52 protein-coding genes and 2 tRNA genes (1 of these 54 running past the window's edge) are annotated in these 57,671 nt (G+C 41.4%); 20 read left to right on the forward strand and 34 right to left on the reverse strand.

The genetic code is table 11. The annotated features are described in order from the left end of the window. Nucleotides 1–76 precede the first annotated feature (76 nt). The 7 genes from EIH25_RS01570 (at nucleotide 77) to EIH25_RS01600 (ending at nucleotide 5,690) form a co-directional block, all read left to right on the forward strand. Complete coding sequence (locus EIH25_RS01570; protein WP_124098172.1) at nucleotides 77–871, forward strand: amidohydrolase family protein; 795 nt, start codon at nucleotides 77–79, stop codon at nucleotides 869–871. A 44-nt stretch (nucleotides 872–915) separates the two neighbouring features. Beyond that, nucleotides 916–1,593: an SH3 domain-containing protein gene (locus EIH25_RS01575; RefSeq protein WP_124098173.1), complete on the forward strand. Its 678-nt coding sequence runs from the start codon at nucleotides 916–918 to the stop codon at nucleotides 1,591–1,593. 54 nt (nucleotides 1,594–1,647) lie between these two features. Further along, nucleotides 1,648–2,508: an aldose 1-epimerase family protein gene (locus EIH25_RS01580; protein ID WP_124098174.1), complete on the forward strand. Its 861-nt coding sequence runs from the start codon at nucleotides 1,648–1,650 to the stop codon at nucleotides 2,506–2,508. A 41-nt stretch (nucleotides 2,509–2,549) separates the two neighbouring features. Further along, nucleotides 2,550–3,011 carry a D-aminoacyl-tRNA deacylase gene (gene dtd / locus EIH25_RS01585; protein ID WP_124098175.1) on the forward strand — a complete coding sequence of 154 codons (462 nt, stop codon included), beginning with the start codon at nucleotides 2,550–2,552 and terminating at the stop codon, nucleotides 3,009–3,011. 69 nt (nucleotides 3,012–3,080) lie between these two features. Continuing rightward, nucleotides 3,081–3,422: an ArsC/Spx/MgsR family protein gene (locus EIH25_RS01590; protein ID WP_124098176.1), complete on the forward strand. Its 342-nt coding sequence runs from the start codon at nucleotides 3,081–3,083 to the stop codon at nucleotides 3,420–3,422. Nucleotides 3,423–3,599: 177 nt separating this feature from the next. Further along, on the forward strand, nucleotides 3,600–4,955 hold the full coding sequence (locus EIH25_RS01595; protein WP_124098177.1) for a WG repeat-containing protein: 1,356 nt from the start codon (nucleotides 3,600–3,602) through the stop codon (nucleotides 4,953–4,955). A gap of 444 nt (nucleotides 4,956–5,399) precedes the next feature. Continuing rightward, nucleotides 5,400–5,690, forward strand: coding sequence for a hypothetical protein (locus EIH25_RS01600; RefSeq protein ID WP_124098178.1), 291 nt, complete (start codon nucleotides 5,400–5,402; stop codon nucleotides 5,688–5,690). A gap of 108 nt (nucleotides 5,691–5,798) precedes the next feature. Here EIH25_RS01600 and EIH25_RS01605 read toward each other — a convergent pair whose 3' ends face one another. The 4 genes from EIH25_RS01605 to EIH25_RS01620 all read right to left on the reverse strand — a co-directional run bounded on the left by EIH25_RS01605 (nucleotide 5,799) and on the right by EIH25_RS01620 (nucleotide 7,992). Continuing rightward, complete coding sequence (locus EIH25_RS01605; protein WP_347561928.1) at nucleotides 5,799–5,981, reverse strand: aldo/keto reductase; 183 nt, start codon at nucleotides 5,979–5,981, stop codon at nucleotides 5,799–5,801. 77 nt (nucleotides 5,982–6,058) lie between these two features. After that, nucleotides 6,059–7,003 (reverse strand): alpha/beta hydrolase, encoded by a 945-nt coding sequence (locus tag EIH25_RS01610; protein WP_124098179.1) that lies wholly within the window; start codon nucleotides 7,001–7,003, stop codon nucleotides 6,059–6,061. Nucleotides 7,004–7,020: 17 nt separating this feature from the next. Then, complete coding sequence (locus EIH25_RS01615; protein ID WP_124098180.1) at nucleotides 7,021–7,587, reverse strand: DapH/DapD/GlmU-related protein; 567 nt, start codon at nucleotides 7,585–7,587, stop codon at nucleotides 7,021–7,023. A 171-nt stretch (nucleotides 7,588–7,758) separates the two neighbouring features. Beyond that, entirely contained in the window at nucleotides 7,759–7,992 is a 234-nt protein-coding gene (locus EIH25_RS01620) for a hypothetical protein (RefSeq protein ID WP_124098181.1), read from the reverse strand. A gap of 139 nt (nucleotides 7,993–8,131) precedes the next feature. Between EIH25_RS01620 and EIH25_RS01625 the strand changes: the two genes are divergently transcribed. Continuing rightward, nucleotides 8,132–9,007 carry a LysR family transcriptional regulator gene (locus EIH25_RS01625; protein ID WP_124098182.1) on the forward strand — a complete coding sequence of 292 codons (876 nt, stop codon included), beginning with the start codon at nucleotides 8,132–8,134 and terminating at the stop codon, nucleotides 9,005–9,007. Nucleotides 9,008–9,065: 58 nt separating this feature from the next. Here the strand turns inward: EIH25_RS01625 and EIH25_RS01630 are convergent, their stop codons facing one another. Next, a complete protein-coding gene (locus EIH25_RS01630; protein WP_124098183.1) occupies nucleotides 9,066–9,710 on the reverse strand; it encodes a TrkA family potassium uptake protein in 645 nt (214 codons plus the stop codon). A 38-nt stretch (nucleotides 9,711–9,748) separates the two neighbouring features. Further along, nucleotides 9,749–11,104 (reverse strand): potassium transporter TrkG, encoded by a 1,356-nt coding sequence (locus EIH25_RS01635; RefSeq protein ID WP_124098184.1) that lies wholly within the window; start codon nucleotides 11,102–11,104, stop codon nucleotides 9,749–9,751. Between the two features lie 394 nt (nucleotides 11,105–11,498). Between EIH25_RS01635 and EIH25_RS01640 the strand changes: the two genes are divergently transcribed. From EIH25_RS01640 to EIH25_RS01680, 9 genes are all read left to right on the forward strand, one after another. Next, nucleotides 11,499–12,803: a MurT ligase domain-containing protein gene (locus tag EIH25_RS01640; RefSeq protein WP_243113065.1), complete on the forward strand. Its 1,305-nt coding sequence runs from the start codon at nucleotides 11,499–11,501 to the stop codon at nucleotides 12,801–12,803. Further along, nucleotides 12,793–13,536 carry a glutamine amidotransferase gene (locus tag EIH25_RS01645; RefSeq protein WP_124098186.1) on the forward strand — a complete coding sequence of 248 codons (744 nt, stop codon included), beginning with the start codon at nucleotides 12,793–12,795 and terminating at the stop codon, nucleotides 13,534–13,536. The genes EIH25_RS01640 and EIH25_RS01645 overlap by 11 nt, the downstream gene beginning before the upstream one ends. A 210-nt stretch (nucleotides 13,537–13,746) precedes the next feature. Then, the gene (locus tag EIH25_RS01650) at nucleotides 13,747–14,586 is read left to right on the forward strand and encodes a glycosyltransferase (protein ID WP_124098187.1); all 840 of its coding nucleotides are present in this window, start codon (nucleotides 13,747–13,749) and stop codon (nucleotides 14,584–14,586) included. 3 nt (nucleotides 14,587–14,589) lie between these two features. Next, nucleotides 14,590–15,714 carry a CDP-glycerol glycerophosphotransferase family protein gene (locus EIH25_RS01655; RefSeq protein ID WP_124098188.1) on the forward strand — a complete coding sequence of 375 codons (1,125 nt, stop codon included), beginning with the start codon at nucleotides 14,590–14,592 and terminating at the stop codon, nucleotides 15,712–15,714. 79 nt (nucleotides 15,715–15,793) lie between these two features. Continuing rightward, nucleotides 15,794–16,549 (forward strand): ABC transporter permease, encoded by a 756-nt coding sequence (locus EIH25_RS01660; RefSeq protein ID WP_124098189.1) that lies wholly within the window; start codon nucleotides 15,794–15,796, stop codon nucleotides 16,547–16,549. A 13-nt stretch (nucleotides 16,550–16,562) separates the two neighbouring features. Next, nucleotides 16,563–17,804, forward strand: coding sequence for an ATP-binding cassette domain-containing protein (locus tag EIH25_RS12350; RefSeq protein WP_164489123.1), 1,242 nt, complete (start codon nucleotides 16,563–16,565; stop codon nucleotides 17,802–17,804). A gap of 280 nt (nucleotides 17,805–18,084) precedes the next feature. Then, nucleotides 18,085–21,027 (forward strand): glycoside hydrolase family 2 TIM barrel-domain containing protein, encoded by a 2,943-nt coding sequence (locus EIH25_RS01670; protein WP_124098190.1) that lies wholly within the window; start codon nucleotides 18,085–18,087, stop codon nucleotides 21,025–21,027. A 157-nt stretch (nucleotides 21,028–21,184) separates the two neighbouring features. Further along, nucleotides 21,185–21,261, forward strand: a tRNA-Pro gene (locus EIH25_RS01675). A gap of 87 nt (nucleotides 21,262–21,348) precedes the next feature. Continuing rightward, nucleotides 21,349–21,423, forward strand: a tRNA-Arg gene (locus EIH25_RS01680). An 847-nt stretch (nucleotides 21,424–22,270) separates the two neighbouring features. Here EIH25_RS01680 and EIH25_RS01685 read toward each other — a convergent pair. Both EIH25_RS01685 and EIH25_RS01690 read right to left on the reverse strand, forming a co-directional pair. After that, a complete protein-coding gene (locus tag EIH25_RS01685) occupies nucleotides 22,271–23,530 on the reverse strand; it encodes a hypothetical protein (protein ID WP_124098191.1) in 1,260 nt (419 codons plus the stop codon). Nucleotides 23,531–24,266: 736 nt separating this feature from the next. Continuing rightward, on the reverse strand, nucleotides 24,267–25,340 hold the full coding sequence (locus EIH25_RS01690; protein ID WP_124098192.1) for a site-specific integrase: 1,074 nt from the start codon (nucleotides 25,338–25,340) through the stop codon (nucleotides 24,267–24,269). Nucleotides 25,341–25,609: 269 nt separating this feature from the next. Between EIH25_RS01690 and EIH25_RS01695 the strand changes: the two genes are divergently transcribed. Beyond that, nucleotides 25,610–28,822, forward strand: a complete 3,213-nt coding sequence (locus EIH25_RS01695) for a hypothetical protein (RefSeq protein WP_124098193.1) — start codon at nucleotides 25,610–25,612, stop codon at nucleotides 28,820–28,822. Nucleotides 28,823–28,857: 35 nt separating this feature from the next. Here the strand turns inward: EIH25_RS01695 and EIH25_RS01700 are convergent, their stop codons facing one another. From EIH25_RS01700 to EIH25_RS01810, 24 genes are all read right to left on the reverse strand, one after another. Next, nucleotides 28,858–29,913 carry a hypothetical protein gene (locus EIH25_RS01700; protein WP_124098194.1) on the reverse strand — a complete coding sequence of 352 codons (1,056 nt, stop codon included), beginning with the start codon at nucleotides 29,911–29,913 and terminating at the stop codon, nucleotides 28,858–28,860. Nucleotides 29,914–29,958: 45 nt separating this feature from the next. Further along, nucleotides 29,959–31,827 (reverse strand): DNA methyltransferase, encoded by a 1,869-nt coding sequence (locus EIH25_RS01705; RefSeq protein WP_124098195.1) that lies wholly within the window; start codon nucleotides 31,825–31,827, stop codon nucleotides 29,959–29,961. A gap of 81 nt (nucleotides 31,828–31,908) precedes the next feature. Next, entirely contained in the window at nucleotides 31,909–32,700 is a 792-nt protein-coding gene (locus tag EIH25_RS01710) for a helix-turn-helix domain-containing protein (protein WP_124098196.1), read from the reverse strand. Nucleotides 32,701–32,743: 43 nt separating this feature from the next. Next, entirely contained in the window at nucleotides 32,744–34,885 is a 2,142-nt protein-coding gene (locus tag EIH25_RS01715) for a VirD4-like conjugal transfer protein, CD1115 family (protein WP_124098197.1), read from the reverse strand. After that, nucleotides 34,885–35,454 carry a 5'-nucleotidase gene (locus EIH25_RS01720; protein WP_124098198.1) on the reverse strand — a complete coding sequence of 190 codons (570 nt, stop codon included), beginning with the start codon at nucleotides 35,452–35,454 and terminating at the stop codon, nucleotides 34,885–34,887. The genes EIH25_RS01715 and EIH25_RS01720 overlap by 1 nt, the downstream gene beginning before the upstream one ends. A 44-nt stretch (nucleotides 35,455–35,498) precedes the next feature. Further along, a complete protein-coding gene (gene mobL / locus EIH25_RS01725; RefSeq protein ID WP_124098199.1) occupies nucleotides 35,499–39,059 on the reverse strand; it encodes a relaxase MobL in 3,561 nt (1,186 codons plus the stop codon). 34 nt (nucleotides 39,060–39,093) lie between these two features. Next, nucleotides 39,094–39,468: a hypothetical protein gene (locus EIH25_RS01730; protein ID WP_124098200.1), complete on the reverse strand. Its 375-nt coding sequence runs from the start codon at nucleotides 39,466–39,468 to the stop codon at nucleotides 39,094–39,096. A gap of 330 nt (nucleotides 39,469–39,798) precedes the next feature. Beyond that, the gene (locus EIH25_RS01735) at nucleotides 39,799–40,107 is read right to left on the reverse strand and encodes a ribbon-helix-helix protein, CopG family (protein ID WP_124098201.1); all 309 of its coding nucleotides are present in this window, start codon (nucleotides 40,105–40,107) and stop codon (nucleotides 39,799–39,801) included. Between the two features lie 9 nt (nucleotides 40,108–40,116). Continuing rightward, nucleotides 40,117–40,416, reverse strand: a complete 300-nt coding sequence (locus EIH25_RS01740) for a single-stranded DNA-binding protein (RefSeq protein WP_124098202.1) — start codon at nucleotides 40,414–40,416, stop codon at nucleotides 40,117–40,119. A 98-nt stretch (nucleotides 40,417–40,514) separates the two neighbouring features. Then, complete coding sequence (locus EIH25_RS01745) at nucleotides 40,515–41,306, reverse strand: Fic family protein (RefSeq protein ID WP_347561929.1); 792 nt, start codon at nucleotides 41,304–41,306, stop codon at nucleotides 40,515–40,517. Nucleotides 41,307–41,371: 65 nt separating this feature from the next. Then, nucleotides 41,372–41,974, reverse strand: a complete 603-nt coding sequence (locus tag EIH25_RS01750) for a hypothetical protein (RefSeq protein WP_124098203.1) — start codon at nucleotides 41,972–41,974, stop codon at nucleotides 41,372–41,374. 13 nt (nucleotides 41,975–41,987) lie between these two features. Further along, the gene (locus EIH25_RS01755; RefSeq protein ID WP_124098204.1) at nucleotides 41,988–43,175 is read right to left on the reverse strand and encodes an Ig-like domain-containing protein; all 1,188 of its coding nucleotides are present in this window, start codon (nucleotides 43,173–43,175) and stop codon (nucleotides 41,988–41,990) included. 15 nt (nucleotides 43,176–43,190) lie between these two features. After that, nucleotides 43,191–45,797: a type IV secretion system DNA-binding domain-containing protein gene (locus EIH25_RS01760; RefSeq protein WP_164489124.1), complete on the reverse strand. Its 2,607-nt coding sequence runs from the start codon at nucleotides 45,795–45,797 to the stop codon at nucleotides 43,191–43,193. Between the two features lie 318 nt (nucleotides 45,798–46,115). Next, nucleotides 46,116–48,590, reverse strand: a complete 2,475-nt coding sequence (locus EIH25_RS01765) for a hypothetical protein (RefSeq protein WP_124098206.1) — start codon at nucleotides 48,588–48,590, stop codon at nucleotides 46,116–46,118. Between the two features lie 89 nt (nucleotides 48,591–48,679). Beyond that, a complete protein-coding gene (locus tag EIH25_RS01770; RefSeq protein WP_124098207.1) occupies nucleotides 48,680–48,991 on the reverse strand; it encodes a TrbC/VirB2 family protein in 312 nt (103 codons plus the stop codon). Further along, nucleotides 48,975–49,934, reverse strand: a complete 960-nt coding sequence (locus tag EIH25_RS01775) for a DUF3991 and toprim domain-containing protein (protein ID WP_164489126.1) — start codon at nucleotides 49,932–49,934, stop codon at nucleotides 48,975–48,977. Before EIH25_RS01775 ends, EIH25_RS01770 begins: the two co-directional genes overlap by 17 nt. Nucleotides 49,935–49,993: 59 nt before the next feature. Then, entirely contained in the window at nucleotides 49,994–50,227 is a 234-nt protein-coding gene (locus EIH25_RS01780) for a hypothetical protein (protein ID WP_124098209.1), read from the reverse strand. Between the two features lie 334 nt (nucleotides 50,228–50,561). Then, nucleotides 50,562–51,695 carry a gamma-glutamylcyclotransferase family protein gene (locus EIH25_RS01785; RefSeq protein ID WP_164489127.1) on the reverse strand — a complete coding sequence of 378 codons (1,134 nt, stop codon included), beginning with the start codon at nucleotides 51,693–51,695 and terminating at the stop codon, nucleotides 50,562–50,564. 41 nt (nucleotides 51,696–51,736) lie between these two features. After that, nucleotides 51,737–52,954 (reverse strand): amidoligase family protein, encoded by a 1,218-nt coding sequence (locus EIH25_RS01790; RefSeq protein ID WP_124098211.1) that lies wholly within the window; start codon nucleotides 52,952–52,954, stop codon nucleotides 51,737–51,739. 14 nt (nucleotides 52,955–52,968) lie between these two features. Continuing rightward, nucleotides 52,969–53,412, reverse strand: a complete 444-nt coding sequence (locus tag EIH25_RS01795) for a single-stranded DNA-binding protein (protein WP_164489128.1) — start codon at nucleotides 53,410–53,412, stop codon at nucleotides 52,969–52,971. Further along, complete coding sequence (locus EIH25_RS12355; RefSeq protein WP_164489129.1) at nucleotides 53,405–53,608, reverse strand: DUF6103 family protein; 204 nt, start codon at nucleotides 53,606–53,608, stop codon at nucleotides 53,405–53,407. Before EIH25_RS12355 ends, EIH25_RS01795 begins: the two co-directional genes overlap by 8 nt. Before the next feature lie 74 nt (nucleotides 53,609–53,682). Next, nucleotides 53,683–53,931 carry an AbrB/MazE/SpoVT family DNA-binding domain-containing protein gene (locus EIH25_RS01800; RefSeq protein ID WP_124098213.1) on the reverse strand — a complete coding sequence of 83 codons (249 nt, stop codon included), beginning with the start codon at nucleotides 53,929–53,931 and terminating at the stop codon, nucleotides 53,683–53,685. Between the two features lie 271 nt (nucleotides 53,932–54,202). Then, a complete protein-coding gene (locus EIH25_RS01805; protein ID WP_124098214.1) occupies nucleotides 54,203–54,880 on the reverse strand; it encodes a hypothetical protein in 678 nt (225 codons plus the stop codon). Between the two features lie 75 nt (nucleotides 54,881–54,955). Then, a complete protein-coding gene (locus EIH25_RS01810; RefSeq protein ID WP_124098215.1) occupies nucleotides 54,956–55,444 on the reverse strand; it encodes a hypothetical protein in 489 nt (162 codons plus the stop codon). 472 nt (nucleotides 55,445–55,916) lie between these two features. Here EIH25_RS01810 and EIH25_RS01815 point away from each other — a divergent pair, with 472 nt between their 5' ends. Then, on the forward strand, nucleotides 55,917–56,153 hold the full coding sequence (locus EIH25_RS01815) for a hypothetical protein (protein ID WP_124098216.1): 237 nt from the start codon (nucleotides 55,917–55,919) through the stop codon (nucleotides 56,151–56,153). Here EIH25_RS01815 and EIH25_RS01820 read toward each other — a convergent pair. Further along, the gene (locus EIH25_RS01820; RefSeq protein WP_124098217.1) at nucleotides 56,141–56,416 is read right to left on the reverse strand and encodes a hypothetical protein; all 276 of its coding nucleotides are present in this window, start codon (nucleotides 56,414–56,416) and stop codon (nucleotides 56,141–56,143) included. The two genes, EIH25_RS01815 and EIH25_RS01820, sit on opposite strands and share 13 nt — an antisense overlap. A gap of 121 nt (nucleotides 56,417–56,537) precedes the next feature. Then, complete coding sequence (locus EIH25_RS01825; RefSeq protein ID WP_124098218.1) at nucleotides 56,538–56,801, reverse strand: hypothetical protein; 264 nt, start codon at nucleotides 56,799–56,801, stop codon at nucleotides 56,538–56,540. Between the two features lie 149 nt (nucleotides 56,802–56,950). Here EIH25_RS01825 and EIH25_RS01830 point away from each other — a divergent pair, with 149 nt between their 5' ends. Beyond that, nucleotides 56,951–57,671, forward strand: partial view of a hypothetical protein gene (locus EIH25_RS01830; RefSeq protein ID WP_124098219.1) — the 5' portion only. The gene runs 86 nt beyond the window's last position; 721 of the gene's 807 nt are visible here — the first part of the coding sequence; it begins with the start codon at nucleotides 56,951–56,953; the stop codon falls past the right edge of the window.

The following is a 57,671-nucleotide window of genomic DNA, read 5'->3' on the forward strand; positions in this document are numbered from 1 at the left end:
ACATACGGGCAGGGGTTTTGTTTTTGACCGTCCTGCCTTTCAAAGGCGGCGTTTTTTATCGAAAGGAAATGTTTTAATGCTGATTGATTTTCATGTTCATGCGTTTAATCCGAAGGTCGCGGACAGAGCGGTACAGAAGCTTCAGGATATCTGCGGTATCGAGCCGTATACCCGAGGTCTTGCGGAACAGACTGTAGAACGTTTTGACGAATGGGGAGTAGACAGGGGAGTGCTGCTGCCTATCGCGACAAAGCCTTCACAGCAGAAGGTGATAAACGACTGGGCGGCTCAGCAGGACGGCGGAAGGTTTATTTCCTTCGGAAGCGTTCATCCCGACGCAGACGACTATGCCGAGGAGCTGGAGCGTATTAAATCGCTGGGACTTCACGGCATAAAGCTTCATCCCGACTATCAGGATTTTATGGTTAATGAAAAGAGAATGGATCCTGTCTACGACGAAATAAAAAGGCTTGAGCTTCCGGTAACCTTTCATGCGGGCTATGACTGCGTTTCCCCTGAGCTGATACACTGTCCTCCGGAGCTTGCGAGAGAAACGGCGGACCGCCACAGAGGAATGAAGATAATATTTGCACATCTCGGAGGAAACGGCGAGTGGGAGAGAGTTCTGGACTGTCTTGCCGGGTGCGGCGGAGAGGTCTATCTTGACACCAGCTTTTCCCTGGACTGCGATAACAGGCTGATGGAAAAGATAATAAGCAGGCACGGCAGCGACAGAATACTGTTTGCAAGCGACTGTCCCTGGCAGAGTCCGGCGCTGATAGCTCAAAAGATAGATTCGCTGAATATTTCGGACGATGACAAGGAAAAGATCTTCTGCAAAAACGCCTGCCGTCTGTTAAACATAACATAAAAAATACTGCTGTTTTTCATATATGCTGAAAGGAGTCGGCTGCAATGAAATTATCTTATCTTAAAGCTTTTTCCGCCGCGCTGCTTGCGTTGTGCGTATTAAGCGGCTGCGGACTTGTAACGGGGAATACGGAGCAGCCGGAAACAGAATCTGAAACCGCGGTTACCTCCCGTAAATATGTAAGTACGACCAAAACCGCTTCGCGCAACGCCGAGGCTGACGCGGACGACGAGGATATCGGGGGATATACTACTACCTCCGCGGTTACCGGAGGAACGCTGGAAAATCCCTACTCGGAAGACGACGAGCCCGATCCTGATATTCTGGCTACTTTATCTACCACAACGACTCTATATACTATTCCTGAAGGAGCCGAAATAATCACGTCTGAAAAGAAAACGAAAAAGACCACTAAAAAGACAGCTTCGCAGACAAAAACGACTACCACCGCGTTTACTGCGGACAAGCTGTATAAGCCGCTTGCAGAGGATAAATTTAAGGTGAAGCATAAGTATCTCGTCGTTTCCGATACCACATATCTTAACCTCCGCTTCGGTCCGTCGAAGGAATACGAGATCCAGCTGAAGATACCGGACGGCGAATACATATACGGAACAGCCCAGACCTCAAATCCGAATAATGAGGATGAAAAATGGGTGTATGTAACCTATAACGGAACCTCGGGCTGGGTAATGCGCGGACTGCTGGAAGAAACCGATTGATATCTTTAAGACAGCTTAAGGCTGACGAACTGCTCTGACGAAAGGATGATTTTTATGCTGATAACTCTGAAAAATGAAGCGCTTGAAATATCCGCCGACAGCTGGGGGGCGGAGCTTCATTCGCTGAAATACGGCGGCTGCGAGTATCTCTGGCAGTGCGGCGACGCATGGAAAAGATATGCTCCGGTACTGTTTCCGTTCGTATGCTCTCCCGCGGGCAAAAAATATACCGCCGGCAAAAAAGAATATGTGATGCCTTCAAACCATGGATTTGCGAGGGACAGCAGATTTGAGCTTCTCGAAGCAGACGAAGCTTCCGTAAGCTTCGTGCTCAGGTCCTCGGAGGAAACCAAAAAGGTTTATCCGTATGATTTTGAGTTTATTGTTTCCTACAGGCTTGCGGGAAATAGGCTTGAGGCCGAGTATAGAACTGTGAATACGGGTAAGGAACCGATGTATTTCTATACCGGCGCGCATCCGGCTTTCAGCTGTCCGCTTGAAAAAGGGCTTAGCTTTGACGACTATTATTTGGAGTTTGACAAACCTGAAAAGATCGTGCAGGGAGTTCCTGAAGGGGAAAGGACTGTTCTTGACAACGGAAGGGTAATCAGGCTTTCAAGAGAGCTTTTTGATCATGACGTGTTTATGAAGGAAGCGCCGGAGTCAGGCTCGGTGACGCTGAAATCGGATAAGTCAGAGAGAGCTGTGACCGTCGAATATCAGAGCTTGAGCGGATGCATAGCCGTATGGTCGCCTGCGGGGGATAACAGCGCCGCGTTTGTGTGTCTTGAGCCCTGGTCTTCAGTCCCGGTGTATGCCGACGACGAATTTGAAGAAATCGAGAGGAAGCCTCATGCCGTTAAGCTTGAGGCGGGCGGGGAGCATTCGTTCAGATATAATATCGTTTTGGGCTGAACGGTTTCCGCTCAGCTAACGCGGAAAGGAGAGGCGGATAAATGAAAGCTGTAATACAGCGCGTAAAAAGCGCTTCGGTAGAGGTAGGGGGAAAGATAACGGGTAAGATAGGCATCGGTCTGCTGATTTTTCTGGGAGTGTCCGACGAGGACGGCGTAAAGGAATGCGACAAGCTGGCTGACAAGATAGCCAAGCTTCGTATTTTTTCTGACGGCAACGATAAAATCAACCTGTCAGCAGACGATGTAAACGGCGATGTTCTTGTTGTGTCGCAGTTTACGCTGTACGCCGACTGCCGCAAGGGAAACCGTCCAAGCTTTGTCAGGGCAGGGAAGCCTGAACACGCTGAAAATCTTTACACATATTTTTCCGAGGCGATGGCGGCGAGAATAAAGGGCAGGGTTGAAAACGGCGTGTTCGGAGCGGATATGAAGGTTAGTCTGCTGAACGACGGACCGTTTACAGTGATAATGGAATGTATGAACGGCGAAATACTGCCTTGATTACAATGCGAAACGGAGGGGAAGGTCCTAAGGTCAGTCTTTTTAAAGAGCTTGTCCTGCGGACGTCAGATGAATATTCAGATTTTCGGAAGAAAAAAGTGCTTTGATACGAAAAAAGCGGAAAGATATTTTAAGGAAAGAGGAATAAAGTTTCAGTATGTTGACATAAACTCTAAAGGGCTGAGCAGGGGTGAGCTTGACAGCGTACTTAGGTCGGTAGGTTCCGTTGAGGCGCTGATAGACTGCAAAAATTCAAGTCAGGACGCTGTGCTGCTGAAATATTTGTCGTCGGAGGAGGAGAAAAAGGAAAAGCTTCTGGAGAATCCGCTGCTGTTCAAAACTCCCGTTGTCAGGAACGGAAAAAACGCGACGATCGGATATTGCCCGGAAATATGGGCGCAGTGGAACTGAACAATCTGCGTTATCCAGAAATATACATTGATATGCGCTTTTTATTGTTAATTATTATTGACTTATATAAGTTTTTGAAGTATAATAATTTTATGTGTAGAAATAATGCCGTTGACTGCGGTTAAATGGTCATTGGTATAAAAACAGTCGGAACACAAAATTTTCAGGAGGCAACTTATGAGAAAAAAAATCGGCGCCGCACTTTCCTTTGCGGCCGCGTGCGCTTTGCTGGCAGGCTGCAGTATTCCGGGCTTGTCCGATCAGTCGGAGGACGACGAGTTTATTCCGGACGGTTCATATTACGATAATAAAGAGTCAGAGGAAAATAAGGTCGAAAATTACAGCTGGGTGCTGGAGCCTTCAGTTCAGGCTGATAATATAATCGTCTTTGATTCAAGTCAGATCGACCCTGAAAATGAAAGCAATACCGCGTATATAAACGCTTCGGTCATATATAAAGACGGTATGTACGGTTTTGTCGACTATAAGGGAAACGTTATAGTCAAGCCGTCCTACAGCGGCTATTATACCTGTGCCTGCGGCGAAATGGTACTGTATAACGTTTTAGATGAAAAAACAGGCGAAATGGAATATTGTACGCTTGACAGCCAGGGACAGGCGCTGGGCTATGTCAAGGATCATGAGGATTATTCGCCGGACTATTTCTGGGACAGCGATGAAGAAGAGGTTTACGTTCTGGACGGAAACAAGGATTATGCTGAAAGATATACCGGCAAGAAAACCGTTGTTGTGGCAAAGGCGGAAATATCCGATGCGGGAAACGGCTGGTTTGAAGTAAATAACGCGGACTATTCGGCTTACGCTCTGGCTAAGGAGGACGAGCTGATTCTTGATTTCGATTATACAGACTACTACGCCCCGGCTTTCAAGGGCGCCGGACTTACGGCGATAGCGCTTGAAAAAGACGGGAAGTGGGGGTATGTTTCCTCGTCGGGAGAAGAGATAATCTCCTTTAAGTGCGACGGTATTCTCAGCTCATACTGCGGAGAGCTTATTGACAGTGAGGAAAAGATCCACCCTTATCTTTTTACCGAGGAATTTTTACCGGTAAGCGTCGGTTCGACCTACGGATATTATAATATAGACGGTGAGTGCGTTGTAGCTCCCGGCGAATTTGAACAGGCTCGCCCGGTACATAACGGACGAGCATGGGTAAGAAAAAACGGAATGTGGGGAGTTATTCAGCTGGGAGAGATAGTAGAGGAGGAAGAGAGCAGCGAGGAATCGTCCGAGGCCGCAGTTATGTCAGCGTCTTATACCTGGACAACTCCGGCAACGACCGCTGTAACAACCTCTGTGACTACCTCTGCGCCGGCAGAAACGACTCCTTCCTCGACGGAGACTGAAGCTTCCGGTAATGAAAGCGCTGCCGATTCGTCGGATACATCTGTGGATTCCGATATGGGTAATGACAGCTCTCAGGTTACGGAACCTCCGGTAACGGAGACTGAGCCTCCGGATACCTCCCCTGACGTTACCGACACGGCGGATACGGAAGCCCCTGGGCAATAAAAAACAGATTTATTATAGTTTACCTCTTAAATCAGGCGGACGGATTCGTTAAATTTTCCGTCCGCCTGATTTTTCAAAAAACTGCGTAATATATTTGTCGTTATGCGAAAGGCAGCATAATTTTGTTGACTTTTTGTTTTTTATGGTATACCAAAAATGTAATATAGATTTACAAATATTAAAACGCTATAATAATTAAAAGTCTGCCGCGCGTGCCACAAAGTGTAAATTTTAGGTAAATAGATTAACGGCGGCTTTCAGTTTTCAGATAAAATATTATATTATTGTCAATTTATACAATTATCTCGCTCCTCTTTTATTTATTACCTACAAATTTATAATTCAATTTTAATAATTTGTTTCGGGTAAAACTTATCTTATTTTTGACAATTTAGCTCCCGTATTTTAAAATATTTATTGGACTTTAATTACGGAGGCTTTACATTGAACAGCAGCAAATACAAATCAAATATCAGATCCTTTAACGAATCCGATTCATGGAATACCAGCAGATACATAGTCTACTCCTGCAAACGGCGGAGCAGCTACCGCTGTAAATTTGATCCGGGTACTGAAGCGGTACTCAGGACAGACAATCTTATGCAGGCTCTCGCGTACATAAAGAAAAATTCCGATCGGATAAATCACTACAAGCTGTACGACAGAAAGCTTGTGACCTTTGACCGCAAAAGGATCATGAGGGCAGCTATGCTGGAGGAAGATACGCACCTTTGAACGGTCTCCCTTTATTGCAGACTTGTTAAAACAGGGTTATTCATATAATTATATAACCGATGCACCTCGCCGGGCTTAAGGGGGTCGAGCATTTGCGGGCGCGCAAGGTCAACCCATTTGCTGAATAAAGGCTTTCGTTGTGATAAAATGCTCCTCACGAGGTGCGCCGCTTTTTTTGATCGCTTCCCCAACCGCTGCTTCGTTATTGTAGCTGAAGGCGGTATCTAGCAGACGGTAGCCGGTTTCGATCGCTTCCAGTACAGATTTTTCGCATAACTCCAAATCGTCCACCTGAAATACGCCAACCCCCTTCATTGGCATTTCTACATTGTTGTTTAATTTTATACTCTGTATAATCAAACGCTCCTTTAATTATTCAGATTATCTTTCAAAAAGTCCTCAATCGCTGTAAATGGAATTTTTGAAGAATCGTCATACAGATCAACATGGTTGCAGTTAGGCACAACAATCATTTGTTTCGGCTTTGCAGCCTTTTCATACGCCATATCGCTGAAAAAGCGGCTTTCAGCCTGTTCTCCGACAATAAATAAAATTGGACGCGGGGAGATTTCCGCTATATGGTCATTAAGTGAGTAATTCATAAAACTTAACTCCGATGTTGTGGTAAAATTTCCAAGCGCATTTGGATGATGTCCCCGTTTTGTTGCGTAAAATTCAAAAAATTCTCTCCATATGCCCTGTAGGTCACCTGGAATTTCCGTTGCCGCTTCCTCCGGGAATGACGGTATGTATTCGGGCGTACCGTTTTCTGCGTCAATCCATCTTTGAAGCGACAGCTTTTCCTTACGCTTTTGTATTTGCTCGTCTGTCATTCCGATACGGGCAGCAACACTCATATCATACATACTTGCTGTGACGACTGCTTTAATGCGTGTGTCAGCTGCCGCCGCGGACAGAGCAAAACCGCCGCTGCCGCAAATACCGACGGCAGCTATTTTTTCTCTGTCAACATAGGGGAGCATACCGAGAAAATCCACGCCCGCACTGATATTTTCGCTGAACAAATCGGGGGAAGAAACGTGACGAGGTTCTCCCGCAGATTCTCCCATATAGCACGGATCAAAAGTCAGGACGACAAATCCCCGTAATGCCAGCTCGTTTGCATATACGCAAGGTCCCTGTTCCTTTACGCCGCCATAAGGAGCGCCGACGATTACCGCCATATGCTTTCTGCTTTTATCCAGATCCCTTGAGTTATACAAATCTCCGGCAAGGGCAAGCCCATACCTGTTGTTATAGCGGACATTAGTACGCTCCGCATTTTCGTTTAATGCCTGAATATAGTTGCTCATTTTTAAATCCTCCATTGTTATTCTATCATTTTTATTATCTTTGCCGGAACGCCGCCGACAACAGCGTTTTCCGGCACGTCCTTTGCAACGACCGCTCCGGCAGCAACAATCGCATTATTGCCAATGGTAACGCCGGGAAGAATGGCTGCATGAGAGCCTATCCACACATTTTTCCCGATGCGTATCGGCGCGGGAAAGTTGTCAGAGCGCTCCGAAGGCTTTTGCCCGTGGTTGATTGTCGCCATTACCACATAAGACCCGATAAGCGTTCCGTCCCCGATGTAAATACCGCCGTGATCTTGAAAGTGGCAGCCGCAGTTGATAAAAACATTTTCGCCGATAAATATGTTCTTTCCGCATTCGCTGTAAAAAGGCGGAAACATCGAAAAGGTTTCAGGAACAGGCTTTCCTATCAGTTTGGAAAACAGCATACGCATTTCTTTCGGTTCGTGATAGCGGTTATTAAGCTCTGCGGTTATCTGCATAGCGTCCTGTGCAAGCCTGTGCATACAGCTGTGCAGTTCTGAACCTGCTGCTGCCATTTGTCCTTTTCTTAAACTGTCTAACGCTTCCTGCATATCCATAAATTCAGCTCCTCGCTTATTTGTATGACTTCACAAAAATTCCCGCGCAATCCTCATCGCTCAGTTCGCAAGGATCAGCAAGAAATGATCTCTCCGGCGTTTGCAGCCAAGGTCATACATTCGGATTTTCAATTTCCATAGCCTTTGCTATTCATCATAATAAAATCCCTCCTATATCATTTCTTTTTGAAGTTTGTAAATCAGATAATCAAGGCAGTCGATTTGTTTCTGCCCGCAACGCACGGTACCAAGCAATGACGATCTGTATTTTGTAAGTATCGGCAGCATACCTAAAGCGTCTCCTTTTTTTACAAAGGACATACATTGCTCTGTAAGCTCCTTGCCGCAGCCTGCGTCCTTTAAGTTCTGATAAATAAAACCGAGCGTATCTGTTGCTTCAGCCATCCCTTGCACCTCCTATACTTATAGTATATCTGCAATTCAGTCATATGTCTAATACTTATAATTTATAAAACGTTATTCTTGACAGGAATATCACTTTGCTGCTATAATAAAGGCGACTGTTTCAAAGGAGATAAAACCTATGGAAATTCGTGTATTGCGTTATTTTTTAGAAATTGCAAGGCAGGGCAATATGTCGAGAGCGGCAGAAACGCTCCACGTTACGCAGCCGACCCTGTCAAAACAAATGAAAGATTTAGAGCGGGAGCTGGGCAAGAAGCTGTTTCGCCGCGGCAGCTCCAGTATGAATCTGACCGATGAAGGAATGCTGCTGCGTAAACGGGCAGAGGATATTCTTGAAATGGTAGATAAAACCGCCGATGAGTTTCACTCTCTTGACAATATTACCGGCGGAGAGGTTCATATCGGATGTGCAGAATCGTACCAGATTAAATATATCGCACAGGCGATCAAAGTTTTTAAGAAAAGATATCCGCTGTTCCGTTATCATCTGATAAGCGGAAATACAAAACAGGTCGCCGAGCGGTTAGACCGCGGTCTGATAGATTTTGCCGTTATCGCGGAGCCGCCGAACCTTTCTAAATATAATTATTTAGAACTGCCGGGTGCGAATACCTGGGGAGTGGTCATGAAACGAGATGATGTGCTGTCCAAGAAAGAAAAAATATGCGCTGACGATTTGACAGGCCTGGAGCTGATCTGCTCCGCGCAGGCGATGCAGGTGGATATTCCTCGCTGGTGCGGTGAAAAAACGGATATGCTGAACCTTTCAGGTACGATTAATCTTGCATATAACGGTTCTGTTTTTGTCAAAGAGGGGCTCGGATATATGCTTTCCTTTGACAGGCTGGCAGATACGGGCGCAGACAGCGAGCTTTGTTTTCGTCCGCTTGATCCTCCGTTGGAAACAAAAATGTATATCATCTGGAAAAAGTATCAGGTGTTTACCCCTATTGCAGAATTGCTGCTGGACGAATTAAAAAAGCGGTTAAACTGAAACAGATAATAAAAAATCGGCAGAGAGCAATCTCTCTGCCAATTTTTATGATTTTACACTATTTTTTCAGCCATTTAAGGCTTTCTTTATTTCCCAGAACCAGTATTGTTTCATTTTCAACAAATCTGTGGTCAGGTCCTGGTAGCGTGTCAAATACCTCTCCGTTTTTTATGGCAAGTACGTTCAGACCGTATTTCTGGCGTACATTTTTTTCGATCAGGGTTTTTCCTACCCAGCTTTCGGGAACGGCGACCTCATAGATAGCATATTCGTCATTCAGCTTGAAATAGTCAAAAATTCCTTCCGAGCTGAATTTAACCGCGAACCGTTCTGCTGTTTCCCTTTCGGCATAAACAACCTCGTCCGCACCGTTATGCAGCAGGAATTTCTTATGAATATCTCTGTTGGCCCTGGCGAAAACGTATTTTGCGCCCATTTCCTTAAGCAAAGCCGTGGTTTCAAGGGAACTCTGGAAGTTATCGCCGATCGCAACGACGCATATATCAAAATTCCTCACGCCTAATTCTTCCATAAATCTAGGATCTGTGGCGTCGCCTATCTGAGCGTTTGTCACATATTTCAGAGCGGCGTCAACCCTGTCCTCTCTGATGTCGATAGCGAGAACCTCGTTTTTCTGCTTTGTGAGAGTTTTAGCCATATGCTTTCCGAAACGGCCAAGACCTATAATCAAAAAAGACCTCATACTAATCCCCATTCCTCCGCGTCCGCGGAAAATTTTTATCAGCCGACCGTAATTTTTTCAGTCGGCAGCTGTGATTTTGAGCTTTGAGCCGAATTGCTTAGCGCCATAAGCACCGTAAGCCCCCCGACTCTGCCTACATACATCAAAAGAGCCAGCAATATATGAGATACCGAGCTGAGGCTCGGAGTAAGTCCGAGAGAAAGTCCGACGGTACCGACCGCCGATGAGGTTTCAAAAACAGCGGCGAGCATGGAAACATTGTCAAAAGCGCAGATAAATACCGAAACCACAGCGGTAAGAATAATGTACATCATAAATATGCATACGGCGTTATGGACGATATCGTCTACGATACGTCTTTTAAAGCATTCAAGCGATTTTTTCTTTTTGAAAACGCATATAATGCTTAATACCAATACGGCAAAGGTCGTGGTTTTTATACCGCCTGCCGTCGACCCGGGAGAGCCTCCGATAAGCATAAGCATACTCATAACGGAAAGTCCGGCTTCGCTGTACTGCGTCAAATCAACGGTAGAAAAGCCGGCGGTTCTGGTAGTTACCGACTGAAACATTGAGCAGAGAAATTTTTCAGCGAAGTTCATACCCTCGTATGCAGCCGAATCATATTCAAGAAGCATAATTACTGCCGCGCCGCCAAAACTAAGTATAAAAGACGTTGAAAGTACGATCTTTGTCTGAAGCCTATATGAACGGAAAGCAAGCTTATGCTCTCTGATATCGTTCCAGACAAAAAAGCCTAAGCCTCCTGTAGTTATAAGCAGCATAACAGCTATATTAAACATTACATCTACGTCTACGGTCATAAGCGACGAGAATTCCTTGAAATTTCCCATCAGGTCAATTCCGGCGTTGCAGAAGGCTGAGACTGAATGAAAAACGGCAAAGTATACGCCCTTTGCAACGCCAAGCTCAGGTATAAACCTGAACGACAGCACAGCGGCTCCTATCCCCTCAAAGGTAAGCGATCCGAATAAAATGAACCTGGTCATTTTTACTATTCCGCCTAACTGGGGAGCGTTTACCGATTCAAGCATTGTAAATCTCTGCTTCAGCCCTATTTTCTGCTTTGTAAGCGTAAGAGCGAATATGGCCACCGACATGAATCCGATTCCGCCTATCTGTATCAGAAACAGGATTACCAGCTGACCGAACAAAGACCAGTAGGTATAGGTATCGTGAATGACCAGTCCGGTAACGCAGGAAGCGCTTGTTGCAGTAAACAGCGAATCCTCTATGGGCGTGAACACCCTGTCGCGGGTACTGACAGGAAGCGAAAGCAGAAGCGTTCCTATGAGAATGATTATCCCGTAACCCAGTAGCAGGAACTTTGTAAGCGGAACGCTTTGAAAAAAATTCTTTATTTTTGAAAACATAATTTCATCCTTTAATAGGAAAAATATTTCAATATAATCTATGTTATTGTATTATATCACCGTTGCACTGAAAAGTCAATTGTCCATTTATATCAAAAAGTAATGATTTTTATTGGTTAAAACAGCAGATTTTTTATATCTGACGTAATTTTATAGGTTACAGCCTGTTTTATTGTTTTATTTGCATAAATTTTCTTTACAAAAATCCTAAATCATTGACAAAAGTTTAATAATGTAATATCATAGTACATACAAAGAAAAATTTAGGTAAAATTAAAGAGGATATACTGAATACATTTTAGAATACTGTAAAATATTAACGTCAGAACAATGGAAAGAGAGAAAAAGAACAATGTTTTTACTCAACTTTTTAACGATATTATTCGGAAAGCTTATGGTCAGAGTTCTTCGTATGATGGGGAAAAACGCCGGAAATCTTCCCGGTCTGGCGCTGTGGACTCTGAATAAAAAGTGTCTGAAAGCGTTCAGACCCGACTGTCCTATCATTGCGGTCACCGGGACAAACGGAAAGACATCGGTAACGAATTTTCTCAGCTATATTTTTTCCAAAAGCGGATGTAAGAATATAATCACTAATTATGAGGGAAATAATCTTGACACCGGAATATGCTCGCTGCTGCTGAATTACTGCACAATGACGGGAAAAATACACGCAGATTATCTTGTGCTTGAGGTCGATGAATCCCATGTTCCGGTTATCTTCTCCCAGCTTAAGCTTGAAACTCTGATCGTGCTTAATTTTTTCCGCGATCAGCTTGACAGGAACGGCGAGGTGGAAACTCTGATACTTAAAGTTAAGAAGTTCTGCGAAACCTTTGACGGAAATCTTATCTTGAACGGCGACGATCCGAACGTTGCGCGTCTTGGGCTTGCCAATCCAGGCAATAAAAAAGTAAAGTATTTCAGCGTTGAGAGATATAAATATGCCACCGAAACGCTCTATGAGGCAGGAGAGGGACGTTTCTGCCCCGTCTGCGGTCATGCTCTCGAATACGATTATTATCAGTATTCCCACATCGGAAAATTCCGCTGTCCTAAGTGCGGCTACGGGAATTATCCTGTATACGCCAGATTTACCGGAATCGATCCGGACAAGCGTACCTTTACCGCGGACGGCGGTAAATATACAACTGTGTGCAGCAGTATATACTATATGTACAATCTCTGCGCCGTATACTCAGCGGCTAAGCTTTACGGCATAGATAAAGAAATTATACGCAAAGCCTTCCGAAGCTTTCGGGTAAACAACGGAAGACTGGAAAGCTTCAGATATAAAAACAGCGAGCTTATTCTTAATCTTGCTAAAAATCCTGTAGGAGCAAATATGACGGTGCGTATTATGAACGAATGTCCCGGTAAAAAAGAGCTGCTGTTTGTGCTTAACGACAATACTGCCGACGGTCTTGACGTTTCGTGGATATGGGATATTAATTTCAGCATTTTCAACAATGTATCAAAAGTAGTTGCCAGCGGAACAAGAGCCTATGATATTGCCGTAAGAATAAAATGCTCAGGTTATGACGCTTCCAAAATAAAGGTGCGTCCTGATCTGGACGACGCGGTGAAAGAGCTTTTTTCCGGCGAAGGCAAAAAATTCGCCATAGCCAACTATACGGCGGTGCAGCCTGCAAGAGCCGCTTTAAACAGGTTTATAGGAGGCGTAAGAGATGAAAAATAAAATAAGGATACTTCATATGTATCCTGATATACTGGATCTTTACGGCGACAGCGGAAATATGGAGGTAATTGAATACCGATGCGGCAAAAGAAAAATAGGCTGCGAAATAGATATTCACACTATCGGAAGCAGTACCGATTTTTCAAGGTACGATCTGATTTATATAGGCGGCGGAGCCGATCTTGAGCAGCAGCTTCTTGCAGACGATCTTGCGAAGCATAGCTCTCAGATACGTTCGGCTTATGAAAGAGGAAGCTTTTTTCTAGCAATATGCGGGGGATATCAGCTTATGGGGCGTTACTATAAGGATTCCAACGGCAAAAAGATATCCGGCCTTGGACTGTTTGATTATTACACTGAAGCTTCGGAAAACAAGTCGGAAAGATGTATCGGAAATATTATCATAGAAGCTGAGCTTGACGGAGAGAAAACAAAGGTCATAGGCTTTGAAAACCACGGCGGCAGAACCTACGGCGTAAAATCGCCGTTCGGCACGGTCCTGCTGGGTAACGGAAACTCTTTCAGAGACCGCTTTGAGGGATATTTTGAGAAAAATGTTATAGCAACATATCTGCACGGCCCTCTGCTGTCTAAAAATCCTAAGGTAGCTGATTATATTATAAGCCGCTGTATCGGAAGGGAATCAGGCGACAGCGCTGAGCTTGTCCCTCTGGACGACTCGCTTGAAAACAAGTGCAGGGAAGTACTGCTGAAAAGATTTATGAAAACGTAGGCCGTTTTATTTCCTTGCGCGCCGGCAGCTTGGCTTGCTGTATGAATTAAAGCGCGGTGATTTTTACAGAGTATTAATCGCTTGAAATTGACAAAATTATAATAAGGTGATATAATTTAAAGGTTAAATATTCTTTTAAGCCGAAGTCTGTGCCGACTTTACTGTACTGCGGCGGAATTAGATACAGCCGAAAAGAAAAGGTGGAAGCTGATGAATCCGAAACAAACGCCTGATATACCCTTATACAGCGTGCTGATGTCAGTATACGCCGGAGAAAAGCCGGAGTATTTAAGGGAAAGCATTGAAAGTATGTATTCTCAGACTATGCCGCCGGACGACTTTGTTCTGGTGTGCGACGGCAGGCTGAACGAAAGGCTTGACGAGGTAATAAGCAGTTACGAAAAAAGATTTCCTGAATCCTTTCATCCGATCAGGCTTGAACAAAAGCGAGGAGTGGGAGGCTGCGCCAATATAGGTATGGACGTCTGCCGGCATGAGTATATAGTAAAGATGGATTCCGACGACGTGGCTCTGCCTCAGAGGTGCGAAAAACAGCTTTCGCTTATGAAAAGCAAGCCGCGGCTTGATATGTGCGGAGCGTATATCGAGGAGTTCGATACGGATACGGGAGAAAAAATAGCCGTAAAGAAAACTCCGGTCGAAAATGAAGAAATCCGCAGATACGCCAGACGCAGGAATCCCTTTAACAATCCGACGCTGGTATTCAAAAAATCATCAGCCCAAAAAATAGGAGGCTACGATACGGTAAAACGCTGCGAGGATTATGATTTTGTCGTGAGAATGCTTCAAAGCGGCGCGGCGGGGGAAAATATTCCGGAAATACTGGTGCGGTACCGAGCTTCAAAGCATAATTACGAGCGCAGGCGCAACTGGGCCAATACCAAGTCGTTTATAAGCGTCAGGTGGAGGATTTTCCGGTCGGGCTATTCAAGCTTTGCCGACTTTATCCTGCCCTGCGGTATGCAGCTGATAATATTTATACTTCCCAAAAGCCTGACAGGAAAAATATACAGGAAATTCTTGAGGTAAACAATGGAAAGCGCAAAACAGATTTTAAAGCAGTATATAAAAACCGTGCTGCAAAAGACGCTGCTGCCGCTATGCTACCTGTGGGGGAAACGCAGACCTGTAAACAAAAACCTTGTGCTGCTTGCCGACAGCAATACGTTCAGTATACCTGAAAGCATGATCCTGATGCGTGAGGAGCTGAAAAAACGCGGCTATAATGTGGAGGAGCATTTCTGCGACTTTTCATCGGCAGGCGCGGCTGTCTCTCTTAGATATATGATGAAATTTATGGTAAGGTACGCGCAGGCACGAGCGGTTTTTGTCTGCAATTATTTCGTACCCTGCACCGCCTGTAAGAAACGCGGCGAAACAAAGGTCATACAGCTGTGGCATTCCTGCGGAGCGCTGAAAAAATTCGGCTATGACGCTCCCGACGATATTTCCTATCATTTCAAAGGAAGCGTTACCAGAAATTTTGATTATTACACCGTAAGCAGCAGATACTGCGAAAAGGTGTTTGAATCGGCGTTCAGGCTTGAAAAGGGTAAAGCGCTTGCCGTCGGGATAAGCCGGACGGACGAGCTTTTCAGCAGAGATTTTGCCGAAAAATGCAAAGCTGAATTTTATGATAAGTATCCTCAGTATAAGGATAAAAAGCTGCTGCTTTACGCTCCGACCTTCAGAGGTAACGCTTCAAACGCCTACAGCCGCGGAGAGGACGCCGTTTTAAGACTGGCGGACAGGCTGGGCGGAGAATGGGCGCTGCTGATAAAAATGCATCCGAGGGTAAAAAGCCGGCTTACTAACTGCGATATTCCCGCAAACAGGCTTTTTCCTGTAATAGATATGCTTATAAGCGATTATTCGTCGCTTATTTTTGAATATTCTCTTTTCCGAAAGCCTATGCTCCTGTGGGCGCCGGATCTGGAGGAGTATATAAGAAGCCGCGATTTTTATCTGAATATAAAAACCGATGTACCATGTCCGCTGATAACTGAGGAAAGCGGGCTTTACAACGCGGTTATAAATGAAAGCCGTAATTTTGACGGTAAAAGATACGATAGCTTTATAGATAAATATATGTCCGCCTGCGACGGCAATTCAACCTGCAGAACGGCGGATCTTCTGAAGCTAGAAGGAGCTGAGTAAGATTAGTAAGGATAAATTTGATTTTTTCGGACTTAAAACGATTCTTGACGAGCATAGAGGTCAAAGAAAGCAGATAATAATGCTTTCGGTAAATGAACTGAAAAAGAAATACAAGGGCGCGGTGCTGGGCCCGCTGTGGGCGCTTATAAAGCCTTCCTTTACGCTTTTTATACTCTGGTTCGCGTTTGCCATAGGTCTTAGAGGCTCAGGATATGTAAACGGATATCCAAGGTTTATTTTTATGCTTACAGGCTATGTGCCGTGGTTTTTCATAAGTGAGAACATTGTCGGCGGTTCGCGTTCCATACGGCATAATAAGCAGTTTGTAACCAAGCTTTCCTTTCCGGTTTCAAACATAATGACGTTTACATCGCTTTCTACCTTATACATTCATTTTCTGCTGTGCGTGATAATGTATATTATTCTGCTGTGCTTCGGCTACGGCCCGTCCCTGTATAATCTTCAGTATTTTTATTATATGCCCCTTATGTTCGTGTTCTTTCTTGTGCTTTCGTGGGCGACCGCTCCCCTGAGCGCGTTCAGCAGGGACTTTGAAAACCTTATCAATTCCATTATAACCGGACTGTTCTGGCTTTCGGGAATCTTCTGGAATACCTACGATATGGATAAGCCGTGGCTTAAAACTCTTATGTATTTTAATCCGATAAATTATTTTGTAAACGGCTACAGAAAGTGCTTTTTGTATGAGCAGTTTATTTTTGACAGCAATTTTACTGCCGAAACGATAATATTTTATGCTGAGCTGATAGGTATGATTTTTATCGGTTCTCATTACTATAAAAAGCTCAGAAAAATTCTGCCGGATATTCTGTAAAAGGGAGATCTAAATGGAACAGCCAATTATTGAATTCAGGGACGTTTATAAGGAATATCTGCTTTTTAAAAACGAAAAGGCAAGATTCAAAGCGATATTTACCAATAACCGCGGAGTCAAGCGTCATAAGGCGCTCAACGGAGTAAGCTTCAAAATTTATCCCGGCGAAGCCGTAGGTATCATTGGAAAGAACGGCGCGGGAAAATCCACTATTCTGAAAATGATAACGGGAGTAAGCTTTCCCAGCAGCGGCGAGGTGACCGTAAGGGGAAAGGTCGCCGCTCTGCTTGAGCTGACGGCGGGATTCTCCCCGGATATGACGGGAATGGAGAATATTTATCTCAAGGGTTACCTTTTAGGGCTGAACGACCGTGAGATTTCCAGACTTGAAAAGGATATAGTCGAATTTGCGGACTTGGGCGAATATATAGATCAGCCGGTAAGAACCTATTCCAGCGGAATGAAAATGCGTCTGGGCTTTGCAATAAACATAAATATCAAGCCTGACATTCTGGTAATAGACGAAGCGCTGAGCGTAGGAGATTCAGGGTTTAAGAGGAAGTGCAAGAATAAGGTCAAGGAGCTTATACGATCGGGGGTCACCGTTCTTTTCGTTTCACATTCGATGGATATGATAAGAGATACCTGCAGTCGGGCTATTTATCTGAAGGACGGTCTTGTGCAGTTTGACGGAGCGGTAGACGACGCGTTTGAAGTTTACAGCGCCGGAACAGGCGAAGTCGTAACGATGAATCCAAGGAAGCCTGTGGGCTTTAAGGTTAAGGAGAAAACGGAAAACAGCATTACGCTGATGTGGAAAGAGGTAAGCGGCGCTGATTTTTACCGTATCTACAGGTACAGCAACGCAAGCGGAGAATATGAGCAGGAAGCTGAGATTTCCGAATGCGGGGAATACTGCGTGTCAGGTCTGACGGAGGGAGCCAGGTACAGGTTCAGAATATGCTCTGTCAGAACGGTGGAGGACAGAGAATATGCTTCTGCGTTTACGGCTAACATTTCCGCGGCGACCGCAGGAGCGGAGTATTACGACCGCTGTGATTATGACGGAGCTTCTATTGCAGAGGCTCTGAAATCTGTCGGAACAGATCCTGATGAAGCTTTGCTTGAAAGGATCGCCGCAGTCAACGCGATCGGAAATTATAAAGCAAGCGGAATCCAGAAGCTTAAAATGCTGGAACTTTTAAAATCCGGAAAGCTTATGGTGCCCCATGATTCACTTCAAAATGATATGTAGAGCATTTGCCGGTCAGCCTTATGACCGGCTTTTTAATTCGGAGCAAAGCCAGATGTGAGCGTGGATTTTCATCGGCTGCGACGAAGCAGCCTGCGCCAAACGCCTTCTAAAGAAGGCGGGGGACATAGGCGCTGGGTTATATTCATTTTCTGATATGATTATAAAATACTTATATTTACAAAATATTGCGTTGGGTGTATACTCTATCTAAGATTACATCTATAACGGAACTCAGCCGGAATTAGTCCGCGCAGATAAAGGCATTGAAAGGAATTTTATTATGAACAGCAGGGAATATTTTATTTATCACGAGGATCCACAGCAGCTTCACATAGGAACGCTTCCTCCTCACGCATATTTTATTCCGTTCGGTAAAGGACAGGACTCCTCTCAGCCGAGGGAGAGGTCGGAGCTTTTTGAACTGCTTAACGGTGAATGGAGCTTTGACTTTTATCCAAGTATTTTTGATATGCCGGATAACTTTCTTGAAACGGCGCCTAAGTCTGTTATAAATGTTCCGGCTAACTGGGAGCTTTGCGGTTTCGGAAAACCGCAGTATACCAATGTCCGCTATCCTATACCATTTGATCCTCCTTATGTTCCGGACGACAATCCTGTGGGAGTATACAGAAGAAAATATTTCTGCAAGGGAGACGGTATGAGAAAAATACTGGTATTCGAGGGTGTTGATTCTTGTATTTATCTCTTTGTAAACGGCGTATTCTGCGGCTACAGTCAGGTTTCTCACTGCACGTCCGAGTTTGATATAACCGAGCTTTTGCATGACGGTGAGAATGAAATTGCGGCGGCAGTGCTTAAATACTGTGACGGAACTTATCTGGAGGATCAGGATAAGTGGAGAATGTCGGGTATTTTCAGGGACGTTTATATGCTTTCAAGAGAAAGCGAAGGAATTGAGGATTTTACCGTAAGAACCTTATTGAACAAGGACTTTTCCGCAGCGGAGATTTCAGTAGAAATAAAAGCGGAACGGAACTGTCTTGTTTCTCTGTACTCGCCGGATAACGTAAAGCTCGGAGAGCGGCAGGGCAGGCAGCTTAGCTTTAATATAGAAAATCCGGTTATGTGGAACGCTGAAAAGCCTCAGCTGTACAGGCTTGAAATTATCTGCGGGAACGAAGCGGTAACGGAGCTTGCGGGCATAAGAAAAATATCCTCGGAAAACGGAACAGTAAAGATAAACGGAACGGCGATAAAATTCAGGGGCGTCAACAGGCACGACTTTTACCCGGATACGGGATATTATGCTTCCGAACAGCAGCTGAAAAAGGATATAGAGCTTATGAAATCGCTTAATGTCAACGCGGTAAGAACCTCGCATTATCCCAATTCTCCGCTGTTTTATCAGCTATGCGACAAGCTGGGCTTATATGTTATCGACGAAGCTGATCTGGAAGCCCACGGAGCGGTCGAGGCTTATAATACATACGGCTGGACCAACGGCTACAACGGCATAGCCTATACCGTAAACCGCAGCGAGTTTGCCAAGGCGATTTACGACAGGCACGAGCGGCTGATAAAACGCGATATAAACCGGCCATGCGTCGTAATGTGGTCGCTGGGCAACGAAAGCGGTTACAGCGACGCTTTCAGGGAATCGGCAAAGCGAATAAAAAAGCTTGACGATTCAAGGCTGATACACTACGAAAGCTCCAGATATACTCTTGACGGAAAGGGAGAGAACGAGCTTGACGTCGTATCGGTAATGTATCCGCAGGTAGACTATGTAAAAAATTATCCTGTGAGCGAGGAAACCGCCAAAGGACGACCGCTTGTTTTATGCGAATACAGCCATGCAATGGGAAACGGACCTGGGGATCTTGCTGATTACTGGCAGGAGATATACGGAAACGAGCTGGTATGCGGAGCGTTTGTATGGGAATGGTGCGACCAAGGTATCGCCGCAGGAAAAACCGCAGACGGCAGAGTTAAGTATTATTACGGCGGAGATTTCGGCGAGGACGTTAATGACGGCAGCTTTTGTATTGACGGGCTTGTATATCCCGACCGAAGGCTTCATACCGGCGCTTTGGAAATGAAAAATGTATATCGGCCTGTGTATGTCAGCGCGGAAAATGCTGCCGAGGGACGCTTTATTTTTGAAAATAAACTGGATTTTACCGCGGTTTCAGAGGATTGGCTCTGTGAATATAAGATCCGCGATAAAGGCAAGGCGCTGTACAGCGGTGAGCTTAGGCTGGATATTCCTCCTCATGAAAGCCGCAGAGTATATATCGCCGAAGCGGCAGGGCTGACGGGAGAACATATAACTATTGATTTTGATTTTTATTACGGCGGAGAAAGCAGGGGCTTTGAGCAGATCACGCTTTTCCGCTGCCGCCGCGGCTTTGAATTTAAACAAAATAACAGCTGGAGGCTTACCGGCAGCGGAAAGAGCATAACGGCGGAGCGGGACGGAAAGCGGATAGAAATTTCAAAGCGCACAGCCCAGATCTGTTCGCTGATTTCAGACGGCTGCGAGCTGCTGCGCGAGCCGTGCGGCATAAACCTGTTCAGAGCGCCTATCGATAACGATATGTCTGTAAAGGGTGAATGGTATAAGGTTTTTCTGGACAAGCTTAAGCCTAAGGTATACAGTATAACCGCAGAGGGTAACAGGGTTCGCGCCGAGCTGTCAATGGGATATGCGGTTCATGAGCCTGCGGCGCATTTCATGCTTGAATACAGCTTCGGCGATGATGGAGTAAGAATCGCGATGAAAGCCGAGATACATAACGGAATGAAGTATCTGCCGCGTCTGGGAATGAGATTTTTCTTTGATAAAAGCGTTGAAAAAGCGGAATATCTGGGCTATGGACCGTATGAAAGCTATATTGACAAGCACAGCGCTTCCGCATACGGAGCATATTCCTGCAAAGCTGAGGAACAGCATGAGGATTATATACGCCCTCAGGAAAACGGATCTCACTGCGGCTGTGAAAGCGTTTCGTTGTTCAGAAATAATATAAAGGCTGTAGAATTTATTTCCGATTCGGATTTTTCTTTCAGCTTTCTTCCGTTTACTCAGGAGGAGCTTGCGTCAAAAACTCATAATTATCTGCTTGAGGAATATGACGGAAACGTATTTTGTATTGATTACAAAATGTCCGGAGTAGGTTCTTCGTCCTGCGGTCCGGAGCTTTTGGAAAAATACAGGCTCAATGAGAAAAAGCTTAATTTTATTTTCTATCTTATATTTTAATCTTATAGTCTTCGGCGGTAAGGTTTTTCAGTACAGAAATTTTACCGCCATTTTTATTTTGACTTATTTAGTTAAAATCAATTGTGTAATTTATAAATTTATAACGTAATACCCCTTGACATATCCGTCAGAATCATGTATAATATTTTAGTGGAATCGGGGTGTGGCGCAGATTGGTAGCGCGCTACCTTGGGGTGGTAGAGGCCGTGGGTTCAAGTCCCGTCACTCCGACCATTGAGGGGCTGATACAAGTCAAGATTCTCCTGTGTTCACAAGGAATGCAGGAGACGGTATTGGCTTTCAAAAAGCATATAATAAAATGCCCCTATAGTTAAATGGATATAACAAGCCCCTCCTAAGGGCTAGTTGTAGGTTCGATTCCTACTAGGGGTGCCATTTGTATACTGAGGAAAGACTGAAAAGTATTGCGGCTTTTCCTCAATACGCAAAGCGCTTATTGATTATATTTATAAGGGCGGATCGGTGAGTTCCGACCCACCCGATAAATACAGTTGTTTTTTTGATGTTATTCTTTTTGCCGGTGCTGATGAACTGATGTGACCTAACCTCATCTCTGATTGGCCTTATAGTCCGTTATGCTATAAGGGCAAACGTCATTTCGCACTGCCTTTCACAAGCTACTGCTTGCAACTGAACCATACTTCGTTTTTACACGAATCTTCAAAGGTAGCTCACCCAAACAGGGATATATACTCGCTACTGCTGCTCGCTCTGATTGAGGTCATGGCGTACAGTCGCGGCGAAGTTATTTTTGAAGTGGTTAGTCTTCCGACATCAAATTCTTTATTCGGTTGTCATCGGATAATTAGTCACCTAGCGGAGGCTTATCCGATCTATATAAAATCTTCTCCACAGATTTTAAATAGCAAAGAAAAGAGCTTCTCAGATGTCCTCTCACAAACAATCTGAAAAGCCCTTGACAAATGTATCCTAAGCGTGTTACAATGAACACGAATATTAAGCATCCTCTAAAGGTTTCACAGTTGTGGTTGGACATCTGTGTTACTTGGGCTGTTCTTTCCTGCAAGAAAGTTCAGCCTGTGAGGGTGTTTTATTTTTTATATAAATCCACCCGATGCATATATTATACACTATATTTTAGTAATTGTCAATACTACGCAAAGAAAAAATTTTCAAATTTGTGGTTCTGACGAAAATATCAGACTTTTTTGTTCTGTTTGAACAAAAAATAAGTGTGTCACGCGTGACACACTATACTTTGTTATGAAATCGTAGAATTAGATGTGACATTACTGCGATCATACGAAAATTCGTAAGAAATATCACTACTGTTAATTGGTATATCAGAAATTAATGTACCGTCTTCAATATCACCAAAATTTGATTGACCAAGGTAAGGACTTTCACTTGAATCGGAATAAACTGTACTTACGTAATAAGTAATTATACCTTTATCTACAAGATCTCTATCTTCATAATATTCCGAATTATATTCGGTACCTTTAATTATTCGTATTAATGCAATACCATCATTAAACGCATTGGATTCAGCATACTCTTTATAATTATCAAATTGATTTTTATCAGTCAATACATACTTTAAAAGTTTTTCAGTTCCTTCATATGAAAGAATGTTATCACTCTGATCAGAATCATTAAAATTAAGGGAACTTGTGTCAACCTTATTAAATTCAATAATATAATCTCCCGGAGTTATTCCATTGCAGTTTTCTATCCCAATAAATTTATTTTCAAGTACTCTTTCTATTACACGTGAAGTAATAGTTTCTGCTTCATATGCATTGTAATCATTAAGCCATTTTTGAACTTCTCCTGTTCTTTTTGTGTTGTCAGGAATATTGTCAATATTATAGGAGGAAATTGAGTTATATGGCGGTTCATTGCAACCAATAGCATGACTATCGTTTGAGTCGGAATAATAGACCTTGATACTGTATTCTGGAGTTTTGTCATAAGTTGTTGTGGTGTAAGAACTGTTATATATTCCATCCGGATTATAAAAAAGTTGTGTATATTCCGGATGTGTTGAAATAATAACAAAAATCTCTCCATTTTTAACTTCGCCGCTTGTAGAAATAATATATGTTAGCATTTCAGTGGTTTCATCACTTGTCATTTCACGTTTTGTGTCTTGTGTGGAATATTTAAGAGTCGTTGGTATTTCTGCTGACGGATCAACTGAAATTCTGTATTCACCTTCAAGAAAATAATGGACATAATCAATTCCATCATACTTTTCGTTTTTTAAATCATCAGCGGCTTTGTTTATAATGTGGTATAGAGTAAGAGCTCTTTCATTGTTTTCAGCTAATATTTTATCACTGTTTAAAGATGCTTCTGAGTCGTTAATTGTATTTTCAATTTCCTTTAAGTTTTTTGAAGATAGAGAAACATCTTTTTCATCAGAATCAATATAATTGGAGTTTTTATCTGTACATCCGATTAAAGAGGATGTTGTCATAATTGCAAGAGCCAAAATAGCCGTTAATAGTTTTTTCATTTTAATTCCCCTTAAAAAATATATTTTGAATTTTTCAACATAATAGTAGTATATTCTATATTTTAGTAATTGTCAATACTACGCAAAGAGAAAATTTTCAAATTTGTGGTTTTGACGAAAATATCAGACTTTTTTGTTCTGTTTGAACAAAAAATAAGTGTGTCACGCGTGACACACTTGAGTCAATTAAAAAATCATATAAGTGGCTGTCTTCTCATAAGTTAACGGATTTAAGTATCTCGGCTTCGGCTAAGAGAAATAGACAAAGCGAGGAGATGATAGCATGGATGTTATATACATAACATTAACCATTTTGCTTTTAGTAGCCTTATCAGAGGCTATTAAAAGTATAAAGAAATAACCAAGGTGCGACTTGGTTATTATATATTTTTAGTCGGACAGCCACTTATATGATTTTTTTATTTATTATGTCTTTTTATTGTTAATGTGTCATGCGTGACACATTGTGCGGATATATATATCCACTTTTTTAGATATACTGCAAAAGTCTACAATTACTTAAAAAAGTTGGTTCTTCCAAAAATTGATTATTCCTATATAATTATTATATAATATTTATTGTTTTTTGTCAACAGACCAACAAAAATTTTTATGAAAGTTTCATGTGATTAACGAAATTTTGGAAATCTTTTGGGAGTGTGTCACGCGTGACACACTCATTTTTGAAGAACATCCTCAGTTTAAGCTTCGGAGAGATCATCTCCGAAGTTATTTTTTAGTTTTTATCAAACAGTATCTTTTCTATTTCTTCAGCGACTTTAATTTTATCCTGAAAAGTTAAATGCACATATATGTCGCTGGTTATACCAATACTGCTATGCCCCAGCCACTGTGAGACTGATTTGAGAGGCATACCGTTCTGTATCAGCAAGCTTGCACAGGTGTGACGCAGATCATGAAAACGGCACTTTAAATTAAGCTGACTCATTAGCTTATTAAACGACCTTGAAAGATAGTCTGGGTGTATAATCTGTCCGTATTGATCAACACAAACATATTTTAAATAATCTTTACAATACTCTTTTCGGTTTTTTGCATAATAAATACGCTGTTTACCCTTGATATAATGAAGATAATCATATATTTTGTCAGGTAGAGGGAGCGTGCGGCGACTTGATTCTGTCTTGGGCATATCGCAGAAAATAAGTTTCGTGTGGTGCTTATCATTATATTTAACAACAGTGTGCTGAATGCATAAAGTGCGAGCTTCAAAATCTATATCGCTCCAACGCAGTCCCAGAACTTCGCTTCTTCTTAAACCCATGCTGCCGGCTATAATTACGGGAGTGTAAATTTTTGAATTACGCAGGTGATTTAAAACAATCTTAAATTGTTCTGATGAAAGAAATTCTCCGTTATATTTTGCGATTCCTGGGCGTTCTGCAAAAATAGCTGCGTTTCTGGAAATTATTTTATTCTTAACAGCGTCTTTTAATGCTGAATTTATATTTGAATGGTGTTTGGCTAATGTTGCTCCGGACAAACCTGATTTAAATTTTAGAGCATAATATTCTTCTAATATTTCAGGAGTGATTTCCGAAATATGTAATTTCTTACTGCGGAAGTAAGGTTCAATATGACTTCTTATCTGAATGTCGTATGTATTGTATGTATTAACCTTTACTTGCGTTTCTTTTTTATTCAGCCATTTCAATAACCAATCTGCAAATAAAATATCATTATTATTCTCATTCTTTAGTTGATTTTTTAACTGCTGATTTTCCAAAGATAACTGAATAACTAATTTCTCTAGTTGAGAATTCCTTTTCAATATTGTTTCAATATTCATAATAATAACCTCTTTCCCTATAATTATCTATTATATAACAAAAAAAGATAAAATCAATACCAATATATTCATTACAACATATTTCTAAAAAATTATACTATTTTTTGCCTTAAATATTTAATGATAAACGTTTGTATAGTCATAATAATCCTGTCACGCGTGACATACTCAAATAAATCATGCGACAAATTGTACTAAAGAAATATATACTTAGGTTGAATTTTACAAAACAATATGGTATAATAAGAAAAAACTGGGGAGGTTTTATAATGTTTGTTATATCGGATTTTAAAAACAAGCTATCAAAAAGTGCGGCGGATTTTATAGTAGAAAATTTCTTATCAAAAATAAGCGATAAAAAGCTTGAAAAGGATCTTGAGAAGTTTTCAGAACAGTATTTTCTGAATAAATTTGAAAACTGTTCTGCTGAAGATGAATTTGATTATGAAGCCGTAAAAAGATTTCTATTTGAAAATATTGACCAACGAATACCAGCAATATTTTATGAATCGGGTCAAGAGGGAAGAGCTTCATTAAAGGAACGTTTAATAAAAGATGCCATAGCAAGAGGACATGGCAGTCCAAATACAATACGAAGCTATTGTACCGCTATAATAGATTTCATAGGAGAATGCATATATGATACGATTTCTTCGGAGGGCAAGTGGATCGCGTCACAGGTAGTTTCATCAGTCAGAGAGCACTATGAAGAAAATAAAAAGCAGACAGAGCACATTTTAGAGGAATTACGCTATTATGGTTCCTTTGAAGAACTGATAGATAATATGAACCTTCCCCAAATGATAGCTGAAAATCCTTTCAGTTATCTGAATCCAAAGATACGTTTTTATGGAAGGATAACGGAACAGCAAAAAATATCTGAGTTCATGAATGACGACCGAAGTTTTCTTTTCTGGTCAGTCACAGGACGCGGAGGAATGGGGAAAAGCAAATTTGCTTTACATATATGCAGGGAATATGAAAAGCTGGGTTGGAAGGCGGTATGGGCTAATTCAAGCAAGCTTTCAAAGATTATTGATTTTAACGGTAATGTAAAGTATAACAAACCGCTTCTTGTTGTTTGCGATTATGCCGGAGAATATATTGATAAAATAAGAGAGTATATAATCGATATTTCCAATAGGATAAGAGGCTTTAAATGCCGACTTTTGCTGATAGAACGTTCAGACTATAAAAATACTAGCAATGCTTCTTATATAGATAACTGGTACAGTCGTCTTTATTCATCACATAACAGAGACACAATTAAGAATATGGAATACCTGGAAGTATCGTTGGATCTTGATGAATATATTCTTAAAGATGAGGAGATGAAAGCTATACTGGATGACTTCTCAGATAAAAAATTATCTGATAAAGAAAAAGAAAACATAATTAACTTTGTAAAAAAACGTTTAGGCGGGACCTCAGAGAAATACGATGCAAGATGTTTGTTCCTGCTTTTTACCGCCGACGCTTGTCTACATCATCTGAAATATAACAACTGGGACAGCGAGAAATTAATGTTAAATTATATTAATCGTACTAAAGTAAGATGGAAGTCCTATCTAAAAAGTAATGACGCAGTCTGCAAATGCGCGTCAAAACTATTGGCTTTTGCAACAGCAGCAGGAGGAATAAGCTTTGATGAAGATTACAAAAGCGTACCTGCTGAGTATATTAATAATTTGAGAAATGCTCTTGGATATGATAGTGATATTTATGACTCAATAAGTTTTCTGAATGTACTGTGTGAAAAGAATACAGAGGATCTCAGAGTTGAACCAATGCTTCCGGATATAGTAGGCGAATACTTTTTCATATCAGAGTTCAGATCACTTCCGAAAAATAAAAAAACTGAATGGCGTGAAATGCTGCTGTCGGATGAGTACAGAGAATATTTTCTTAATTTTCTTGGTAGATGCATTTCTGACTGGCATAAGGACGAGTTAAAAAGCGTCTATGATGGTTTCATTAATTGCTGTTATGAAAATAATATATTAGATAATGGTATTTGCAGTATTATAGTAAACACGTCATATTATTATTCCGATCCTTCAGATTATGAAGTTTATGAAAAAGTATTAAAAGAAATAAAAACAGAATTTGGTTATTATTGTTATGCGATATTTCTATGTAATGAAGCCGCTTTAATAGATAAACTAGAAGAATCATTAAATGCAGCTGAAAAAATAAAAAGCGAGGTCTTATCTAATTATAAAACAGCAAAAACTGCTGAAATATATGCAAAAGCGCTTGTTAATGCGGCAGTTAAAATGAAAACAGCAGAAGAAATATTAGAAATAACCGACAAAATAAAAAGTGAAGTTTTATCTGAATATGATACAGTAGAAATTGCTGAAATATATGTAAAGGTACTTGCTAGTGCCATAGTAGAAATGCAAACAGCAGAAGAAATAATGGAAATAGCTGACAGAATGAAAAGCGAGGTTTTATCTGAGTATAACACAGCAGAAATAACCAAAGTATATGCAAAGGTACTTGTTGGTGCTACATTAAAAATGCAAACAGCAGAAGAAATAATGGAAATAGCCGACAGAATAAAAAATGAGGTTTTATTTAAGTATAACACAGCAGAAATTGCTGAAATATATGTAAAGGTACTTGCTGGTGCTATAGTAAAAATGCAAACAGCAGAAGAAATAATGGAAATAGCCGACAGAATAAAAAATGAGGTTTTATTTAAGTATAACACAGCAGAAATTGCTGAAGTATATGTAAAGGTGCTTGCTAGTGCTACATTAAAAATGCAAACAGCAGAAGAAATAATGGAAATAGCCAACAGAATAAAAAGTGAGGTTTTATCTGAGTATAACACAGCAGAAATTGCTGAAATATATGTAAAGGTACTTGCTGGTGCTATAGTAAAAATGCAAACAGCAGAAGAAATAATGGAAATAGCCGACAGAATAAAAAATGAGGTTTTATTTAAGTATAACACAGCAGAAATTGCTGAAGTATATGTAAAGGTGCTTGCTAGTGCTACATTAAAAATGCAAACAGCAGAAGAAATAATGGAAATAGCCAACAGAATAAAAAGTGAGGTTTTATCTGAGTATAACACAGTAGGAATTGCCAAAGTATATGCAGCGGTGCTTGTTGGTGCTACAGAAAAAATGCAAACAGCAGAAGAAATATTGGAAATAGCCGACAGAATAAAAAGCGAAGTCTTATCTAATTATAAAACAGCAGAAACTGCTGAAGCATACGCCGCGACACTTGCCAATGCGACTGGCAAGCTATTTACATATAAAGAAAGATTGCGTATAGCCGAAAAAATAGTTTTTGATGTGCTAAGTATATATCCAACCTATATAACAGCAGTAATGTATTATATAGCACTGGAATCAGCGGAAGGATTAGCATCTAATCAACAGCAGAAAAGTGAAATATCCGAAAAAATAACAAAATGTGAAAATGATTATTGCGAATTGTTAGGTGAGTATTTAAAGACGAGATAGATTAAACAATCCTGTCACACGTGACACACTCAAAACTATCTTTTAAAATTTTTTCTGTGCGGACTTGCCTTTCCGAAATTAAGTATATTCTTTTCCTGCCTGATGAGTTCTACCTTATTCTCCAAAGCCATAAAATCAGTGTACATATTTACAAGCTCAGGTGTAATACATGCTGGAGTATGGCTTTCGGATTTCTCTATCCTTCTGCCGCTTTCTATCAATTCATTGCATAATAAATCTTCCCGCTGAGAAAGCAGCGAAACCGCTGCCTGTTTTTCTTCGGCGGGAAGCTTATGCAGATCCGTTATGTAGCATATGTAATCAGGGTGCTCCTTAACAGCTTTAACGCTTACCCTGCATAACCGTTCCTTCAGAGCGTCAATTTCATCAAGCCTGCGCTCAAAATTATTTGCAAATTCCTTTCTTCTGAAAAATTCTTCAAACCCCTTGACACTTTGCATAGAATATGATATACTATCATTAAAGCTAATAAATGTTTCCTCTAGGGGCAATTGTAGCCCGGCAGATTGAAGCATTTTATTAGCTTTTTCTATATTTGCGGCAATCAGACCTCCTTTTTCAAGCTGAAGCTTCAGATATTGCTCCATATTGGTGCGTCCATAAATACTGCATATTTTATTGACCTTGTGATGCTGTTCTGACGAGTTGATCTTAATTGCGGTCATGATTTTTCTGTTCTCTATGTCTGTGAGCTCCGATATAATAACCAACGTGTTCTTCCAGCGACCTTCAAATATCATAACGGGATTCCTAAGCTGAGCCGGTATCAGTTTTATTATGTCTGCACTAAGATCATGGCCGTGGAAAACCTCTTCTTTTTTTGACATACATTTGGTTATTGTGTCCGGCGATATTACCAAGTTTAAATTAGAGTCAGCTCCTGCGGCTACTATTGAGTTAGGCGTTGAGCCGAGCTTTAAAGCCTCAGTTGTTTTGCCGCGGTTTCTTATATAACGGTCAAGAGCTTTGGAGAAATACTCGTCATCCTTCATATTTCTCCTTATTCTGTCCGCCATATCCAAAATATCCTGTTCGTCCGCTGTTAAGGCGGATTTTTTGTTATTATTCATAAGCAAATCTCCATAAAGCAGTGTGTCACGCGTGACACATCGCAGTTATAATATCTGATCATAGAGAAACTGAACGCGCTGTGAATCCGAAAGAAATAATTTACCGCTGCCATACAGCCTGTCGATAAGACAGTCAAGCCGTCTGTGTGCAGTATCCAGCTCGGCCGGCATATTTGTATACATTTCACCTAAAGCCATAATACTGCGGTATTTCTTTCTTATCCTCAGCAGTTCTTTTGACGCTTCTGAAATAAGACGCTCCTGTTTTTCGTCAGGCTGAGGAATGAAAAAATTGTTGTAGATCAGCGACGCAGAGTAACGGTAACGCATTTCAAGCCTGCCACAGAAGTATTTTGTAAAAGCCATATGCATTGAAGAGCAGAGCACTCCGAAAAGAAACAGATCAGCGCCGGCTATGTAATCGACGCTTGAGTTGAAGCGTACCGGCTTTTCTGAAAAATATGCTATTGGTATGTATTTTCTGCTCTCTGAGGAATGTCTCGGAATAACTATATAGCTCTCCGGAATAAGCTTTTCCTGTTCGATAACGTAAAGCGCCTCGCTTTTAAGAAGCGAATCCGCAGTAATATAAAGACTGCTGTGTATGTTTTTGCACTGTGCAGCCTTGTTTTTCAGTGACCGACGGCTGAAAATGCTCTGAGGCTCGTATCTGCCCTGCTTTATTTCAGGATAGCCTGAGCGCTGAGAATATGACGGCATCAGAAACATATCAGGATCGCTGTGCAGATAAGCGTTTATGTTCCGGCAGTGAACCGGTAAAGAGTCAGGAGCTGTGTAGAGCAGCCGGCAGTTATCCGAGTCAGTGTTCCTGGAGGAAAAACCAAGGATAACACACCATACCTGAACCGAGTTGGATTCAAGCTTAAAGGGGCTGTAGGCAAAGTCAAGCTTTATGTGTTGGCAGATCCTCTGCCATATAGGCTTTACCTGAATACCCTGGCAGACCGAGCTTGTAGTGAGAAAACCGCATTTTGCTTCGGGAAGAGCCTTTATGTACTGCGCTGCCTTAATGATCCATGCGCCGGAATAATCAATCCTGTCAGCTGTTCCGGAGATCCGCATTACTTCCTTTCGCTGCTCACTATTCATCAGACTTATGAACGGAGGATTTCCGATAATAAAATCAGGCTTGAAGTAGGTCCAGTCGGTTTTAAGCGAATCAGCGCATACAATGTTCTTGGGAAACTCGCTGTCTAAGGGTTCAAGTCTGCCGATGCGCCGCGCGAAGCTGATCCTGCACAGTCTCAGCTGAATAAAAAGCGCCGCTTTGGAGACCTGAACCGCCTCTTCGTCTATCTCGATCCCGCAAAATCTGTTCTTGTCTATCCAGCTGCAGCCGTGAAGTATGCCGCAGCTTAACTCAAATTCTGAAAGCTTCTTAGCTGTTCTTATGAGAAAATTTCCGCAGCCGGATGCGGGATCCAGAAATACAGCGTCTTTCAATATGCGTTCATCAGGAGCGCTGGGAAGCATATTGTCCAGAATTCGGTCAATGTCGGAGTCAGAGGTGTAGAATACGCCTTTTCGTTCTGTGCCGTCCGAAAGAAAAAGCTTGCCGAGCTCGGCAGGGGAAACCTCGTTCCAGTCCTGAGTCACAAAAGAAATCAGCTTGTTCTGAATATCAGAGCAGACTTTTTCAGGAGCGAACGGAAAGCGCATTTCGGGAGGAAGCGAGCTGAAAAAGCTACTGAGGTCTGTTCCAAGCTCGTGAACGTCTGAATTGAATATAAGGGCGGAAAAAGGCTTTCCGAGGAATAAGCCGGTGTTCTCACAGAATACCGAAAACAGAGTCATCAGCAGAAAATTACGCGTTTCAAGGCTGTCATATCCGGCTTTTTGCATAGCCAGACGAAGCTTGCTGAGATATTGAGTCAAAATATAGCTTTTATCCATACAGTATTATCCTTTCTTATCTATGTAGTGTAAAGTAATAAAGCTTGTACTTTCGGATAGATGAAATACAGTGGGTTTTAACTATGATACCGCATTTAAGGGACTACCCCTAGCCTTAAAAAAATTCTGCTTTTTTTCCAAAAATCCCTTGACAAAATCAGTCTTATGTGCTATCATAGAACCGATGAAGTTGTTTGATAGCTTTGAGATTGATTTTATCAGAGCTTTTGGACGTGAGCAGCGGCTGAGGTGAGATGCAGCCGCTGTTCTTTTTTTGCGGCTTATCCTTCCTCTTGAGTGTACAACGATAAAGTATTTGTTTTCTGTATAATCTCCGCAGCGCGTTTTCCTTTTCTGCTTTCTTATCAGTCCGAGATGTATGAGTCTGCCGATCACAGCGATCAGCTCCTCCTTTTTCATTTGAATAAGACCGGTTAGATCACGGTAGCTGTGGTAGAAGCTGTTCTTAAAGTTTTCCCTGCAGAGGCAGAAAACCGAATATACCCTAAGCTCTTTAGGCTGCAGCATACCTGCAGCCTTTTTGCTTATGAGAGTGTAGTTCTGTCCTTCAAAGCGCTTTAAGGTGTAAGTGTATGTACCGAGAGTACGGTCTTCACGGATTGTTCTTTGCCGTTCGATGATGATACCGTATTTCATGAGCCTTTTGCAGACTCTTGAAACTGTATCCGTTGAGATACCGCATACGCCGGCAATAGTGGATTGCTTTACTTTAACGCAGCCTCCGAGCAGCGTATCATAGCCGTATACGCTGTAAAGGCTGTAAAGGTATGCCGCGACAGCAAAGTCGCTGGAACTGAGTGATTTGTCAAGAATAAGGGAGTTGGGAAGAGAAAAATAGCCTGAGTGTACCATAATAGCTCCTTAAATGTAATTTATTTTTTCCTTCGGAACAAAATCAGTGATTAACAAAAGTGCTCAGGTAGTTCTGAAGAAGAATAACGGTCTGGTTATCAAGGGAACGCTTAGCCTTAAAACGTTTGAGTATCGTTTCGCATTGAGAGTATTCATTCTGAGATATGAGCATGGAAAATTCACCGTTTGAAAGCCTGTCGGCTTCTTCAATAGCAAGCTTCATAGGATTCTGCTTTGAATGTGGCGTCTGCTGTCTCGCCCCGGGAGAGCTTAGCGGACGCGTTGGAATAGAATACATAGATGAAACCGTCTTTTGCGGGGCATTGTGCATGATTTCTTCAAGCCGCGCGTTTATAATGTCAAAATCAAATAGGGACTTTGAGAGAGCAATACGCTGCTCAGACAGGACTATATCGTCAAGCTTTGTAATTTTGTGTCCTGATTTATAGAAAAAATCAAAGGACGATCTTATCGGATACATACGCTGACGCTTGATTACGGTTTCACCGTATTCCATAACTGACAGCTCGTCAGCCGTCATAAGAGCGCGTTCCTTCGCCTGGTAGCTTTGCTGTGAGATATATTCCTTAAGAGATCCGCTGTAAGCTATGTATTCTTTAGTTTCGTTGCCGAGCACGCGTGACATAAATTCGTTAGTGTCTGGATCCATGCTGTATATGTAGATCAGATTACCGCAGCTGGTGCGTATTACCTTGGCTTCGTTGTTGTACTTTATATCGAGCTGTGAGAGATCCTGAACAAACAGATGAAACAGTATATTACGACCTGCCGAAACTGTTATCTTGTTGTCCATACCCGGAATACGCACCATATTGCAGAATTCGTCCAGAATAAAATTGACCCGTCGGGGAAGCGACTGGATACGGTTTCTGCTGAGATATTCCACCATAGCCGTGTAGCACTGATTTATGAAAAGCGACGCAATAACGTGTCTTGTCGGACGGTCATCCGGGACGACCATGAATATTGCTGTAGGCTGTTCGTTATCGATCAGGTCGTCAAATCTGATGTCATTGCTGGCGGTAAGCGAGGCGATACCTTCATCTGAGCCGAAAATGGAAATGTTGTCTGCCAGCGTGGCAAAGATACTGCTGCGCATATCTCCCGAAGCAAATTTAGAGGTCGCGTATGCCGCCTTTGCGGGCGAACCGACAGGCAGAGATTTAAAAAGCTGATCCAGCTTGTTTACGGTAACCTGAGCGCCGTTTACAATTTTGGTTTCGTCGTCGCTGCCGTATTCAAGGAACAGCTGATATACGCTGTACATATTGACCTTGTCAAGACATCCGTTTTCATAGCCTGTATCAAGCAGATACAGAATAATAGCTTTCAGAAGCGACTTTGCGGACGAAGGCCAGATTGGATCGGTTTCCGGATTGTAGGTCAGAGTGTTCGCCATTGTGTCGATGTAGTCGTTGACCTTTGACATATCCGTATGATTTTCCTTAGCGTAGACATATTCTTCAATAATGAATGAAAGCGGATTCCAGCAGCTGGTACGGTCTGTGTCACGAAGGTTAAGAACAACTATCTTGTAGCCGTTTTTCTTTAATATGTCGTAGGTGTTCTCTAAAATTTCGCCTTTCGGATCGTTTATGACCATAGACTGCTTGGAGGTCATGACACAGGAAGCAAGTAGATTAATGAAAGGGAGTACAAACGTCTGTGTTTTTCCTGATCTGGTTGTACCAATAATAAGGGAGTGAGTCGTAGTCGCGTCAACATAATAGCTTCCGTTGATGTACGCCATAGGTATCCCTGATTTATCAGCGCTGTTCAAAGATTTTTCCGGTATTTTATAGAATTCCTCTTTTATTTCCTTTATATCCGACCAGCGTGATGTACCGTAAAGCTCGTCTTGACTGTGTTTCACCTGATATTTCTGTTCCAGCCTGATACATATGATCATTGCCGTGATGTAACCTATCAGCAGCGGAGCATATATAGGTATTCCTTTGGGAGCTTTGTACAGATAGCTCAGCTTCAGAGTGATCGCATCCGATAAGGAAGTTCCTTTTCTGCTGCTGACAGCAGATGCGGAGAGCAGCTGAATAAACATATTCAGTAAAAAACAGATTGCGGCTGTGCTTGCTGTAAAGGCTGCCAGAAGCTCTGCCAGCCTTCTGACAGGACTACGTTTGTTCTTCTTTTTCTTTTTAGCCATCAGCGTCTGCCTCCATATGTTTTTGATATGACGGGACCGCGTGATCCGTATATTATATCGGTCAGCTGACTGCAGATTCTTTCTGGAGTATCCTCTGTTCTTACAAGCTCGCCGTCCCAGAGCTTCCCTATGCGACCCTTGTGATTTATGTTGTTTACGCACTTGACGGAGCTTCCGCCGAATTCAAGCCATTCATCAAGATTTTTGTTGTAGTCGTCCAGCAGAAAATCGTTTTTGTCTATACCGCCGGGAATATACTCTGATTTCGGAGCTCCGACCTTGGTGAAAATACGATGGAAGTTGTCTATCTCAGGCAGCTGCTCGTCAAGCCACTGGTTTTTCTGCCGGTAGCAGAAGGGAGGTTCGCCGTCGATCGCGGCGGACAGTATGTATATTTCTATCTCCGGCTCTTGTTCCGCAAGCTGTTTTATGGCCTTGACCATGTTTTCAAACGGCTTGAGGTTACGGAAAAAGTCCTTTTCCCACATACGCTCAAGATACTGAACTTCATCGTGAAATCTCGCAAGCGTTCCGTCCATGTCTACAAAAAGACGTGTTGATGTATTCATAAAAATTTACCTCCTGAAAAGACAGTCTGTCACGCATGACAGACTCAGTAGTTTCTGTTCTGCATAAGCTGCAGAGCTTCTTCATATTCGTATTCGTTTATAAGCTGTTGTGTATGCCGCTGCATTTCATTGAGCATACGGATAAAAGCGGGATCAATGCATATGGCAAGCTGCTTTTTGCTATCTATGTAACCTGACGGAAGCTTCAGCGGTTTGGCAAGGTATTCAGCGGCAAATTTATTTCCCTGTTCCGCGGCCTTTTTGAGCTGCTCTCTTCCTTTTTCAAATTCATGCCGTTTAAAGTATTCGACTCCAAGTCTTGCCTGAGCATATTGATTGTTCTGCTGTGCAGCCGTCAGAAGCATTGCTTCAGCCTTTTCCCAGCTGTATTTCTCAGGGTTAAGATACAGCTTTCCGAGAGCATACTGAGCATACATATTATTCTTTTCGGCCGATAGCAGTAGGTGTTCTTCAGCTTTATCAAGATCGTATTTTTCTTCTGTAAGATAGAGTTTGCCTAGAGCATAATGACCAATACCAAGCTCGTCATCCTGAGCGGCAGCAAGCATAAGAAAATGTTCCGCTTTGTCCAAGTCTTTCTTATCGTCTGATTGATATAGCTTACCGAGAGCATACTGAGCATACATATTATCCTTTTCGGCCGACAGCAATAGGTGTTCTTCAGCTTTATCAAGATCGTATTTTTCTTCTGTAAGATAGAGCTTGCCGAGGGCATAATGACAAATACCTAGCTTGTCATCCTGTTTAGCAGCAAGCATAAGATAATATTCCGCTTTATCCAAGTCTTTTTTATGCTCATTCTGATACAGCTTACCGAGAGTGTACTGAGCATACATATTATCCTTTTGTGCCGACAGCAGTAGGTGTTCTTCAGCATTATCCTGATCATATTTTTCTTCTGTAAGATAGAGTTTGCCTAGGGCATAATGAGCAATACCTAGCTTGTCATCCTGAGCGGCAGCAAGCATAAGATAGTCTTCTGCTTTGTCCAAGTCCTTCTTATCGTCTGATTGATACAGCTTACCGAGAGCATACTGAGCATACATATTACCCTTTTGTGCCGACAGCAGTAGGTGTTTCTCAGCTTTATCAAGATTGTATTTTTCTTCGGTTAGATACAGCTTTCCGAGGGCATAATGACCAATACCAAGCTCGTCATCCTGAGCGGCAGCAAGCATAAGATAGTCTTCTGCTTTGTCCAAGTCCTTCTTATCGTCTGATTGATATAGCTTTCCGAGAGCATACTGAGCGTACATATTACCTTTTTGTGCCGACAGCAGTAGGTGTTTCTCAGCTTTATCAAGATTGTATTTTTCTTCGGTTAGATACAGCTTTCCGAGGGCATAATGACCAATACCAAGCTCGTCATCCTGAGCGGCAGCAAGCATAAGATAGTCTTCTGCTTTGTCCAAGTCCTTCTTATCGTCTGATTGATATAGCTTACCGAGAGCATACTGAGCATACATATTATCCTTTTTGGCCGATAGCAGTAGGTGTTCTTCGGCTTTATTAAGATTGTATTTTTCTTCTGTAAGATAGAGCTTGCCTAGAGCATAATGACCAATACCTAGCTTGTCATTCTGTTTAGCAGCAAGCATAAGAAAATGTTCCGCTTTGTCTAGGTCTTTCTTATGCTCATTCTGATATAGTTTTCCGAGAGCATACTGAGCGTTAGGATTTTTTGTGTTTGCTGCTTCTATCAGGTGTTTTTCAGAATTGTCAAGATCTACAGCTGTTCCCTTGCCGGTAAGATACATAGAGCCTATACGGTAGTGGAGATAGACGTGTTCCAATCGTTTTTTCTTCATTCCCTTTGCCTCAACAGCGTAAGCATTTTCAAGCAGCTGCATATCCTGCGCCAATATCTCCTTAAATCCGTTCAGCGCTTTTGCGTAATACCATTCGCCTATATCTTTGCTGTCAGCTGCTTCCGCCAGTCCTTCGGCGTATATTTTGCCTATGTCATAAGCGGCAAGCATATTTCCTTTATTGCATTCCGAAAAAAGCAGTTTCAGCGCTTTTTCAGGATCACTTTTTATTATGTTGTTGGGATCAGCGTCATTTCCGTATAAAAAATGCAAGGCTTCTTTGTATTCTTTGCTCCAGTTTATGAAAACAGTTTCTTCGGAAGGATGGTCTTGAGTTCTCTCATAGTCCGGCTGTTCTTCAAAAGCAAGCTCTTTCGGAAACTCTTCTTCGGAAGGATGAATTTCCGGTTCAGAGCTGAAAAGCGAAGCGTAATATTCGTCCGGCAGCTGTTCCTCATCGGGAAACGGAGGCTCATAGTCCGCTGCCTCAGACTGTTCTGCAAGCAAACCGAGCTGCGTATCTTCCTCGGAAGGATGAATTTCCGGCTCAGAGCTGTAAAGCGAAGCATAATATTCGTCCGGCAGCTGTTCTTCACTAGGAAACGGAGGCTCAGGGAATACTTCCTCTGAAGAAGGATCTTGTGCAGCTTCAAACTGTTCTGCAAACGAACCGGTCTTCAGCTCTTCTTCGGAAGGATGCGCCAGCTGTTCCCGGTAAATTTCTCTGACAGCATTAAGCACTTCGTTGCCGCACCGCTCCTTCAGATCGTTCATTTTATTCTTGCGGAAGTTTTTGTAAAGAGCCTGGTTTCCCACACCATAGGTTTTCCTGTACAGCAGCTGACTTTTCTCTGTCATTTCAGAAAACAGCTTTCCCATTCTGAACAGCTCAGGATCTGAACGTATTGCCGAATCGGTTATACTGTCTATAAGCGGTCTGTACCGCTTAACATATCCGCTGTTATAACCGCATTTCTGCTTGCTGCTTTTAAGCACATTTTCTGGCAGCTGCATCATCAGCTTCAGAAGCTGTTCCTTAGGGCCGTAAGCTCTGACGCCCTTTCTGATTATATCGCGCAGCTCTGTAAGCTGTTTGACGTGTTCGTTGCCGATAATTCTGTTTGCAATTGCAGATTTCAGCGCGTTAAAGGCTTTGACGTCAATGCAATCCTGTTTATTTCCTTTTTGAGTAATTTTTCTGTCCTCCTTGCGGTGGTACTCGCAGATCGAATAGTGTATGTGTATGTTGTCTGTGTTTGTGTGGATAGCTGCGTTCCAGTAAACATTGTCCGCATCAAACTTACTGTTCTCTGAAATCATTTTGTTGATGCCGAGTCTGCCCAGTTCCTTAAGCTTTTTGACGTCCAGGTTAAAATGCCCGTCGCCGCGCTGGGTCAGAATACCGTGCTCCAGAAGAAACTGATTGTCGAAGGATACTACTCCGAAATATTTCGGACAGCCTTCGTCTCTGCTGACTCTTTCAAGTCGTCTGTATCTTTGCTTATCGGTCTGTGTAAGCCTGTCCTTTTCATTATCAAACAAACCGTCTGATTTTTCTTCGTTTGACATATATGTGAGAAAGTCTCCGCCTTTGTATCTGTTCTGGGGATTAAATTCGTCGTTCAGATGATAAATCGGATTAAAGGCTTCGGGACGTTCCATATATTCAAGAAAATCGTACCCGCCTATCTTCCAGTTGTACTCGAAGCCAAGAGAAAAAATTATGCCCGGTCTGGGATTGCCGGGCTTCAGCTTTGAAATGGTATTAACCGACATTCTGTTTCTGCCTCCTTATGTCACGAGTGACAGATCAGTGATTGGTGAATTTGTCAAGCAGCTTTTTGGTCTGCGCTCTGAGAGCGCTGTCTGAATACTGCTTCCTGCTTTCAGTAAGCCACCCGTAAGGAGATTTGTCCGCGGGTTTAAATTCTTTAAAATCGAGATGAGTTACCAGCGAGTTTATCAGATTTACAAGATGGTAATTCTGTTCTGTGATTTTTGACAATAGGGATCGTATCCTTTTTACCTCGTCACTGTCTCGGTCGTCAAGTCCGCAGTAGTACTTGATAGCAAGCTCTGCCGCGGAAGAGATAGTCATGTCCGTCTGATCGGCAAGCTCGTCAAGCAACTGACTTGCTTCCGCACTGATCCTTATCGTCCTTTTAATATATATCTTTTTACTCATATAACTGCTCCTTTCAGTCAAATTTTAATTTCCAGTTAATTTACACAAACTGGTAAGTTTGTAGTGAAAAGCTTCAGCTGAGGCAGCGTCCGTTGAAAGAGCATAAAGAGAATGCCGCAGCTTTTTTTAGAAGCTCGGTAAAACCGAGCTTTTCATTCCGAAAAAATGCCGCAGATCGCCGTTTTGTATGGCACTTTGCCATACAAAAACAGGTGTAAAACAGCATTTTGCCATACCGTTGCCATACAAAAAAGCTGTTTTGCCATACTAATGCCATACAAAAAAGGCTGTTTGCCGTATAATTGCCATACAAAAAATTGACCCTAAATTTTACTTTTCTGGAAGCTCACTATAGAAAACGCTTCTCAGATCATCAAGGTCGTTCAGTATTTTCAGAAACATCGTCATGACGTTTTCAATAAGTTTTTCTGTGCTTTCCGATTGTGATTTAAGCTCCTGCTGGCATAGGGAAGCCACTATCGGAGGCAGGGCTTTTATAAGGAATCTGTCTTTACAGGCTATATAATTTGCAAGGATTTCATTCACCAACACGTTTCGTGACGGGTAATTTTCCTTTTCCGCGAGCTCGTCAATGGCCTCCAGAAGCTCAGGCTCTACTCTGATTCTTAGTTCTGCCATATTATTTTCTTACCATATCGGTTCAATTTTGTTTGCGCATATCTTAAATGTACCGTCAAACCAGGTCCTAAGTTCTCCTTTTACGGATACGCCCAAGCCTCTTGTAAGGTTATTCAGAACATTATTTACATTCTGTCTATCGCAGACATAAACGTCAAAAATGTCAAAACGTTGTTCCTTTCCGACCTCTGCGGGGCGCATGATCTTGACCTTAAAGGTAATAGCATAGTTGTTGTTTTCGACTGGTTCGATGTTGGAATAAACAATTCCTCGTACAGTGATCCTGTTGTCTTTGCTGTTAAAGGGCATAAAATCTTCTCCTTTTCTGATAATTTTGTCTTGTAAAAATAAAAAAAACGAACCGAAAAATCAGTTCGCAGCGAATGATTTTTGATTCGTTTTGTTTCTTATCTGCCCCTGCTGGGAGGCTTATTCAGTGACGGGGAGTTAAATCTGCCGGCAGATTTTTCCCATGTTTTAATTGTTTCTTTTTCAATAAAGCTTATGAGCGGTCTTAAATTTTCCTCCGTATCGTAAATTTCAAGAGCGTTATAGTAGTCCTTTTTATCCTCGTCATATATAATAAGGGGAGGATGATCGTTTATCATCAGGTAGTAATTCATAAGGGTTCTGCCTACACGACCGTTTCCGTCTGCAAAGGGATGAATGTATTCAAAGCCTGCGTGAAGGTAAGCGGAAACGGTAAGTGCATTGAAATTTGCTTCACCGGCAACTCCGTTTACTTCTTCTATTAAAGCTTCAAGATCCTCTTCAACATATTCAGGAGGAGAGCCCACCTCGTTTATTCCTGTAACATAATCGTGCTTTTTGAATTCCCCGGGCCTTTCATGATTGACCCCGAAACGCCGTTCATCAAAGGTGCCGTAGGTAAGCGTATAGTGTATCTGCTTTATTAGGCCAATAGAAATAGGCTCCTTTTTAACTATTTTTTCAGCGAGAAAATCATAGCATTTCTTTTGATTTTCTATTTCAAACAGCGTTCTGGTGTCACCGGTATAGTTAATAACCTTGCCGTTTTCAAAAATTTCTCTTGTGTCGTGATAGGTTATCTTATCGTTTTCTATTCTGTTTGAATTATATGCAAACAGAATTCGGAAGCTGTCAAGCTTCATATCCATGTCTGAAACAGAGGATATTTTGTTATGCTGCCAGAAGGCAAGAACGTCGGCGTATGTCAAATAAACACCTCCAATTAATTGCTTATTTTATATAATACCATAGAAAAAAAGCGTTGTCAACGATATTAAAAGCTGTTAAAATACTCGCTTTCCTTTCCGAAGGTATTAAGTATTTTAAGTCTGTCTGTGCTGAGTCCGAACAGCTTTGGCGCGTAATAGAGGAAAAATCCTTGCTCTGAGCTGAAAGGCTTTACACGAAAGCTTATGTATTCAGGACAGGGCTTTTCATATGTTTCACCGTTCTTTCCTATGACCGTACAGATCAGTTTTTTTGATTTGTCGATGACTATTATGACATTGTCATACTTTTCTTCGTCAATTGCCGATGCAAGTATACTGTCATACGGAATAGTATAAAGCGTTGCTTTGCCGTTCTGATAATAGCAAAACTCGGCTTTGCTTTCTCCGGCGGAAATCTCAAGAAAGTGATGCTGCTCGGAATTTCTTTTCAGCACAAATATGCCTGCAAGCAGCGCAAAAGCAGATATAACGCTTAATATATTGGAAAAGCTTGAAGCTGCAATAGTCAGCACAATAAAAAGTACACAGAATATAAGAAGCTTTTTCTGCTTGATATGAGCTGCAGTAACTCTGTTTTTGTAGTTTTCGATCAGCAGACTGCGCTGATCGGAGCGAGGGTACTGAAATATTAATTCGTTTTCATCCATAATTTTATTCCTTTCATTCTGATACTGTCACCATACAGGAGGCTGACAAACCTCCGTCGGATGTTTTTGCTGTTATGATCGCTTTGCCGGAAGAATGTCCGGTAATTTTTCCTGTGTTGTCTACAGACGCGATATCCGGTCTGTTGCTGCTCCAGGATACGGTTTTATCATCGGCATTTGAGGGGGAAATAACTGCGGTAATAACCGCAGACTGATTGATTTTTAATATTACGCTGTTGGCTTCAAAGCCGGTTTCAAGCCGTATACCGTTTACCTGAACAGGCTGTTTTCCAACTGTCGTACTGGGGAGTGTGGTTTTATTTGCAGTCGTTGTTTTCTGTGCTGTTGTTTCGGGCTTAATGCTTTGGGTTTCTGGAGGAATGTATTCCTGCGTTTGCTTTGGGGGAGACGTCTGCTGTATGCTGTTGTCGGATGATAAATCTGCTGTTACAGAACCAGAAAAGACTTCCGAAGATACGCTTTTATTTGTGCTTTTTTCTGTTTTTGTTTTAGAACTGGTATTTTTGTCAGTTGAGGAAGCTTCCGTAAGAGACGATTGCTGTGTCGTTTTGCTGTCCTCTGTTAAAACAGTATTCAGTGTTGATGTCTCTGAAGCTGCCGGCATTGTAGTCATTACAGCTTTGGTCGTGGTCATTGTAGCGGCTTCGTCGGAGGTCATAAATAAAATGTCTTTAATATCTATAGTAATACGTTCGATTTTTTCTTCTCCTTTTTCTACAGAACCGGGAATAACATCGCCGAATTCGTCGTATCTGTCCTCAATAATTTTGTCCGGCTCCCGAAAAACAATTTTAATTATTACCTTTTTGAAAGTATCGTCGGCATTATTACAAATAACATTTTTAGAAATCTTACCGTCTCCGACCGAAAATGGAAGCTCATTTTGCGCGGTGTCCAGCCATACTGAGAGGACTTCCGGTTCATCTCCCTGAGAGCTTCCGCTGCTTATCTCCTTGACCGAGTAGGTAAAGCGCAGCTGATGCGTGTCTGTAAGATAGATTGCATTGGATATTTTAATATAATATCCGCCGATTGATCTTACAGTATTATAATCCTCTGAAAGAGTCGCTGTGTTTGCGCCGTACCAAGAACGCGAGGTTATCAGTAGTGTAAACAAAGAAAGCACTATAATAAGGAAAACAGTATAAATTAGGCTGTATTTTTTATTTGATAGCTCCATTGCTGCATATCCTCCTTACGCTGTTTGGGCAAGGCCTTCGGCAAGCTTTATAACTTCGCAGCGGACAATTTTTGTATATTCATCAGACGCGTTTTTATCAATTTTCAGATAATGCAGCGCTTCGTCGGTAAAAACATTTACGAAATGATCAAAATTGCTGCGGATCAGTTCTGCATATTCTGCTTCCGAATATTCGTTATACAGGCTGTTATACAGACTGTGTATAATTTTTTCGCGGTCAAGGGAATTTCCCATGTACATAAGATCGGCCAGCTCAACGTTGCGTATGCAATGTATTTTTTCTCTGTCCTCGCCCATTGCCATGAGCATTTCGCCGTTTTGAAATTTCTTTACGCTTAAAAGCTCCGCATTAGTAAACTGTGGGAACATTTCATGAAGCTTTGAAATGTTTTTTTCCGATATGGACTGTTTCATAACTATCTTATACTGGACCAGATCAAATATAGTTCCGACAACAACCGAGCCTTCATCTTCTCCGGGAGGACAGTAATCCATTGCGGAATGGGAGGCAAACCATAGTCCGGCAAAGTATTTTCGGCTTCGGCGTGTAAGCTTTTCAATATATCGTGTAACGTTTATATTCTTATGGTTTATGAAGCGGTGAGCTTCGTCAATTACTGAAACTACATGACGGCGGTCGAAAGGATGCGTTATGCTGTTGTTGTATGAAACGTTCATGCAGGTTGCCGACCACATTATTGAGAGAATGTTGAACAGCTGAGCATTGTATACACGTTCTTCCATTTCTGAAAGCGTTTTTACGTCAAATACAATAAGATTTTTGTCGCTGATATTTACATTTGTATATCCGTTGAAAAGGCTTGAATACATACCTTCAGCCAGAGACTTTATCATTGTTTCAAGGCTTTCAAGGCACAGGATCTGATTTGTATTAAGCTCGTTGCGGTATATTCCCGGACGTTCATACAGCTTTGAACGCAGAAGCGCTAGCAGATCCGACATAATAGGAAACTGTTCAGGCGTCATTGCGGTAATATCTGTTTCCTCGGTAATTCCAAAGCTTGTATAAAGCTCTGACAGCAGATCCTTCAGTTTATCTTCTTCTTTTTCAGTCATGGAAGGAGCATACTGATAGAAAAAGGCTGTTATTCTTGAAAGCTCGGAGGCGTAATTTGTCGCTGCTGCCGAATCCTCATCCTCTTCAGCAGTTTTATCTATGCTTTTCATAAGCTGAAGCACGTTAATTATAGAGCTTTTATTCATTTTTATAACCTGCCCTCCGAGAACTGAAGCGCAGATACCGTATTCGCTTTCAACGTCCAACACAAACGCACGGTCTCCCAAAGCTACGGCAAGCTCTATCATTTTTTTGAGCGTAATGGTTTTTCCTGATCCTTTTCGTCCGGTTATGAGGAGATCGTAAGATTCGCGGTTGTACGTTTTGAAAAAAGTATCTATATAGGCAAGTCCTCCGGTCGTGGTGTAGCCCCAAAATACGCCCTGCGGGTCGAATATAGATTGATAATAAAAAGGAAATTGCCTTGAAAACGTATCAAAGAGCGGAAACGGATTCTTTGAAATGTTGCTTTCCGGACTTAGCATATATGTATATTCTGTCTGCATTTCATTGCTTGGAATAAAGTATTCCAAGCCTATTTCGTCAAATGCCTTTTGAATATCCTCCAGCTTTTCGTTCAGTCCGTTAAGAGAATCAGCTGAAACCAGAAATCTTAGGGTAACAAATCTCATCTGCTCGTTGCCGTTGACGATTTTGTCTCTGATCGCGGCAAGCTTATGGTACTCTGTTCCGGCGTCCATTAGATCACCGCTTGACTGGGTTATATGGCTTCGGGATTCAAGCTCGTCCAGTGACTGATTTATATCCTTTACTATTATATTTTTATCTTTTGTTCCGACATCAAAGGTGATAGTGTCAGTAAAGCCTGATACAAGATTTGCAAGCTGCAGATCCTTAAGGTAAGCCGGATATCCTGAGATAACTACCGAGGTAACGTATTTACCGTTAATTTTCATGTAGCTCTGCTTGTCATGAAGCGTTTCAGGAAAGATATGCCTTGCGTCTATCGGTCTGTCATGCTCGTCAAAGCACATATATTTTTCAAGAAATTCGATAGTTTCATTAGGCTCGCAGACCCTTACCACAACGTCCGTCATCAAGTCTATATATCGCTTTCTTTCTTTTTCAAGCTTTGCCGGCTCTCCGAAAATTATCAGATAAGCAAGCTTATCGCGATGATTCTTTTCAAATGCTTCTATTCTGCCGATCTCACGTTTTATGAGCAGTCTGCAGTATTCGTTTGCAGTTTTATGCAGCTTATACATAAGAAAATCTTTTTGTGATCTAAGCAGGGGAGAGCAATCGCTGAATACATATTTATGAGGTGAGGACAAAGCCATAGTTGCTGATGCAAAGCTGTCATAAGCATTCTCGGCGTCATCCTGGAGAAAATGAAATATGTCTGTTCCGGAAATTCGCAGAAGAGTAAAGGTTATTTGTTTTCCGTTTATTTTCAGTGAAATAAACCCGTCGGATGTGTTTTCTTCAAAGCTTATGAGATTGGAAAGCAGCTCGCCGTATTTCAGCCGCTTAATCTTTTTTTCTTTTACTTTTGCTTTCATTCTTTTTAGCTCTCCTTTCCTTGTATGCTGCAGCATATTCATGATTATCCCCGTATATTTTTTTAGGGAATATAAGATATTTCAGCCATGAAAGCATTCCACCGAAGAAAGATTTTGTTTTGTTGTCCGGAGCCTTTGCTGACAGTAAAAGAAAGACGGCGGAGCAGAAGATGATAAATAAAAAAGCAAAAGACGGCGCACAGACATTAGAAACAACTGACGAAAGTATAATAGTTATTATCAGACCGGCAATTCTCTGCATTGTAAATGATTTGTGTATCTTTGTATCCGCTTTTGCTTGTTTTGGTACAAGTCCCATTAGTTATTTTCCTCCTTTGAAAGCTCGTCTGCATATGTTGTGCTATTGATTTCGCTGCTTATTTGTATATCCGTAAAGGCTTGAGACTCTGCGGTACCGCTTGGTTCAGGCGCCGGTACGTTGTCAAAAGCGTGTCCGTTTGCAGATGCGGGGTCAGACGCTTCCTTATGCATATTCTCAGACGTCTGGGCAGTATTGGAATTCTGCTCTCTAACGCTGCTTCCGGTATCGCCTTTTTCGCCTTTATCGCCCTGTTTCCCATGCTTCTCTGTAATGACGGCGGATTGTTCCGTTGGATTTTCCGCACTGTTCTTACTACCCCAGCCGGTACTTTCTTTAAAACCGTCTGAAAATTTTCCAGCCAAGTCTTTAGCAGCGGCAACAGTTTTATCTTTCGCTGCATTTGCACCGCTAACTGCGGCATTTGTTGCAGATCGGACTGATTGAACTGGATGTCTTGCTGTGTGGAAACCGGTAACAATACCTGCGCCTAGATTTACAGCGCCTTTGGCAGCATAACCGGCAGCTTTTCCCGCGGCCTCAGACGGATTAATATTTGCTTTCGGGAACATCGGATCATTTTCGTTGCTTTTGCCGGCTGTATAATTAGCGTTATTGCTGTACTGACTGTTAGCTCCGCGTCTGAACGCCTGACCGGTTCCTGAGTTGCCGACCAGAGCCTTTGCTTTGTTTGCAATACCTTCCTGTGCCATTGAGTTTTTAAATCCCACAGCCTTTGCTCCAGCTTTTTCGGCGGTTTTGTTGACAGTGCCGATAACTCTTGAAGGAGCGCTTGCTGCGTTCTTAGCTATATCCATGCCTGATTTAAGCGACATCAGAGTTGCCGCTCCGCTTTTCACGCCCGAATCCAGACCGGTCATTTTTACGATAAAATCCGGACCGTCAATCACAAAGGACATACCTGTAAAGATAAGAGCCCATTCAGCGACAAAATTGTCGATATTATCGTGAAGCCACGATATGCTGCTGATAAAGATCCTCAGCAGAACAAGGATTACAAGCAGAATAATGAAGGTGTTAATTAACTGAAGCAATGCTTTTTTGCCTTTTCCGCTGCCATTTGCGTCTGAGGCTATGAAAAGCGGTACTGCTATACGCATAAATACTATCTCATAAAGCATACGGCAAAGTTTGAATAAAGCAAAAACCAGACATGCGCCGGATATAAGAAGTGAGAAAACGGTAAACAGAAAATTGAAATCATAACCGTAAACTCTTTCCTCGGAATAGCCCTCAAGTATATTAATTGTAACTTGCTGATACCAAGATAACTCGTCATAGTCATCCTGAGTTCGTAACGGCGTAATATTCGCCCGGAAAGTCTGATCTGTTCCGGTTTCCACCATGTGCTTGTTATGCTGTATATTTAATTTTTTTATCGTATCTTCAAGAATGGTAAGAGCGTTATTTATGGTTCTGGCATTTTGTACGCTTGCGCTCATAGCGGCGTCCTGAACATATGAATTTTCCGATATTTTATCTAAAAGATATTGTTCGTATGTACCGCTTGAGCTTTCATTCATAGGACAATGATATGATCCGTCTTTTGAATCATTGTGATTACGGACGCAATATGTTGCGGTATGTTCATATGGATGTTCTGCTCCTCCGGTAGCTTCCAGCCATGTTGTTGTAATGTGACCATTGACGTCTTCCTCAAGGTAGTTAAGCCACCATTGGTAATCGTCGTTCAATCCGAGCAAAGCCATTTTGTTTGCATTGGTAAGGTCGCTGTATATCTGCTGATTCGTAGTGACCTCGCTGGACTCAAATTTGAAATCGCACATATCCTGGCTCATAGCGCCGTTAATATTTATATTGTATATACTTGTGCTGCTGTAAGCGTCGGAATTTGAAAAATAATGGATTTTTCCGTCTGTAAGGCAGTCCGGCAGGTATACTATATTATCCGCAAGAAGATCCTCGCCAAGACCATGGACTATCTCGGTTTCCTGTCCGGCAGTTATCATGTCTGCAGTTGATTTTGAAATATTTTGAAAGTTCAAAAGCACGCTGATCAGAGAAGGAAAGGCTACCAGAAAGCACACTGATATAAGGATATTGCGGAAAAAATCCTGAATTTTGATCTTATCTCCGTTTATGATCAGTATAATTCCTGCAGCTACTAAAGATAGTGAAAAAACAACCCAGGCAATGTCCAATACGACGCTTTGCGGAAGATAATCCTTGACCATATCATAAAGATTGATCGACAGTACTTCATCAATTGCCGAGTCTATGTAATCTATTATTTTTGCGAGAAACGTAAGTACTGTCCACAGACATGAACGTATAGTATTTTTTATGCCGGATCTGACTTCAATATATTTGTACACTTCCGGATCCATATTTTCCGGTTCAACGGCAAAACATATGAAAGGGGTAAGCAAAACCGACACTAGCAGAACAACAAATATGGCATATATACTTTTTCTTTTTTTGCTTGTAAACATAGCGCACTCTCCTGTTTAATTATTGTTCAGAAGACTGCGTATCCGTGCAGTCCTCTGAACAATACCCGGTTGTCCGGGTATTAAATTTTTTACGATATAGCTGATGAAATTGCCTGAACCAGAGAAGGGGCAAGGCATATAACAGCAATTCCGATGACGATTGCAAGAGCCCACGGCTTATTTTTAGCCAGTGACTGCGTTCCTCCGGTTATAAACCCTATGCCCAAAAAAATTGCGGTCAACACTGCAATAGCAAGACCGACACGTGTGACAGCCGTGTTCATTTTATTGATAGAGTCGACAACCTTATCGAATATTCCTTCATCCGCTAAAATAGCGGGACCAATAGCTTTTTTCATAATAATACCTCCAAAATACTTCCGATTAAGTTCTTGACGCATTTCTCATCGCGCCAGTGTTCATGCTTATCTGTCTCTGCTGTTTCTCTTCGTTGAATTTGCAGAGATAGTCGTTGTAGTCCTTTCCCATTCCGGGAGGAACCGTATAGATGTTGACCTTATAACCCTCCTTTTCATATTTTTCTTTGTATGACTCTGCGTGCGTGCGTCCGGCTTCGTCATTGTCAAGGCAAAAAGAAATCGTCTTTACCTTCGGATTGACAGTTAAATAACGGGCCAGAGCCCCGTCAGATGTCCCTCCGAGCGCAAGACGAGTATGCTTTTGCCATGAGATCTGCCAATTGTCGCGCTTGAGTCCGTGAGCTTTCTCCATTGTAAGTGTTGCATGTGACAGCACATCTATAGGAGCTTCAAACACAAAAACGTGTTCTTTGCAGAAACCCTCCATCAGAAATCCATATTTTTTGTTGCTTCCGCTGCAGTCCCTTTTAAAGGGCTGTGCTCCTGTAGGAGTATATGTTCCTCTTCGTGACGCGTATTTTGGCGTTCCGTTTTCGTCTCTTCCGATAAAAACGCAGTTGTTTCTCATATCCTGATATAAATATCCGTAGTGAATACAGTATTTGATTATAGATATGTCAATGCAGCGTTCTTTTGAAAGATAGTTTTCTACAGCTTCGGACGAAACAGCTCTGGGAGGAAGCTGCAGCGTCTTTGGCTTTTCCGTTTTCTTGTGTTCAGGCATTGATATGTATTTGTTCCCTGAAGGAGTGATAAGCTCGGCAACGGCGTCCTGAAAGCTGAGGCTTTCAACCTTCATAAGGTACGAAACCGCGTTGTTTCCGCTTAATCCCTGCGAATACCACGCCCACCCTTTGCCGTCTGAGAAAACCACAAGGCTGTCATGCTCCTTGCAGTGCCATTCGCTTCCGGCACGAACAAAGGAATATCCCGTTCTCGAGGATATAACATCAGTTGTTGACATATTTCGCGCTTCTTCCAGGTCTGAGTCCGAAAAGCGAGTTCCCCCTATAAACTTACCCATCAGATCACCTCCAGCTGTGAAATGATCTCACGCTGTTCATTGGAAGGCAGCAATTCTATCGGCTTAGGCTGAGCTTCGACCAGATGCTCTCCGATTGTTACATAAGGATAGGCGATCTCATCATAGTAGAAGTGTCTGGGATCCTTTTTCAGTATCATGATTGCTTTGCCGTTTATATACGCTATAACGGTGTTTTCCTCAGGCGGTCCCGCAGTCCGTTCGTCTTTATACATAATATTTCCCTCCTTTTCATATAAAAAACCTGTCATCGTGACAGGGCTGATTTTCGATCAATGTTCTGGACGTATTGTACTTCTGGTTTCATTTCAGGGTTGAGCTGATATGCAATAAGCAGCGGCGTCAATTGATTGTACAAATAATCCATATTTGTACATCTGTCAATAAAAGGACCACAGGAGCTGATTATCGTTTTGTTGTCCGAAGTACATAGTCTAATGTCCTCAAATTTATGTTCCGTAAAAAAGGAAGCCGCGTTTTTCGGATCGTTTACCAGAAAAACCGGCTGTCCCCGGACATATGCTATTAAATATGGCTGCTCGGAAATATTCATTTTCTGCCTCCTGTCTTATTTTGTTTCTTTACAGATATTGCTGTCCGGTTCAAAGCTTCTGCAAGCGGCGCTGTGTCCAGTCCATGCTCCAAATATCCTTGAGTTATACCGTCAAGGTAGTTCTTTTGAGGCAGAGAAGGCCATTCGTAATCATTCCCCATAATGTACACAACGGCTGTTTTTCTTTCCCCGCGGAAGTTTATATCGACCTCTTCTTTGCGGTAAAAGCTTGGAAAGCCTTCATATCTGTCAAGATTTCTCCAGTCTTCGGAATCTATATGCCAGATCACACATGGAGTTACTGCATCCGAGCAAGGCTGTATATAAGCGTAATTACAAAATCTCAGTTGATGATCGACGATTTCTCCAGTACCTATTTCTATTGAATTAGGACATCGCTGAGACATTTGCTTTGAATTCATATTACTTCCATAGGCAGCATAGTATTTGACCCCTTTTTCTCTTTCCTCCGCTGCTGCAATATCGGAAAACACTGCGTCGGCGTAATCTTCAAAATCCCAGAAGGCCGCTGTCTGAAAGTCTTCTGACAGGAATAATGTTAATTCCTTTATTTCTTCCCGTGTAAAAGCAAGCCCGTACCGCTCACAGCACTGACCGACTACGAACGCCTGAAACAGCAAGTCGTTCGGAAGATTAGTTATTTCATCGTATAAACAATAATCGCTAAAGGTCAGCTGCATGGATTCTTCATACTCAAGCGCTCTGTCAAATGCGTTTTCCAGAAAAATAAGATCAAAGCCAAACTGAGCGTATCCTTTTGAAATCCGGTTATAGTATTCTTCCGCAGGAACACATTGTTTTTTACTGTCATTCATAATATAAGCCATAGCTTCAATGATTTTTCCATCAGATTTAACTTTAACGGTTTCTTTATGATATTTGTGAGGGCAGCCCTCATAAACATCCAGCTTTTTCTCGTCTTCCTCAGTAAGCTCCCAGAGAAGAACAGGGGAGCTCATGCCCGGCTTGCTATGCAGTGTTGCAACTTTATTAAAGGCAAGCTGCATATCCTGCACGCTGCCGGTTCCGAAGATTTTTGCATTCGGACAGCGTCGTTTCATTTGTTCAGTATTTATGTTGCTTCCGTAAGCGGCGTAAAAAACACTCATATCCTTCATCACTCTCCTTTACTGTGTCACGCGTGACAGACTTATCTTGATCGCCTCGATGACGAAATTGCTGATATGGCTGTGTCCTGATGTGCTTCAGCGCCGACTGTTACTGCAGATTTTGATTCAAGAATTGCAAGTATCTGATTCCTTTCAGCTAAAGTAATATTTTCATCTGCATTTATTGATTCAAGGAAATTGTCAAGCTGTTCGCGTAACGAAAATATCGGCTGTCCGTTAGCTTCTGTTTCTGTGTGCTCGGGAAGCTGTTCAACTGAAAAGTTCTCTGGATCCGGAGATTCCAGTCTTGCTCTCTCTACTCTGGAAGCCAGAATCTGAGCCATTTGCCTATGACGTTCAAGAGCAGCCTCTCGATCCTTATAGTCAGCGGTTCCTTCCAGGTTTGCAAGCATATGCAGTCTGCAGCTTTTAAACTCTTCGCCTATAAGCTGCATTCGCAGCATCCATGTACGAAAAGTATATTTATCATTTGCTCTGTCCATAGGCTGATAGCGTGACGAACGTTGATTAATGGCCTGAGCTGAAACGGCAAGACAGAACTGAATATATGCTTTTACTTTGCCGGCGTGCTTGCAGCTGTTGAAGCAGCGAAATTCAATGGTATGATTACTTCCGAAAAAGCTATGTAAATTCAGCATATGGTATCGTGAAGAATCATAGTGCGTCAGGTATGCGTTTGAACGTCCTCTGTACCAAATATCCTTGATTTTTTCAATTGAAGGATTGCGTTCGGCATTTAACTGACTTAAAAAATCTTTGTCTGTTCTTCGGCAGTATTCGTCTTCGCGCGACGGATGAATTTTCAGGGCTTTGATAAGGACATCCTCTTTTGACGCAATAATATTTACAAGATTTTTTATGCTCCTTGCATTGTGGTTGGTACCGTCAATATGAATATGAATTCCGCAGCTTGCATTGACTCTTGAGCCGTTTTCAAAAATGCGGCGCAGCAGCTGCTGAATGGTTTCTATATCTTCATATCGGCATACAGGCGTCACCAGCTCGCACTTATATTCCGAATCTTCGTAATCTCCGTCGGAGTTATATGCGTCTATTGAACCGTCATATACGATTTTCCAACAGCGGTTTTGATTATCCATTATTTTATATGTGTCATATGTACCGCCTGCATAGTAATACCTGCTGTTAAAAAATCCGGCCAGAATTTCTGCCGCTTCTTCGCGGCATATTCCAGTAAACTCATATTCCATCCCAAATTTTTGTTCTCTTAAGTCCATGTGAACTTTTCCTTTTAAAACGGAACTCCGTCTTCGCTGATTATATCATCGTCGTTTATCTGACAGGCTAAGTTATTATTTGCAGGCGGTTCCTGAGGAAGCTGATTCGATGCAGGTTGTGAAGTATTTTGCTGCGGTTTTGCTTCCCCGGTAAATTCAGCGTTTGTAACATAGATTTCGGTTATATAATGAACCATGCCGTTTTTATCAGTATATGTGCGTGTGTGAAGTCTGCCTTCAATGGCTATCATTCTGCCTTTGGCAAAGTAATGAGTTATAAACTCAGCGCATTTATACCAGGCAACACACCGTATAAAATCCGACTCCTGCTGTTGCTTATTCTTATCATAGCGTCTTGGCACGGCTACGGTAAATATGACATACGGCACGTTCTGAAGCGCAGTATATTTAAGCTGAAGGTCGTGTGTTATGCGACCCATGATATTTGAATTATTCATTGCTTCCTCCTGACTTATCAATGTATTCCCGTACCTGTTTAGGCACATACTTTCTAAAAAGCTTGTTGACAGCCTCGTCAAAGGTTTGCTGCAGATAATTCTGTAAAGAAAAATCCGTTTCCTTCTGTTCAGCATAGAAAGAAACGGATTTAAGCTTTTCTTCGTCAAGCTTTATGTTCTTTAAATATTCTGGCATCTGCTTATCTCCTTCCGCAGCTGTGATTTTGAGCCCGACCGCTTATACATTTTTCATTCCTCCTGTTATGTAATTTACTTCTCTTTCCCCATCAGCTCAGCCATACACTCGGAGCAGACAGTCTTGTCCTTGTACTCTATTACGTCCTCAGCGCTGTTGCAGAATATGCAGGTGCGCTGAAACTTTTTGAGTATGATCATATCGCCGTTTGTGTAGATTTCAATTGGATCACACGCGTTCAGGTCGAATGTTCTTCTCAGCTCGATAGGCAGAACTATCCTGCCCAGCTCGTCTACTTTTCTTACAATTCCTGTTGATTTCATAATTTTAACCTCCATAAATTTAAAAATTGAAATATAAAAAAGGAGCGGCAGTGTGCAGCTCCTTGATTAACGATATAGAATTTTGAAAATAAAAAAGACGTTCTACAAGTTGTAAAACGTCTGATAATTATATTCTGGAACTTATAAGTCACTGATATTTTCTATAATTCAAATTCGTCCTCTTCTTCATCTCCCCCTTCCGGTACTTCTTGAAAACCCATATTTCTATTATGTTCATTCAATACCCAGTTAATGACAAATATTTATTTATTTATAAACTGAGACCTGTATTTCTATTATGTTTATTCTTTTTAATTTCTTCTCTGACTGATTTGGTCTGCTGGGTATTGCAAATTACGTCATTATATTTTTTAACCAACTCCTTATATGCTTTATTTTTATCTACCAGCTTTGTACGCAAATTGAAGATTTCGTGATCTTGGCTTTCAATTTGCTTTTCAAGTATATATAAACGCTGATTTAATGTGGAAGTATCACTGACTAACAGTTCCCAACTATTCATAAACAAGCGAAAGTCTTCTATGGTTTTATGTATATTATGCTGTTCAAAAGTAAAATCTCGTATCCTGCGTTCTTCTTCATCATATCTGCGTTCAGTAGTTTCAATTTCTTTTTGCAGCATAGCTAACATATCCTGATGTTGTTTTGTCAATGATGAATTTTCATTTCTGCCAATGTCAGAAGAAATGCTATTCATATGCCAAGTAACGGTATTCGATAAGTCATTGAGACCAGCAGTATTTTCTTTTAATTGAGACTTCCTGCTGACATAAAGTGTTACTAAAGCAGTTACAGCAGATGGAATAATTGCTGCAAGAAGAGTAACCCACCACGGTGTCATAATATCCCCTTTTCTGCACACGAATATCACAAACACTGTTGAATAAATACAGTTGCCTGTTAAATAAAGTGCTAAGTGTTTTTGCATTAAATTTCCTCCATTATAGCATAGATTACATGATTTGTCAATATTTTTGCTTGTCGTCATCAGCTTTCGGACGGCTTAAAAGCGTATATGATCTTGCCGGATCTCTACGAAACATACAGTATCGCCGATCTGAATGCTGTTCCAGTTTTCAGCGCTTATTGCTTCTGCGTTTCTGTGTGATACTGATGAAACGTAGTAATACGTTATCTTGTTTCCGCAGATTTTAAACCGTGATTCGTAATTTGAATGTGTTGCGACTTCGCTTATCTTTTTATCTATAACGCACTCCAGGTAAACGCAGTATTGGTTTTTGTTGATTTCTCTCAGCTGTCTGAACAACGACTTTGTGCGGAAAGCGTTAATTGCAAATACAATTATCACGCCGAAAAGGACAATCATGGCTGCGTTTAAAAAGTCCTTGTTTAAAAGACTTTGTACTGTGCATATTGTAAAGTATATGCACACCAAAGCAATAGCTACTTTCAGAAAAATGTCTACCGCTCTTTTATCTTTTTTATATAGCTGAAAAAATTCGTTTTTTTCGCTTTTGCTAAGAGTATTCATTTTAATCTAATCACTTTCATAACTTATAAGCTTTCTGATGTAGTCTGCAGATACATCTTCTTTCTTTAATTTGTTCATAATTTATCATCCGTTCGTACATTTCCTCATAATTGAAACAATTTAACACAGAAGGTATAATAATTATAAAATATCAAACATTTTGACTGTTTTAATAATATTCCATATTCCGCAATATTTTTCCCAAATGTCATAACAGTCAAATACGATAGAGCTTTTTGATGAACTTCGAAAAAAATCTGCGGGATATTTTTCTAACAGTATAGATACAAGCTGTGATGGTTCTAATGCCTGATCCTCAAATTTTTCATCGTATTTTCCCATTATATACATAAGCAAATATGGTAAAGTTGATTTATCGTATGTGGTTCTGATAACATCAGACTTAATAGAAAAAAGTTTTAATTGAAACAGCAAATCATTCACCTCAATTCTGTATTAAGGAGTTTGAAATATGTTTTTTGAAGAAGCATTACTGAAAAAAGATTCTATCACGGTAAAAATCTCTGTTGAAGAAGTAACGTATTTAAGAAAGAACAATTTGCAAAAATATGCTGAAATCAAGGATCATTTGCACTGTCCAGAATGTGAAAGACCTCATTTGACTCATAAGCTTTGTGCTGACAGAGCTAATTATTTTGCAACACACATTGGAGAAGAACATGATGATGATTGTATTCAAGAAAGATGATTTTTATCAAAATACCTAATTGACCTTAACATTTCAACAGCTTTTGAGCTTGAAAAATATTTTGATATTTCATCTATATCTGTATACATATATCCGTCAGGTTCACAATAACCGCCCTCGTCAAGTAAATCGTAATATGTATAGGGAGTTTCATCATCGGTATTCAGCGTAACTTTATCTATTTTTTCTTTCATTACCTCAAACCCGTATTTTTCTACAAGAACAGCGGTAACCGTTTCTACTGTAACCGCTAATCGTGTCATAAGGATATAACCTACAAGCAGTAACATCTCCTAACCGTTTATTTTGTTACTCTTTATCAGTGCTCCGATGCAACTATCATCGGTTATGAAATATCTATACTCTTTTACCTGAAATTCTCCTTTAATAATACTTCTCATCATATTCCTCCGAAGAAATGAACCTCACATCTTCTTCGCTGATGTTTTTAAACATTGAAGAAAAAAACTCTTTTATAACAGCTGAAACGCTAGGACTGCAACTGTTAGCTTGAAACTTATCAGCAGCTTCCTGTGATGAAAAGTCTACCGTCAGCTTGCTTCCGCATAAGCAAGGTTCGTTTGTTTCAATATCAGCTGCTATACCGTTTATCTCTGAGTAGACAGTTATACTATAGTTTTGATTCATGTTATCACTCCTTTGTTTCTTTCCGAATAAAAATCACAATATAAAATAATATGATTTATAAATACAAGTTTCTACATTAAATTGTATAGCTTGACAGTATCTTTTCTATATGCTATAATTGCTAAAAATAGTGAAAGGATGGTTGCTTTATGACAATAAGCATTTTAAATTTAGTTATTTCTTTGTTAAGCGGTATGGTTGTTCCAGTAGTGTTGCATTATCTCCCCAATAAGAGAGAAGCTTCTCATAAAAGGGAAGTGAACAAACACAAAATACAAAAGGTACAAAGTTACAATACTTATATATCACAAGAAAATAGTAACTATCAAAATAATAGTAATTATCAAAATAATAGTAATTATCAAATTGGCAGTAACATTCAACATAATAGTAATAATACTACCGTGATTATATCAAATAATGAAAAGACTAAAAGCAATGCAGATACGGATGTATCGATTGTGTATATGCTAATTTTGATCGGTATACTAGGATATGTATTTGTAAAATATCATTCTATGATTTTATTGATTATGATGATTTTATTCTCATTGTACATCGGATTCCCCAAAGATAGATATAAAATAATATTAAAAAGCAAATCTGATATCTGGTTTGTTATGACTTTTATTGTTTCTATTATATTTTTTGTTTTTCCGTTTGGCACAACGAGCAAATACATTGAATTTCTAGATAACGCTAATATTCTTGATATTAGCAATTTAAAATATACTGTATATGCAGTAATGCAATGCATTTCTTCTATTTTGTGGATGCTAATGCTGTTAATAGATGTTGCTTGTAAAATGACAACCAAATTACCTAACGCCATATATAATTATTCTATCACAAAGTCCAAAAATAAGAAAG

Origin of the sequence: Ruminococcus sp. Marseille-P6503, from assembly GCF_900604945.1 — a bacterium.
GTDB lineage: Bacteria > Bacillota > Clostridia > Oscillospirales > Ruminococcaceae > FB2012.

Excerpts from the sequence above, each read along its gene's own strand:
- mobL (WP_124098199.1), bottom strand. The coding sequence starts at position 39,059 with ATGTCGGTTAATACCATTTCAAAGCTGAAGCCCGGCAATCCCAGACCG.
- EIH25_RS01580 (WP_124098174.1), top strand. The coding sequence starts at position 1,648 with ATGCTGATAACTCTGAAAAATGAAGCGCTTGAAATATCCGCCGACAGC.
- EIH25_RS01765 (WP_124098206.1), bottom strand. The coding sequence starts at position 48,590 with ATGTTTACAAGCAAAAAAAGAAAAAGTATATATGCCATATTTGTTGTT.
- EIH25_RS01820 (WP_124098217.1), bottom strand. The coding sequence starts at position 56,416 with ATGACACGATTAGCGGTTACAGTAGAAACGGTTACCGCTGTTCTTGTA.
- EIH25_RS01815 (WP_124098216.1), top strand. The coding sequence starts at position 55,917 with ATGTTTTTTGAAGAAGCATTACTGAAAAAAGATTCTATCACGGTAAAA.
- EIH25_RS01705 (WP_124098195.1), bottom strand. The coding sequence starts at position 31,827 with ATGGATAAAAGCTATATTTTGACTCAATATCTCAGCAAGCTTCGTCTG.
- EIH25_RS01790 (WP_124098211.1), bottom strand. The coding sequence starts at position 52,954 with ATGGACTTAAGAGAACAAAAATTTGGGATGGAATATGAGTTTACTGGA.
- EIH25_RS01570 (WP_124098172.1), top strand. The coding sequence starts at position 77 with ATGCTGATTGATTTTCATGTTCATGCGTTTAATCCGAAGGTCGCGGAC.
- EIH25_RS01660 (WP_124098189.1), top strand. The coding sequence starts at position 15,794 with ATGCTTTCGGTAAATGAACTGAAAAAGAAATACAAGGGCGCGGTGCTG.
- EIH25_RS01650 (WP_124098187.1), top strand. The coding sequence starts at position 13,747 with ATGAATCCGAAACAAACGCCTGATATACCCTTATACAGCGTGCTGATG.
- EIH25_RS01700 (WP_124098194.1), bottom strand. The coding sequence starts at position 29,913 with ATGAATAATAACAAAAAATCCGCCTTAACAGCGGACGAACAGGATATT.
- EIH25_RS01595 (WP_124098177.1), top strand. The coding sequence starts at position 3,600 with ATGAGAAAAAAAATCGGCGCCGCACTTTCCTTTGCGGCCGCGTGCGCT.
- EIH25_RS01640 (WP_243113065.1), top strand. The coding sequence starts at position 11,499 with ATGGTCAGAGTTCTTCGTATGATGGGGAAAAACGCCGGAAATCTTCCC.
- EIH25_RS12350 (WP_164489123.1), top strand. The coding sequence starts at position 16,563 with ATGGAACAGCCAATTATTGAATTCAGGGACGTTTATAAGGAATATCTG.
- EIH25_RS01615 (WP_124098180.1), bottom strand. The coding sequence starts at position 7,587 with ATGGATATGCAGGAAGCGTTAGACAGTTTAAGAAAAGGACAAATGGCA.
- EIH25_RS01775 (WP_164489126.1), bottom strand. The coding sequence starts at position 49,934 with ATGTCAACAACTGATGTTATATCCTCGAGAACGGGATATTCCTTTGTT.
- EIH25_RS01645 (WP_124098186.1), top strand. The coding sequence starts at position 12,793 with ATGAAAAATAAAATAAGGATACTTCATATGTATCCTGATATACTGGAT.
- EIH25_RS01780 (WP_124098209.1), bottom strand. The coding sequence starts at position 50,227 with ATGTATAAAGACGAACGGACTGCGGGACCGCCTGAGGAAAACACCGTT.
- EIH25_RS01715 (WP_124098197.1), bottom strand. The coding sequence starts at position 34,885 with ATGGCTAAAAAGAAAAAGAAGAACAAACGTAGTCCTGTCAGAAGGCTG.
- EIH25_RS01635 (WP_124098184.1), bottom strand. The coding sequence starts at position 11,104 with ATGTTTTCAAAAATAAAGAATTTTTTTCAAAGCGTTCCGCTTACAAAG.
- EIH25_RS01720 (WP_124098198.1), bottom strand. The coding sequence starts at position 35,454 with ATGAATACATCAACACGTCTTTTTGTAGACATGGACGGAACGCTTGCG.
- EIH25_RS01655 (WP_124098188.1), top strand. The coding sequence starts at position 14,590 with ATGGAAAGCGCAAAACAGATTTTAAAGCAGTATATAAAAACCGTGCTG.
- EIH25_RS01610 (WP_124098179.1), bottom strand. The coding sequence starts at position 7,003 with ATGAGCAACTATATTCAGGCATTAAACGAAAATGCGGAGCGTACTAAT.
- EIH25_RS01805 (WP_124098214.1), bottom strand. The coding sequence starts at position 54,880 with ATGCAAAAACACTTAGCACTTTATTTAACAGGCAACTGTATTTATTCA.
- EIH25_RS01795 (WP_164489128.1), bottom strand. The coding sequence starts at position 53,412 with ATGAATAATTCAAATATCATGGGTCGCATAACACACGACCTTCAGCTT.
- EIH25_RS01575 (WP_124098173.1), top strand. The coding sequence starts at position 916 with ATGAAATTATCTTATCTTAAAGCTTTTTCCGCCGCGCTGCTTGCGTTG.
- EIH25_RS01800 (WP_124098213.1), bottom strand. The coding sequence starts at position 53,931 with ATGAAATCAACAGGAATTGTAAGAAAAGTAGACGAGCTGGGCAGGATA.
- EIH25_RS12355 (WP_164489129.1), bottom strand. The coding sequence starts at position 53,608 with ATGCCAGAATATTTAAAGAACATAAAGCTTGACGAAGAAAAGCTTAAA.
- EIH25_RS01710 (WP_124098196.1), bottom strand. The coding sequence starts at position 32,700 with ATGGTACACTCAGGCTATTTTTCTCTTCCCAACTCCCTTATTCTTGAC.
- EIH25_RS01690 (WP_124098192.1), bottom strand. The coding sequence starts at position 25,340 with ATGAATATTGAAACAATATTGAAAAGGAATTCTCAACTAGAGAAATTA.
- EIH25_RS01625 (WP_124098182.1), top strand. The coding sequence starts at position 8,132 with ATGGAAATTCGTGTATTGCGTTATTTTTTAGAAATTGCAAGGCAGGGC.
- EIH25_RS01785 (WP_164489127.1), bottom strand. The coding sequence starts at position 51,695 with ATGAGTGTTTTTTACGCCGCTTACGGAAGCAACATAAATACTGAACAA.
- EIH25_RS01810 (WP_124098215.1), bottom strand. The coding sequence starts at position 55,444 with ATGAATACTCTTAGCAAAAGCGAAAAAAACGAATTTTTTCAGCTATAT.
- EIH25_RS01620 (WP_124098181.1), bottom strand. The coding sequence starts at position 7,992 with ATGGCTGAAGCAACAGATACGCTCGGTTTTATTTATCAGAACTTAAAG.
- EIH25_RS01630 (WP_124098183.1), bottom strand. The coding sequence starts at position 9,710 with ATGAGGTCTTTTTTGATTATAGGTCTTGGCCGTTTCGGAAAGCATATG.
- EIH25_RS01755 (WP_124098204.1), bottom strand. The coding sequence starts at position 43,175 with ATGGAGCTATCAAATAAAAAATACAGCCTAATTTATACTGTTTTCCTT.
- EIH25_RS01670 (WP_124098190.1), top strand. The coding sequence starts at position 18,085 with ATGAACAGCAGGGAATATTTTATTTATCACGAGGATCCACAGCAGCTT.
- EIH25_RS01750 (WP_124098203.1), bottom strand. The coding sequence starts at position 41,974 with ATGGATGAAAACGAATTAATATTTCAGTACCCTCGCTCCGATCAGCGC.
- EIH25_RS01695 (WP_124098193.1), top strand. The coding sequence starts at position 25,610 with ATGTTTGTTATATCGGATTTTAAAAACAAGCTATCAAAAAGTGCGGCG.
- EIH25_RS01590 (WP_124098176.1), top strand. The coding sequence starts at position 3,081 with ATGAATATTCAGATTTTCGGAAGAAAAAAGTGCTTTGATACGAAAAAA.
- dtd (WP_124098175.1), top strand. The coding sequence starts at position 2,550 with ATGAAAGCTGTAATACAGCGCGTAAAAAGCGCTTCGGTAGAGGTAGGG.
- EIH25_RS01685 (WP_124098191.1), bottom strand. The coding sequence starts at position 23,530 with ATGAAAAAACTATTAACGGCTATTTTGGCTCTTGCAATTATGACAACA.
- EIH25_RS01740 (WP_124098202.1), bottom strand. The coding sequence starts at position 40,416 with ATGCCCTTTAACAGCAAAGACAACAGGATCACTGTACGAGGAATTGTT.
- EIH25_RS01730 (WP_124098200.1), bottom strand. The coding sequence starts at position 39,468 with ATGAGTAAAAAGATATATATTAAAAGGACGATAAGGATCAGTGCGGAA.
- EIH25_RS01760 (WP_164489124.1), bottom strand. The coding sequence starts at position 45,797 with ATGAAAGCAAAAGTAAAAGAAAAAAAGATTAAGCGGCTGAAATACGGC.
- EIH25_RS01825 (WP_124098218.1), bottom strand. The coding sequence starts at position 56,801 with ATGAATCAAAACTATAGTATAACTGTCTACTCAGAGATAAACGGTATA.
- EIH25_RS01770 (WP_124098207.1), bottom strand. The coding sequence starts at position 48,991 with ATGCGTCAAGAACTTAATCGGAAGTATTTTGGAGGTATTATTATGAAA.
- EIH25_RS01735 (WP_124098201.1), bottom strand. The coding sequence starts at position 40,107 with ATGGCAGAACTAAGAATCAGAGTAGAGCCTGAGCTTCTGGAGGCCATT.